The organism is Tenacibaculum sp. SZ-18, assembly GCF_002813915.1.
Taxonomy (GTDB): Bacteria; Bacteroidota; Bacteroidia; order Flavobacteriales; family Flavobacteriaceae; genus Polaribacter.
In genome coordinates this window covers 3,007,264-3,064,934 of record NZ_CP019335.1, presented here as the reverse complement: position 1 = coordinate 3,064,934, position 57,671 = coordinate 3,007,264, and the positions used below count along the sequence as shown (strand labels likewise).

60 protein-coding genes (2 of these 60 only partly in view) are annotated in these 57,671 nt (G+C 31.4%); 37 read left to right on the top strand and 23 right to left on the bottom strand.

Annotated features, from left to right (window positions below):
• Positions 1 to 282, top strand: partial view of an ion channel gene (locus BTO06_RS13800; RefSeq protein WP_100925870.1) — the 3' portion only. The gene continues 636 nt to the left of window position 1, outside the view; only the last 282 of its 918 coding nucleotides appear in the window; the start codon falls outside the window, past its left edge; its stop codon occupies positions 280 to 282.
• Here the strand turns inward: BTO06_RS13800 and BTO06_RS13795 are convergent, their stop codons facing one another.
• Positions 283 to 495, bottom strand: coding sequence for a hypothetical protein (locus BTO06_RS13795; protein WP_232731465.1), 213 nt, complete (start codon positions 493 to 495; stop codon positions 283 to 285).
• A gap of 64 nt (positions 496 to 559) precedes the next feature.
• Here BTO06_RS13795 and BTO06_RS13790 point away from each other — a divergent pair, with 64 nt between their 5' ends.
• Complete coding sequence (locus tag BTO06_RS13790; protein ID WP_100925868.1) at positions 560 to 1,282, top strand: SDR family NAD(P)-dependent oxidoreductase; 723 nt, start codon at positions 560 to 562, stop codon at positions 1,280 to 1,282.
• Positions 1,283 to 1,308: 26 nt separating this feature from the next.
• On the top strand, positions 1,309 to 1,698 hold the full coding sequence (locus BTO06_RS13785; RefSeq protein WP_100925867.1) for a nucleoside triphosphate pyrophosphohydrolase family protein: 390 nt from the start codon (positions 1,309 to 1,311) through the stop codon (positions 1,696 to 1,698).
• Positions 1,699 to 1,705: 7 nt separating this feature from the next.
• Here the strand turns inward: BTO06_RS13785 and BTO06_RS13780 are convergent, their stop codons facing one another.
• On the bottom strand, positions 1,706 to 2,680 hold the full coding sequence (locus tag BTO06_RS13780) for a TlpA family protein disulfide reductase (RefSeq protein WP_100925866.1): 975 nt from the start codon (positions 2,678 to 2,680) through the stop codon (positions 1,706 to 1,708).
• An 82-nt stretch (positions 2,681 to 2,762) separates the two neighbouring features.
• Entirely contained in the window at positions 2,763 to 3,821 is a 1,059-nt protein-coding gene (locus BTO06_RS13775) for a branched-chain amino acid aminotransferase (protein WP_100925865.1), read from the bottom strand.
• 123 nt (positions 3,822 to 3,944) lie between these two features.
• Between BTO06_RS13775 and BTO06_RS13770 the strand changes: the two genes are divergently transcribed.
• The 3 genes from BTO06_RS13770 to BTO06_RS13760 all read left to right on the top strand — a co-directional run bounded on the left by BTO06_RS13770 (position 3,945) and on the right by BTO06_RS13760 (position 5,969).
• The gene (locus BTO06_RS13770; RefSeq protein WP_100925864.1) at positions 3,945 to 4,451 is read left to right on the top strand and encodes a DUF4920 domain-containing protein; all 507 of its coding nucleotides are present in this window, start codon (positions 3,945 to 3,947) and stop codon (positions 4,449 to 4,451) included.
• A 1-nt stretch (position 4,452) separates the two neighbouring features.
• Positions 4,453 to 5,106 (top strand): tRNA (5-methylaminomethyl-2-thiouridine)(34)-methyltransferase MnmD, encoded by a 654-nt coding sequence (gene mnmD / locus BTO06_RS13765; RefSeq protein WP_100925863.1) that lies wholly within the window; start codon positions 4,453 to 4,455, stop codon positions 5,104 to 5,106.
• 143 nt (positions 5,107 to 5,249) lie between these two features.
• Positions 5,250 to 5,969 carry a tRNA1(Val) (adenine(37)-N6)-methyltransferase gene (locus BTO06_RS13760; protein WP_100925862.1) on the top strand — a complete coding sequence of 240 codons (720 nt, stop codon included), beginning with the start codon at positions 5,250 to 5,252 and terminating at the stop codon, positions 5,967 to 5,969.
• Between the two features lie 4 nt (positions 5,970 to 5,973).
• Here the strand turns inward: BTO06_RS13760 and BTO06_RS13755 are convergent, their stop codons facing one another.
• Positions 5,974 to 7,149, bottom strand: a complete 1,176-nt coding sequence (locus BTO06_RS13755) for an aspartyl protease family protein (RefSeq protein ID WP_100925861.1) — start codon at positions 7,147 to 7,149, stop codon at positions 5,974 to 5,976.
• A 534-nt stretch (positions 7,150 to 7,683) separates the two neighbouring features.
• Positions 7,684 to 9,054 (bottom strand): saccharopine dehydrogenase family protein, encoded by a 1,371-nt coding sequence (locus BTO06_RS13750; RefSeq protein WP_100925860.1) that lies wholly within the window; start codon positions 9,052 to 9,054, stop codon positions 7,684 to 7,686.
• Positions 9,055 to 9,134: 80 nt separating this feature from the next.
• Between BTO06_RS13750 and BTO06_RS13745 the strand changes: the two genes are divergently transcribed.
• The 3 genes from BTO06_RS13745 (at position 9,135) to ade (ending at position 12,911) form a co-directional block, all read left to right on the top strand.
• Positions 9,135 to 9,515 carry a DUF423 domain-containing protein gene (locus tag BTO06_RS13745; RefSeq protein WP_100925859.1) on the top strand — a complete coding sequence of 127 codons (381 nt, stop codon included), beginning with the start codon at positions 9,135 to 9,137 and terminating at the stop codon, positions 9,513 to 9,515.
• 88 nt (positions 9,516 to 9,603) lie between these two features.
• Positions 9,604 to 11,217: a phosphoenolpyruvate carboxykinase (ATP) gene (gene pckA, locus BTO06_RS13740; RefSeq protein ID WP_100925858.1), complete on the top strand. Its 1,614-nt coding sequence runs from the start codon at positions 9,604 to 9,606 to the stop codon at positions 11,215 to 11,217.
• Between the two features lie 71 nt (positions 11,218 to 11,288).
• A complete protein-coding gene (gene ade, locus BTO06_RS13735; protein WP_100925857.1) occupies positions 11,289 to 12,911 on the top strand; it encodes an adenine deaminase in 1,623 nt (540 codons plus the stop codon).
• A gap of 112 nt (positions 12,912 to 13,023) precedes the next feature.
• Here ade and BTO06_RS13730 read toward each other — a convergent pair whose 3' ends face one another.
• The 7 genes from BTO06_RS13730 to BTO06_RS18900 form a co-directional block, all read right to left on the bottom strand.
• Positions 13,024 to 13,893, bottom strand: a complete 870-nt coding sequence (locus BTO06_RS13730) for a DUF1842 domain-containing protein (RefSeq protein ID WP_100925856.1) — start codon at positions 13,891 to 13,893, stop codon at positions 13,024 to 13,026.
• 502 nt (positions 13,894 to 14,395) lie between these two features.
• Positions 14,396 to 15,142 (bottom strand): LytR/AlgR family response regulator transcription factor, encoded by a 747-nt coding sequence (locus BTO06_RS13725; protein WP_100925855.1) that lies wholly within the window; start codon positions 15,140 to 15,142, stop codon positions 14,396 to 14,398.
• 159 nt (positions 15,143 to 15,301) lie between these two features.
• Positions 15,302 to 17,095: an ATP-binding protein gene (locus BTO06_RS13720; protein WP_100925854.1), complete on the bottom strand. Its 1,794-nt coding sequence runs from the start codon at positions 17,093 to 17,095 to the stop codon at positions 15,302 to 15,304.
• A gap of 72 nt (positions 17,096 to 17,167) precedes the next feature.
• A complete protein-coding gene (locus tag BTO06_RS13715; RefSeq protein WP_100925853.1) occupies positions 17,168 to 17,608 on the bottom strand; it encodes a hypothetical protein in 441 nt (146 codons plus the stop codon).
• 843 nt (positions 17,609 to 18,451) lie between these two features.
• Positions 18,452 to 18,577, bottom strand: a complete 126-nt coding sequence (locus BTO06_RS18910) for a hypothetical protein (protein WP_257790640.1) — start codon at positions 18,575 to 18,577, stop codon at positions 18,452 to 18,454.
• Between the two features lie 276 nt (positions 18,578 to 18,853).
• A complete protein-coding gene (locus BTO06_RS18905; RefSeq protein WP_257790639.1) occupies positions 18,854 to 18,979 on the bottom strand; it encodes a hypothetical protein in 126 nt (41 codons plus the stop codon).
• A gap of 535 nt (positions 18,980 to 19,514) precedes the next feature.
• A complete protein-coding gene (locus BTO06_RS18900; RefSeq protein WP_257790638.1) occupies positions 19,515 to 19,640 on the bottom strand; it encodes a hypothetical protein in 126 nt (41 codons plus the stop codon).
• A 595-nt stretch (positions 19,641 to 20,235) separates the two neighbouring features.
• Here BTO06_RS18900 and ruvC point away from each other — a divergent pair.
• The 5 genes from ruvC (at position 20,236) to BTO06_RS13690 (ending at position 23,674) form a co-directional block, all read left to right on the top strand.
• Complete coding sequence (gene ruvC / locus BTO06_RS13710; RefSeq protein WP_100925852.1) at positions 20,236 to 20,787, top strand: crossover junction endodeoxyribonuclease RuvC; 552 nt, start codon at positions 20,236 to 20,238, stop codon at positions 20,785 to 20,787.
• A gap of 67 nt (positions 20,788 to 20,854) precedes the next feature.
• Positions 20,855 to 21,223 carry a four helix bundle protein gene (locus BTO06_RS13705; protein WP_100925851.1) on the top strand — a complete coding sequence of 123 codons (369 nt, stop codon included), beginning with the start codon at positions 20,855 to 20,857 and terminating at the stop codon, positions 21,221 to 21,223.
• Positions 21,224 to 21,324: 101 nt separating this feature from the next.
• Positions 21,325 to 22,476 carry a radical SAM family heme chaperone HemW gene (gene hemW, locus BTO06_RS13700; RefSeq protein WP_100925850.1) on the top strand — a complete coding sequence of 384 codons (1,152 nt, stop codon included), beginning with the start codon at positions 21,325 to 21,327 and terminating at the stop codon, positions 22,474 to 22,476.
• Positions 22,477 to 22,612: 136 nt separating this feature from the next.
• The gene (locus BTO06_RS13695) at positions 22,613 to 22,927 is read left to right on the top strand and encodes a GIY-YIG nuclease family protein (protein WP_100925849.1); all 315 of its coding nucleotides are present in this window, start codon (positions 22,613 to 22,615) and stop codon (positions 22,925 to 22,927) included.
• The gene (locus tag BTO06_RS13690) at positions 22,928 to 23,674 is read left to right on the top strand and encodes a cyclase family protein (protein ID WP_100925848.1); all 747 of its coding nucleotides are present in this window, start codon (positions 22,928 to 22,930) and stop codon (positions 23,672 to 23,674) included.
• Positions 23,675 to 23,681: 7 nt separating this feature from the next.
• Here BTO06_RS13690 and BTO06_RS13685 read toward each other — a convergent pair whose 3' ends face one another.
• On the bottom strand, positions 23,682 to 24,233 hold the full coding sequence (locus BTO06_RS13685) for a YbhB/YbcL family Raf kinase inhibitor-like protein (RefSeq protein WP_100926795.1): 552 nt from the start codon (positions 24,231 to 24,233) through the stop codon (positions 23,682 to 23,684).
• An 86-nt stretch (positions 24,234 to 24,319) separates the two neighbouring features.
• Positions 24,320 to 25,162 (bottom strand): helix-turn-helix domain-containing protein, encoded by an 843-nt coding sequence (locus tag BTO06_RS13680; RefSeq protein WP_100925847.1) that lies wholly within the window; start codon positions 25,160 to 25,162, stop codon positions 24,320 to 24,322.
• 160 nt (positions 25,163 to 25,322) lie between these two features.
• Between BTO06_RS13680 and BTO06_RS13675 the strand changes: the two genes are divergently transcribed.
• Positions 25,323 to 25,934, top strand: a complete 612-nt coding sequence (locus BTO06_RS13675; RefSeq protein ID WP_100925846.1) for a DUF4230 domain-containing protein — start codon at positions 25,323 to 25,325, stop codon at positions 25,932 to 25,934.
• A gap of 1 nt (position 25,935) precedes the next feature.
• Positions 25,936 to 26,301: an MmcQ/YjbR family DNA-binding protein gene (locus BTO06_RS13670; protein WP_100925845.1), complete on the top strand. Its 366-nt coding sequence runs from the start codon at positions 25,936 to 25,938 to the stop codon at positions 26,299 to 26,301.
• Here the strand turns inward: BTO06_RS13670 and BTO06_RS13665 are convergent.
• Complete coding sequence (locus BTO06_RS13665; protein WP_100925844.1) at positions 26,287 to 27,141, bottom strand: AraC family transcriptional regulator; 855 nt, start codon at positions 27,139 to 27,141, stop codon at positions 26,287 to 26,289. The two genes, BTO06_RS13670 and BTO06_RS13665, sit on opposite strands and share 15 nt — an antisense overlap.
• A gap of 176 nt (positions 27,142 to 27,317) precedes the next feature.
• On the opposite strand from BTO06_RS13665, the gene BTO06_RS13660 reads away from it, so the two are divergent.
• Genes BTO06_RS13660 through BTO06_RS13640 form a run of 5 tightly spaced genes read left to right on the top strand, consistent with a single transcriptional unit; the run spans position 27,318 to position 32,634 of the window.
• Positions 27,318 to 28,232: a dihydrodipicolinate synthase family protein gene (locus BTO06_RS13660; RefSeq protein ID WP_100925843.1), complete on the top strand. Its 915-nt coding sequence runs from the start codon at positions 27,318 to 27,320 to the stop codon at positions 28,230 to 28,232.
• Between the two features lie 3 nt (positions 28,233 to 28,235).
• On the top strand, positions 28,236 to 29,813 hold the full coding sequence (locus BTO06_RS13655) for an aldehyde dehydrogenase (NADP(+)) (protein ID WP_100925842.1): 1,578 nt from the start codon (positions 28,236 to 28,238) through the stop codon (positions 29,811 to 29,813).
• Between the two features lie 4 nt (positions 29,814 to 29,817).
• Positions 29,818 to 30,825: a 4-hydroxyproline epimerase gene (locus tag BTO06_RS13650; protein ID WP_100925841.1), complete on the top strand. Its 1,008-nt coding sequence runs from the start codon at positions 29,818 to 29,820 to the stop codon at positions 30,823 to 30,825.
• A gap of 1 nt (position 30,826) precedes the next feature.
• Positions 30,827 to 32,074: an NAD(P)/FAD-dependent oxidoreductase gene (locus BTO06_RS13645; protein WP_100925840.1), complete on the top strand. Its 1,248-nt coding sequence runs from the start codon at positions 30,827 to 30,829 to the stop codon at positions 32,072 to 32,074.
• A gap of 14 nt (positions 32,075 to 32,088) precedes the next feature.
• On the top strand, positions 32,089 to 32,634 hold the full coding sequence (locus BTO06_RS13640; protein ID WP_100925839.1) for a 5-formyltetrahydrofolate cyclo-ligase: 546 nt from the start codon (positions 32,089 to 32,091) through the stop codon (positions 32,632 to 32,634).
• Positions 32,635 to 32,695: 61 nt separating this feature from the next.
• Here the strand turns inward: BTO06_RS13640 and BTO06_RS13635 are convergent, their stop codons facing one another.
• A complete protein-coding gene (locus tag BTO06_RS13635; protein WP_100925838.1) occupies positions 32,696 to 33,166 on the bottom strand; it encodes a hypothetical protein in 471 nt (156 codons plus the stop codon).
• Positions 33,167 to 33,330: 164 nt separating this feature from the next.
• Entirely contained in the window at positions 33,331 to 35,037 is a 1,707-nt protein-coding gene (gene rho / locus BTO06_RS13630; RefSeq protein ID WP_100925837.1) for a transcription termination factor Rho, read from the bottom strand.
• Between the two features lie 203 nt (positions 35,038 to 35,240).
• Between rho and BTO06_RS13625 the strand changes: the two genes are divergently transcribed.
• The 4 genes from BTO06_RS13625 to BTO06_RS13610 all read left to right on the top strand — a co-directional run bounded on the left by BTO06_RS13625 (position 35,241) and on the right by BTO06_RS13610 (position 39,291).
• Positions 35,241 to 35,672, top strand: a complete 432-nt coding sequence (locus tag BTO06_RS13625; RefSeq protein WP_100925836.1) for a DUF4293 domain-containing protein — start codon at positions 35,241 to 35,243, stop codon at positions 35,670 to 35,672.
• Between the two features lie 228 nt (positions 35,673 to 35,900).
• Positions 35,901 to 36,560: a response regulator gene (locus BTO06_RS13620; protein ID WP_100925835.1), complete on the top strand. Its 660-nt coding sequence runs from the start codon at positions 35,901 to 35,903 to the stop codon at positions 36,558 to 36,560.
• A gap of 204 nt (positions 36,561 to 36,764) precedes the next feature.
• Complete coding sequence (locus BTO06_RS13615) at positions 36,765 to 37,457, top strand: hypothetical protein (RefSeq protein WP_100925834.1); 693 nt, start codon at positions 36,765 to 36,767, stop codon at positions 37,455 to 37,457.
• A gap of 13 nt (positions 37,458 to 37,470) precedes the next feature.
• On the top strand, positions 37,471 to 39,291 hold the full coding sequence (locus BTO06_RS13610; RefSeq protein WP_157811866.1) for a tetratricopeptide repeat-containing sensor histidine kinase: 1,821 nt from the start codon (positions 37,471 to 37,473) through the stop codon (positions 39,289 to 39,291).
• On the opposite strand, the gene BTO06_RS13605 is transcribed toward BTO06_RS13610, so the two are convergent.
• Positions 39,272 to 39,775 carry a metallophosphoesterase family protein gene (locus BTO06_RS13605; RefSeq protein ID WP_100925832.1) on the bottom strand — a complete coding sequence of 168 codons (504 nt, stop codon included), beginning with the start codon at positions 39,773 to 39,775 and terminating at the stop codon, positions 39,272 to 39,274. The genes BTO06_RS13610 and BTO06_RS13605 overlap by 20 nt on opposite strands.
• A gap of 118 nt (positions 39,776 to 39,893) precedes the next feature.
• Between BTO06_RS13605 and truA the strand changes: the two genes are divergently transcribed.
• The 3 genes from truA (at position 39,894) to BTO06_RS13590 (ending at position 42,927) form a co-directional block, all read left to right on the top strand.
• Complete coding sequence (gene truA / locus BTO06_RS13600) at positions 39,894 to 40,628, top strand: tRNA pseudouridine(38-40) synthase TruA (protein ID WP_100925831.1); 735 nt, start codon at positions 39,894 to 39,896, stop codon at positions 40,626 to 40,628.
• Between the two features lie 36 nt (positions 40,629 to 40,664).
• Entirely contained in the window at positions 40,665 to 42,395 is a 1,731-nt protein-coding gene (locus BTO06_RS13595; protein ID WP_443081494.1) for an ABC transporter ATP-binding protein, read from the top strand.
• A gap of 79 nt (positions 42,396 to 42,474) precedes the next feature.
• Positions 42,475 to 42,927, top strand: a complete 453-nt coding sequence (locus tag BTO06_RS13590; protein ID WP_100925830.1) for a hypothetical protein — start codon at positions 42,475 to 42,477, stop codon at positions 42,925 to 42,927.
• A gap of 377 nt (positions 42,928 to 43,304) precedes the next feature.
• On the opposite strand, the gene cdaA is transcribed toward BTO06_RS13590, so the two are convergent.
• The 3 genes from cdaA to folP form a co-directional block, all read right to left on the bottom strand.
• The gene (gene cdaA / locus BTO06_RS13585) at positions 43,305 to 44,084 is read right to left on the bottom strand and encodes a diadenylate cyclase CdaA (RefSeq protein WP_100925829.1); all 780 of its coding nucleotides are present in this window, start codon (positions 44,082 to 44,084) and stop codon (positions 43,305 to 43,307) included.
• 35 nt (positions 44,085 to 44,119) lie between these two features.
• Positions 44,120 to 44,728 (bottom strand): ExbD/TolR family protein, encoded by a 609-nt coding sequence (locus BTO06_RS13580; protein ID WP_100925828.1) that lies wholly within the window; start codon positions 44,726 to 44,728, stop codon positions 44,120 to 44,122.
• Positions 44,729 to 44,938: 210 nt separating this feature from the next.
• On the bottom strand, positions 44,939 to 45,760 hold the full coding sequence (folP, locus tag BTO06_RS13575; protein WP_100925827.1) for a dihydropteroate synthase: 822 nt from the start codon (positions 45,758 to 45,760) through the stop codon (positions 44,939 to 44,941).
• A 100-nt stretch (positions 45,761 to 45,860) separates the two neighbouring features.
• On the opposite strand from folP, the gene BTO06_RS13570 reads away from it, so the two are divergent.
• The 4 genes from BTO06_RS13570 to BTO06_RS13555 all read left to right on the top strand — a co-directional run bounded on the left by BTO06_RS13570 (position 45,861) and on the right by BTO06_RS13555 (position 49,278).
• A complete protein-coding gene (locus tag BTO06_RS13570) occupies positions 45,861 to 46,400 on the top strand; it encodes a DUF1599 domain-containing protein (RefSeq protein ID WP_100925826.1) in 540 nt (179 codons plus the stop codon).
• Between the two features lie 14 nt (positions 46,401 to 46,414).
• Positions 46,415 to 47,413 carry a DoxX family protein gene (locus tag BTO06_RS13565; RefSeq protein ID WP_100925825.1) on the top strand — a complete coding sequence of 333 codons (999 nt, stop codon included), beginning with the start codon at positions 46,415 to 46,417 and terminating at the stop codon, positions 47,411 to 47,413.
• A gap of 788 nt (positions 47,414 to 48,201) precedes the next feature.
• The gene (crcB, locus tag BTO06_RS13560; protein ID WP_100925824.1) at positions 48,202 to 48,567 is read left to right on the top strand and encodes a fluoride efflux transporter CrcB; all 366 of its coding nucleotides are present in this window, start codon (positions 48,202 to 48,204) and stop codon (positions 48,565 to 48,567) included.
• Between the two features lie 9 nt (positions 48,568 to 48,576).
• Positions 48,577 to 49,278 carry a crotonase/enoyl-CoA hydratase family protein gene (locus BTO06_RS13555; RefSeq protein ID WP_100925823.1) on the top strand — a complete coding sequence of 234 codons (702 nt, stop codon included), beginning with the start codon at positions 48,577 to 48,579 and terminating at the stop codon, positions 49,276 to 49,278.
• A 31-nt stretch (positions 49,279 to 49,309) separates the two neighbouring features.
• Here the strand turns inward: BTO06_RS13555 and BTO06_RS13550 are convergent, their stop codons facing one another.
• Positions 49,310 to 49,915 (bottom strand): DUF1684 domain-containing protein, encoded by a 606-nt coding sequence (locus tag BTO06_RS13550; RefSeq protein ID WP_100925822.1) that lies wholly within the window; start codon positions 49,913 to 49,915, stop codon positions 49,310 to 49,312.
• A gap of 329 nt (positions 49,916 to 50,244) precedes the next feature.
• Between BTO06_RS13550 and BTO06_RS13545 the strand changes: the two genes are divergently transcribed.
• The 3 genes from BTO06_RS13545 (at position 50,245) to BTO06_RS13535 (ending at position 52,171) form a co-directional block, all read left to right on the top strand.
• Positions 50,245 to 51,480: an MDR family MFS transporter gene (locus BTO06_RS13545; protein WP_100925821.1), complete on the top strand. Its 1,236-nt coding sequence runs from the start codon at positions 50,245 to 50,247 to the stop codon at positions 51,478 to 51,480.
• A 116-nt stretch (positions 51,481 to 51,596) separates the two neighbouring features.
• Positions 51,597 to 51,923, top strand: coding sequence for a nucleotide pyrophosphohydrolase (locus BTO06_RS13540; protein ID WP_100925820.1), 327 nt, complete (start codon positions 51,597 to 51,599; stop codon positions 51,921 to 51,923).
• Positions 51,923 to 52,171, top strand: a complete 249-nt coding sequence (locus BTO06_RS13535; protein ID WP_100925819.1) for a hypothetical protein — start codon at positions 51,923 to 51,925, stop codon at positions 52,169 to 52,171. Before BTO06_RS13540 ends, BTO06_RS13535 begins: the two co-directional genes overlap by 1 nt.
• 37 nt (positions 52,172 to 52,208) lie before the next feature.
• Here the strand turns inward: BTO06_RS13535 and BTO06_RS13530 are convergent, their stop codons facing one another.
• Complete coding sequence (locus tag BTO06_RS13530) at positions 52,209 to 55,316, bottom strand: VPS10 domain-containing protein (RefSeq protein WP_100925818.1); 3,108 nt, start codon at positions 55,314 to 55,316, stop codon at positions 52,209 to 52,211.
• A 41-nt stretch (positions 55,317 to 55,357) separates the two neighbouring features.
• On the opposite strand from BTO06_RS13530, the gene BTO06_RS13525 reads away from it, so the two are divergent.
• Positions 55,358 to 56,590: a 3-phosphoshikimate 1-carboxyvinyltransferase gene (locus BTO06_RS13525; RefSeq protein ID WP_100925817.1), complete on the top strand. Its 1,233-nt coding sequence runs from the start codon at positions 55,358 to 55,360 to the stop codon at positions 56,588 to 56,590.
• Positions 56,591 to 56,657: 67 nt separating this feature from the next.
• Positions 56,658 to 57,671 carry the 5' portion of a tRNA preQ1(34) S-adenosylmethionine ribosyltransferase-isomerase QueA gene (gene queA, locus BTO06_RS13520; RefSeq protein ID WP_100925816.1) on the top strand. It continues 36 nt past the right edge of the window, so only the first 1,014 of its 1,050 coding nucleotides appear in the window; it begins with the start codon at positions 56,658 to 56,660; its stop codon lies beyond the right edge, outside the window.

Genomic DNA, 57,671 nt, shown 5'->3' with positions numbered 1-57,671 from the left:
AAGATTACATATTTACCTACTATGTGGACAATAGTTCATCGAATTGATGAAAAAAGCCCTTTGTTTAAGCTTTCAAATGAAGAAATAAAAAAATTAAATGCTGGTTTGTATATTTTAGTTCAGTACCACGAGGAGTCATTTGGTCAAAAGGTATATCAAACTTCTTCGTATAAGTTTACTCAAGTGGTTACTGATGTAAAATATACACCGTCTTCAACAATCGATGAAGATGGCTACACTGTTTTAGATCACGAGAAATTAAGTGAGGTTGAACCTCTTTAATCACTTTACTAATAATTTCGATAAAAACAGTAGTGCTATGGTAACAGCAATTCCAATAGCAACATATAAAGCTGAGTTTTGATAATGCTTTTTATTGTTCTTTGCATCCTTCTTATAACTGATTACCATTAGAATAACAAAGGCAACAATAAAAAAACAGGCGAAGATAATTCTTCCAGTAGTAAACATTTTTAGGGCTATAAGTCCGAACATAAATAACATCGTTTTATATTATTGTTTTGATAAACTTCGTATTTTTAACAAAAGTACTAATTTAATGAAAAAAGCAATCGTTTTTGGAGCAACTTCTGGAATTGGAAAGCAACTTACAGAGGTTTTAGTTCAGAATAATTACAAAGTAGCTATAACAGGAAGACGAGCAGAGAAACTAGAAGATTTATCAGTAAAGTTTCCAGAACAAATTATCATAAAACAAAATGATATTCAACAAGTTGACGAAGTAGAAAGAGTTTTTAGGGAAATTGTAGATGAGTTTGAAGAAATAGATTTAGTAGTGCAATCTTCTGGTGTTGGTCATGTAAATTTAGAGTTAGATTGGGATAAAGAGAATGAAACTATTTTAACGAATGTGTTAGGTGTAACTAAGTTGTACGATTTAGCCTTTAGTGTATTCAGGAAACAAGGATTTGGACATTTAGTTGGTATTTCTTCTATTGCTTCCATCCGCGGTAATAGTGGGGCACCTGCATATTTCGCATCCAAAGCTTATCAAAAAGCCTATTTAGAAAGTCTTTATATAAAAACTAAAACTATTACAAATAATAGAGTTTTTATTACAGATATTCGTCCGGGTTTTGTTGATACGGCAATGGCTTTAGGAGATGGGATTTTCTGGATGGTTTCTCTTGAAAAAGCAACAAAGCAAATTTTTAAAGCAATTAAAAAAAAGAAAAGAGTAGCGTATATTTCAAAACGTTGGGCCATTATCGCTTTTATTCTAAAGATTGTTCCAGCTTGGTTGTTGAGAAAAGCAATTTAAATTAAAATAGAATTAAATATTTTTAAATGAAAGAAAAAATAAAAGCAGTTAGAGAGTTTCATGAAGCTTTCGGATTAGGATTAAATGAAAAACCAGTTGTGAATATTGGAGATGATAGAAAGTTACTTCGGTTTAATTTAATGAAAGAAGAGAATGAAGAATATTTTGAAGCTGTGAAGAATAATGATTTAATAGAAACTGCTGATGCTTTAGGAGATATGTTGTATATCTTATGCGGAACCATTATAGAGCATGGAATGCAATATAAAATCGATGAAGTTTTTAATGAAATTCAACGAAGTAATATGAGTAAACTTGGCGAAGATGGAAAGCCGATTTATAGAGAAGACGGTAAAGTGATGAAAGGACCAAGTTATTTCAAACCCAATATTGAAGAAATTTTAGACAGGGAATAGTAAGAGATTACATTCCCTCTTCTTCCTCTAAATCCGTTAAATCTGGTTCAGCAATTTTCTCTAAAGCTGCTTCTAGTTGACTTACACTACTAACCATTTTTTCAATATTACCGTCTTCATCAATGATTAAATGTGTAGGGTATTGACGAACTTCAATTTGGTCTTTCATGTAAGATTCCTGGTCGGCAACAACAGGATACCTAAACTCCTTTTTAGTCAAAAATTGAAGTAGTTTAGAAGATTTGTCTGAAGAAATGCTCAGGAAAATAACATCTTCGTAAGCTTCATATTTATCGTAGAGTTTGTTTAATCTTGAAAACTCACTGATACTTTTCTTAGAGTCAATTTTCCAGCAAGTTAGAATTATAATTTTTTCACTTGTGGAAGAGTTAGAAAAGTTGCTTCCATTGATGTCAGAAAAATTAAATTCAGGTAATTTTGTTCCTTCTTTTACAAAATAAGCATAAGCTAAATCAGCTGCTTCAATAACAGATGCGGAAATCTTTTGATTTTGAATATTTTCGATGTCATAAAGTTGGTACATTTCTGTTCCAGAAAGTAATTTAATCGGGGCAAAACTTCCAGAGGTTAAATCACTTAAAAAATCTCCTTTGTCTATTTCTTCTCCTTGATTATTTAGAGGAACAAAATTTGAAGAAAGATTGACGTTTCTGTTAAAGTATGTCTTCCACTGCGTTAGATCTGCAAAAATAGCCTCAGTATCAGGAAACATATCGGTGTTAACAGAATTTGTATCTGTGACCAAGTCGGACTCATTATAACTGGTTTCTGTATCATTATCTGTAAAGTCAGCATCGGTATCTAAAGTGGTATCGTCTGTAGAAGAATTAACATATAGATTCGAAGTTCCTTCAATTTCTAAATCTAATTCATTGTCATGTTTGTAAAAATTAGTCAATACATAGAAGGAGATGCCAAAGGCAACAGCCATAGTAACAATAGTAATTAGAATGTTTTTCATAATATTTTATCCCGAACCTTTCACAAATATATAAAAAAACATTACAGATGTTAATTTTTAGTTATCAATTACTTAACTGAAACTAAATTTTAACTCTCCATGCGTATGGGTCTTCCGAAACATTGTATTGGATATTCATTAGTTTTTCTTTGAAAAGCCTAGCATAGGTATTCTCCACTTTTGGTAGTTCAAAATCTTCTCCGCCATGACTAAAACCAATAATTGGGTTTACTACTGTTGCAGTACCTGAACCGAAAATTTCTTTTAATTCACCTGTTCTAGCAGCTTCTTTTATTTCTGATACCGAAATTCTTCTGATCTCAACCTCAATTCCATTATCTCTTGCGATTTGAATTAACGATTTTCTTGTAATACCGTCTAAGATTCTGTCGTTATTTGGAGCTGTAAGTAATTTATCACCAACACGGAAGAAAATGTTCATGGTTCCTGCTTCCTCCAAATATTCGTGCGTACTGGCGTCGGTCCAGATAATTTGTTGATATCCTTGTTCGTGTGCTAATTTTGTTGGGTAAAATTGTGCAGCATAATTTCCTGCAGCCTTCGCAAATCCAACTCCACCATCGGCAGCTCTACTGTATTTTTCTGCAAATAAAACTTTGACTTCTCCTGCGTAGTATGCTTGTGCTGGAGATAAAATTATCATGAATTTATATTCTTCGGCAGGTGAAGCGGAAATAGCTGGTTGAGTTGCTACTACAAATGGACGAATGTACATTGAATTTCCTACACCTTTTTTAATCCAATCTTTGTCAATAGTTAAAAGTTCCTTTAATCCAGCAAAAAAATAGTCTTCAGGAAATGCTGGAATGGCCAAACGTTCAGACGATTTGTTGATTCTTTTAAAGTTTTCATCAGGTCTAAATAAGAAAACATCATCATTTTCATCTTTGTACGCTTTCATTCCTTCAAAAACAGCTTGTCCATAATGAAAAACCCTCGCCGAAGGAGATACAGAAATATCACCATAAGGTTTTATGACTGGTGTTTGCCATTTTCCATCTTTATACTCGCATTCAAACATATGATCTGTAAAAACAGTTCCAAAGACTAAATTGTTAAAATCTACAGTATCGATTTTTGTTTGTTCAATTGGAATAATTTGAATGTTAGAAGTGCTCATAGATAAAGATTTGGTTATAATTGCAAAAGTACGAAATAGCAATGAGTTAAACCGTTAAAATTGAAGTTTCAAAGTAGCATAAAGTTGTATCTTTGCAGGGTAAAAATAATTAATCGTCTTAAAATGAAAAACTTAATAATCTTATTTTGTGGTTTGTTCCTAACGTTTTCTTGTAAAACTGAAAAAAAAGAGACTACTGAAACACCTGAAAAGGAAGAAGTTGTTAAACTAGCGTATGCTTCATTTGGAGATAAAATCTCTAAAGAAGGAGCATTAACTAAAGAGGAAGCTTTGGCAAAGTATTCTTCTATGAAACCTGGAGATACTATCGCAGTAAAGTTTGCTTCAGAAATTAATGAAGTATGTTCTAAAAAAGGATGTTGGATGAAAGTTCCTGTATCTGACTCAGAAGAGGTAATGGTTAGATTCAAAGATTACGGATTCTTTATGCCTTTAGATAGCAAAGGAAAAGAAGTAGTTATAGAAGGTAAAGCATTTATCAAAGAAACCTCAGTTGAAGAATTACAACACTACGCAGAGGATGCTGGAAAGTCTAAAGATGAAATCGCTAAAATTACTGAATCAAAGAAAGAATTAGCTTTTGTTGCAAACGGAGTTTTATTAAAGTAAATTGAAAAGAGAAATTATCATAACTTCGGATGGCTCAACAACCATTCATATCCCTGCTTGGAATGAACAATATCATTCCAAGCATGGTGCTATTCAGGAGGCATATCATGTGTTTATAAAACATGGATTAGAACATATAAAGCATGAGAAAATTTCAATTTTAGAAATCGGTTTTGGAACAGGTTTGAATTGTTTTATTACCTACTTAGAATCTAAGAAAGATATTGAATATGTTGGAGTAGAGGCTTATCCAGTTGCTGATGAAGAAATAGAAAAATTAAATTATGTCTCAGAACTAAAGGCAGAGGAGAACGCTGGCGTTTTTACAAAAATACATAACGTTTCTTGGGGAAACACCCATCAAATAGATGGTAAGTTTACTTTAGAAAAGAGAGAGCAGTTTTTCAAAGATATTACTGATTCTGATACTTTTAATCTTATTTATTTCGATGCTTTCGGAGCAAGAGTTCAACCTGAATTATGGACGGAAACTATCTTTAAGAAAATGTTTACCGCGTTAAAGAAAGATGGGGTTTTAGTGACTTATGCTGCAAAAGGAAGCGTGAGAAGAGCTATGGAATCGGTTGGTTTTACTGTTGAAAGATTACCAGGACCACCAGGAAAAAGAGAAATGCTTCGAGCAACCAAAAATTAATCAATAAATATTTTCGTTACATGAAACGATTTGGAAATAGGAAGAAATCAAACCCTAAAAAGGGTTTGTTTTTAGTGATACTTTTAGCAATAGTGCTGTTTCTATTTTTTAATGCAGAAAAACTTATTAGTCGTTTATTTTAAATGGAGCCTTTTAGATTTAAAGAGTTTACTGTTCATCAAGATAAAACAGCAATGAAAATTGGGACTGATGCCGTGTTGTTAGGAGCGTGGTGTTCCGTAGATGAGTATTTGGATAGTGTTTTGGATGTAGGAGCAGGAACAGGAGTCATTGCTTTAATGCTTGCTCAAAGATCGGATGCTATGACTATCGATGCTGTTGAAATTAATGGAGATGCTTACGAACAAACAGTTGAAAATTTTGAGAAGTCAGATTGGGGCGATCGTTTGTTTTGTTACAATGCAACGTTTCAGGAATTTGCTCTAGAATTGAGTGAGGAAGAAGAAACGTATGAGCTAATTATTTCGAACCCTCCTTTTTACACAGACGAATATGAAACAAAAGATACTGCTCGAAATGAAGCTCGATTTACATCTTCCCTAAGTTTTGAAGATTTATTGAAAGGTGTTTCAGCGTTACTTAATGAGAAAGGAACTTTTGCGACAATCATTCCTTATAAAGAAGAAGAAAAGTTTGTGGAATTAGCATTGTCATTAGACTTGTTTTTAAATAGAATTTGTAGGGTTCGTGGAAACGAGAATTCTGAATTAAAGAGAAGTTTATTGGAGTTTTCTTTTGAGAAGAAAGGGTTTATATCTGAAGAATTAATTATAGAAAAAGAAAGACACCAGTATACTGATGCCTATATTGAATTAACAAAAGATTTTTATTTGAAGATGTAATTTTTTAAAGCAACCTTTCAAGTTTAATGGTCGATGTTTTTGGTTGTCCTTTGATACTACTGTAAATTAAGTCTACGGTTCCATTTTTTTGTTTAAGGTAAGCTCTGTAATTTTGAATGTTTCCAGAGGAATCATTATTTACAGATAGCAATTCATCTCCTTTTCTGATCCCTTTTTTATAAGCGTCACTTGTTTTTTCTACTCGATCAATTATTGTTTTATCATCTTCAGTTTTGATTAAGCTAATTCCGCTCATTGGAAAGTCGAATGGTTTCGTGTAATTTTTGTTTGGTTTTAAATAAAGAGTAGAAGTATTATAATCTAGAATAACATTGAATTTGCTGATTACAGCTCCTCCTAAAATCCCCAAATAATTTTCATAACTACTTACTCCATTTTTATCGTGCGCAATATTAATTGGCATTTCAGATAATTGATATCCACCTATGTTCATACTTTTAATTGCAATTTTTTCTGAAGTAGATTCGCCGTGTAAATTTTCTGATTTTGAAATAAGTCTTTTTTTAACTTTATTACCAATTTCATTAGATGCAGCGAAAGGACTATTCATTAACATTGTTAAACCAGCTCCACTATCAAAGAATACTTTACCGGTAAAAGATTCTGAATTTCTTAAGGTAATGTCAATATCAAATTGAGGAATTGGAATACCATTTCCGAATTTAAAAGAAATTGGTTTATAACCATCAGTGCTTAAATCATCAATTTTATTGTAAACTAAAATTTCATGGTTATCATAGTCTATTTGAGTTACATGGTTTTTTAGTAAACTATAACCAATAATTCCATCAAAATTCTTACCTGATCTTCTGATAATTCTTGATAAATCGCTTAATACTAAATGGGTGTTATCTACAGTAATACTGTTGTTTAAACTAAGCTTTTGAGATAAAATAACGTCGTATGATTTGGTTCCACCTGCTCCAGTTGTTTTCTGTTTATAATTTGGTTTTAATCCAAGTTTTTTCGCAATCGAAGAATCAAGTAAATCGGCAGTTGCTCCAGTATCAAAAACAAACACATTTTCTTTAGAATTGTCATTGATTTTTACCTTAACATACATAAGATCATCAACTAATTCAAAAGGAATTTTCGCAATTTGTGCACTAAGATGATAAAATGAGATACATAAAATTAACACCTTTAAAATGTTTTTCATTTTTTGTTATTGTTTGAGTTAACATAAAACAAAACTGGGAAAACGATCAGTAATATTGTTATTTTTCGTTATTCAGTGTTAACGAACGTTAATCTTAATTGGTTGCTCTTGTGTTGAAGTTCAATAGAATCAGTTGTCAGCCACTAATTAAAGTTTGGTAATATGTGTTTAGATAATTCTGTTAATACTTTTTCAACAGGTCGAGTTCTGTATTTTGAATTGATCATACCATCATTTACATAATGATTTTTCATGTATATCTAGTTTTCCTTTTGTTTCAATATATTTTCATGTCTTTAATTTTGCTTAAAGACATGAAAACTTACAATTTGTTACTTTTTTTAAAAAAAAAGTAGGGTGTTTTACACTGTAGTTGTTTTATACCCGTGAAGCCAATCCTCAATACTGAGATTTCTATGGGTAAGGGCATAATAAATTAAAGTAAGATATGCTTCCAAAAAGTTTGATCGAATGGGTTGCCATAATGTTCTGAGGGAAACAACAGCAACCCATTTTTTTATTCAAATAAATAATCTATCCGATAACTCCTTCCGGATTATATCCTAAATAAGGAACATCTTTTTCAACAAAATTAATTCCGTAGTCTTCTAATTCCTTTAAAATAGGTTTATAAACTTCTTTGTTAATTGGAAGTTGAACACCTGGAGTTGTTATTTCTCCATTAAGTATTTTTAAAGTAGCCATTGCGACTGGTAATCCTACTGTTTTTGCCATTGCCGTAAAGGTCTGATCATCTCCTTTAATAATCATACTACTTTCAATTTGGTGTTTTCCCGTCTGGTCTTTATATCCAAATTTATGATGCATTACAATCATATCTTTATCATCCTCCTGTAAAGTCCAAGAATCCATCAAAATTTTCTGAAGAATTTGTGCAGGAGTCGCATTCTTTAATTCAACTCTTTTTTGTCCATTAAAAATATCTAATTCAAGAAACTTTGCCCACATAATATCATCTTGATCAATTTTTAAATAGGATCTAAATTTTAATTCTACTGAATCTGAAGGTGAATAAGCTAAGAAAGAATTTGTAAAATCACGATAACTCATATGTTCTGATCCTTCGATTGTGTAACTGTCATCAGTCATTCCTAATTGAACGAATACATTCCAAGCTCTTGAAAAACCTACTTTTCTCACGGTACCTCGATACATCGTTGGAATAGCTTCTAAACCATAAATACTTCTATACTTTATAGAATCTCTGTTAGCATAAGCTTCGAATTGTCCATTGCCGTTAATAGTTAAAAATTCGGTTCTTCTGAATAATTTGTGATACGGAATGTATTTATAAGATCCTTCTTGAATAAATTTAGAAGCACCACCTTGTCCGGCTAAAACTACATTTCTTGGATTCCAAGTGAACTTATAGTTCCATAAATTAGTGTCGCTTTCAGGAGCAACTAATCCACCACAGAACGATTCGAATAATAACATTTCTCCACCATTTTCACGAATTCTATCAATAATATCCATAGCACTCATGTGGTCGATTCCTGGATCAAGACCAATTTCGTTCATAAAAATCAATCCTTTTGATTTTGCTTCATCGTTAAGCGCTTGCATTTCTTTAGATATATACGAAGCGGTAACCATATGTTTTTCAAACTCTATACAATTCTTAGCGACTTCAATATGTAAATGAGCAGGTAACATTGAAATTACGATGTCCGATTGTTGAATTGCTTTTTTACGTTCTTGTTCATTAAAAACATCTAATTGAATTGCAGAAGCATTTGAATGATTGTTAATCTTTTGTTCTGCATTTTTTACAGAAAGATCACCAATAGTAATATGTAAATTCTCGTTTGAGGATTTGTCAAGTAAATATTTTATTAAGGAAGAGCTTGATCTTCCTGCTCCAATAATCAGTATATTTCTCATCTATTTATGTAGTAAATTTGTTTGTTTTGTAAAGCAAAAACAATTTGCTAAAAGTTTAATATTTAACAAATATAAAAATAATGTATAAAAATTTAACAATAACTACGTTTTTAGGAGTTGTAACAATTATTTTAGGAGCTTTCGGAGCTCATGCACTAAAAGAAAGCTTAACTCCGGAGGCATTAAAAAGTTTTGAAACTGCGGTGAGATATCAAATGTATCATGTAATTGTTCTCCTACTTGTTAATTTTACAGATCATATTTCCTTAAACTTAAAGAATAAATTGACCCTTATTTTCATTTCAGGGGTCGCTCTTTTTTCTGGATCTATTTATTTAATTTATTTGTTGGGAGTGCCAGTTAGCAGTATTTGGTTTGTAACTCCACTGGGAGGACTTATCTTAATAATAGGTTGGATTCTATTATTTTATGAATTCCTCAAAAAATCGATGAAAAAATAAATTCTTAATAAATCATTGGTAATAATAAGCAGTTTAAACAAAAAGATTTATTTTTGTCGAAAATAAAACACAACTAAAAAGATATTAGATGACAAATCTTGAAACGAAAACGATTTCGTTAGAATCATTAGGTATTAAGAGTTCTACGGTTCGTTATCAGTTAACTTCAGAGGAGTTACACGGTTTAACTATTGAAAAAGGACAAGGTAAAGAATCTGCGTTTGGTGCCATTGCAGTGAATACAGGTGAGTTTACAGGAAGGTCTCCTATGGATAGATTCATAGTTAAAGACGAAATCACTAAAGATGAGATTTGGTGGGGAGATATTAACATCCCATTCGATTCTGACAAGTTTGATAAATTATATGATAAAGTAACTGCATATCTTTCTGATAAAAAGGTTTTCGTTAGAGATAGTTATGCATGTGCTGATGAAGATTATAAGTTAAATATTCGAGTTGTAAACGAATATCCATGGAGTAACATGTTTGCATATAATATGTTTTTACGTCCAACAGCTGAAGAATTAAAAGATTTTTCTCCAGAATGGACTGTAATTAATGCACCTGGATTTATGGCAAATGCTGAGGTTGACGGAACTCGTCAACATAACTTTGCAATCTTAAACTTTTCAAGAAAAGTTGCCTTAATTGGTGGAACTGGATACACAGGAGAGATCAAAAAAGGAATTTTCTCAGCATTAAACTTTATCTTACCAGTATACAAGAACACTTTACCAATGCACTGTTCTGCAAATGTTGGTAAAGATGGAGATACAGCAATTTTCTTCGGATTATCAGGAACTGGAAAAACCACATTATCAACCGATCCAAACAGAAGTTTAATTGGAGATGATGAGCATGGATGGACTTCTGAGAACACAGTTTTCAACTTTGAGGGAGGATGTTACGCTAAGGTTATTGATCTATCTAAAGAGAAAGAACCTGAGATTTACGGAGCAATTAAAAAAGGAGCAATCCTAGAGAATGTTGTAATGGATGAGAAAGGAAATGTTGATTTCGCTGATACAACTATTACACAAAACACTCGTGTGAGTTATCCAATTCACCATATTGAAAATATTAGAGTTCCATCTATTGGAAAGAATCCAAAAAATATTTTCTTCTTAACTGCGGATGCATTCGGTGTGTTACCTCCGATTTCAAAATTAACTCCAGGTCAGGCCGCTTATCACTTTATATCTGGATATACAGCTAAGGTTGCAGGAACAGAAGCTGGAGTTACTGAGCCATTACCAAGTTTCTCTGCTTGTTTTGGAGCACCTTTTATGCCATTACACCCAACTCGTTATGCAGAAATGTTAAGCGAGAAAATGAAAGAAACAGGTGTTAATGTTTGGTTGGTTAATACAGGATGGTTCGCTGGTCCTTATGGAGTGGGAAACAGAATGAAATTAAAATATACTCGTGCAATGATTAATGCAGCTCTTACTGGAGGTTTACCAGAAGAGATTACGCACGAAAATTATCACATACACTCAGTATTTGGATTAGCACAACCAAGGAAATGTCCTGGAATTCCATCTGAATTGTTAAGTCAGCGTCAAGCTTGGAATAATGATGAAGGGTATTATGAAACAGCTCATAAATTAGCAGATTCTTTTAGAGCTAACTTTAAGAAGTTTGAAGAATATGCAAATGAAGAGATATTAGCAGGTGGTCCACCGATCATTAAAAAATAATAATTTGAAAGCATCCTTTTAGGATGCTTTTTTTTTGAAAACTGATTATTTTAGCATAAAAGAACTTATATATGACAATACAAGGGAAGATAGTTGATATTATAAATCGAAAGATTTTTAAAGGAGAAGTTGAAGTTGAAAACGGAAAGATAAAATCAATTAGAGAAAGTAATCATACTAATGAAACATATATTTTACCTGGCTTTGTAGATGCTCATATTCATATTGAAAGTTCGATGTTAGTTCCTTCGGAATTTGCTAAAATAGCCGTTACCCATGGAACAATAGCTACAGTTTCTGATCCGCATGAAATAGCAAATGTTTTAGGTGTAGAAGGAGTTAATTTTATGATTACTAATGGGAAGAAAGTTCCATTAAAATTTAATTTTGGAGCTCCTTCATGTGTGCCTGCTACTTATTTTGAAAGTGCTGGAGCAATCATAAATTCTGATGATATTAAAAAGTTGTTGGAGAATCCTGATATTAAGTATTTAGCTGAAATGATGAATTATCCTGGAGTTATTTATCAGGATGAAGAAGTGCTAAAGAAAATAGCTTGGGCGAAGCATTACAATAAACCAGTTGATGGACATGCACCGGGTTTGAGAGGAGAAGATTTAGATAAATACATTTCTGCTGGAATTTACACGGATCATGAATGTTTTACTTACGAAGAAGCTCTAGAGAAACTTCAGAAAGGAATGAAAGTAATTATTCGTGAAGGCAGTGCTGCTAAAAATTTCGATTCGTTAATTGATCTACTTCCTGAATATTTTGATAATATAATGTTTTGTTCTGATGACAAACATCCGGATGATCTATTGGAAGGGCATTTAAATCAACTTTGCGAAAGAGCAGTAGCTAAAGGAATCGATACATTTAAAGTTTTAAAAGCAGCTTGTATAAACCCAGTAAGACATTACAATTTAGATGTTGGATTATTAAATGAAGGTAGTGATGCTGATTTTATTGTTGTAGAAGATTTGAAAAAATTCAAAGTTTTACAAACATACATTAATGGAGAGTTAGTTGCAGATAATGGTGAAACATTCGTGAAATCTGTTGAATTTGAAGTAGTAAATAATTTCAATACGGATGTAAAGAAAAATGCTGATTTTGAATTTCATTCTGCATCAGAAAAGATTCGAGTTATTGAAGCATTAGATGGCGAATTGGTTACTAATGAAGTAGAAACTAATTCATTAATTAAAGATGGAAATTTAGTTTCAGATGTTGATAATGATGTTTTAAAAATGACGGTTGTAAATCGTTATAAAAATGCCGAACCTGCAATCGCATTTATCAAAAATTTTGGCTTGAAGGAAGGAGCAATTGCTAGTTCTGTAGGTCATGATTCACATAATATTATTGCTGTTGGAGTTTCTGATGAAGCAATTTGTAAGGCTGTTAATTTATTAATTGAGAATAAGGGTGGTATTTGTGCCGTAAATGATTTAGAAGAAAAGGTGGTTGCATTACCAGTGGCGGGAATTATGAGTGATCAACCGGCAGAAATTATTGGAAAAGCTTATGCCGAACTGGATGAAATGGCAAAAGGAATGGGAAGTAAATTAAGAGCTCCTTACATGACTTTATCTTTTATGGCATTATTGGTTATTCCAGCATTGAAGTTATCGGATAAAGGACTATTTGATGGAAATTCATTTAAATTTACTTCTGTAGAGGTCAAATAAACAAGAAGTATTTATAAATAAAAAACAGCACATTATATTTATTCAAAGTACAATGTGCTGTTTTGAATAGATTCAAATTACAGTTAGATTATCCGAAGTTCATTTCAATCTATTAAATAGTAGCTAAGTTACCGTGTAATCTTGGATTTAAAATTCCTGCTGTTATTGTATAAATATAACCTTCAGGACCTTTTTGAGCAAAACCAATGATTCCATTGTCACCTTTTTGATAAATTTGATTAACTCTTTTCTCGAAATGTTCAGCAGCCCATCCAATGACATCAGATTCTTTGATAGTGATTGATTTTACTGGATATTCTGGGTTATCTGGACAAGAAATGGTAATTTCAAAACTTGCATCTTTACCTTTTTCAGTTTCTAAGAACCAAGTTGGTGTTTTTGGAGCTTTTGTAGAAGCTCCAGGAGGAATAGGTAAGTGCACATATTCATTTACAGGAGAGGATCCTGCACGTAAAAAACCATTATTTATTTTAGTAATTTTACAATATAAATTTGATCCATCTGTAGCTCCTGAGTCGTTTTGACTTAAAGCTGACAATTGAAAAATATTATTTTTCACAATTGTTGCTTTTTCGTTAAAAATTGATCCTTTTACAGGAACGTTCTCTTCATGTTGTCCTTGGAAAGAAAAACCACCTTCACCACTCCAATCAGCTTTTAAGGCCATATTCGCTTCAAAGGGAAACTCTAATGGAGTTAACTTATCGTCTGAAGGAATATTTCCTTGTAAACTAAGTACTCTTAAAAAACCATTTAAACCAGTTGAGTATACTTTTCCGCTCACCTTACCAGTATATGATTTTTTGTCTGTTCCTACGTTAATTTTTACTGTTCCACTAACGCTATTATCTTCATAGTTAAGTAATAATGAAAAATTAACAACTGTTGCTAAAGGGTTAGGAGCAAACCCCATTGTTCCTTTGTAATATATTGTTTCTAACGCTGTATCTTCTGCGACCATAATTTTATAGTTTAGTTAATTTTCTCCTACTCGTAAGGCTTTTCGGAATCCGCCTCGTTTTTTTACAGTGAGTTCTGCTTCACTATGGTTAGATTAATTTTGATTAGTCTTTATTGATTAGAAGTAACTTTATTTATATACCGAAACACGGCTGGGTTTTTACTTCGTAAATTCAATTTTTACATTATTGAAATAAATGACTAGCTTTTATTTATATCTTAAAGTTATTGTTAATAAGTGTGTTAAGTGTTGAAAATGGAATAAGAATGGATTTCTTTTCCATGAAAAAAGGAAAAAGAAGAATGAAAACTTCACTAGTCATTGCGAGATGCAAAGTGATCTTTGTATTTTAAGTTAAATGTAGATTCTTACTTGAGATTACTTCATTTCACGTTATTTTATTCGTAATGAGGTTTTGTGTTTTCATTACGAGGAAGTATAACGAAGTAATCTATTTTGTAAAATTGGAAATTACGTCATTTATACAAATTACATTTAGATTTTACTTAAGTGTACGGACTTTTTTAATTAAATCTTTATAACGTTCGCTTAATGTAATATGATGATTACCTTGTAAAAGTATGAGGTTATCTGTAGGTACTATTTCAGTAATCTTATCAATATTGGCAATATAGTTTCTATGTGTTCTACAGAAAGAGTTTTCGTCTAATAGTTTTAAAATCTTAGTAAGCGATATTAAAATCACAAACTTTTCATTGGCAGTAATTATATTACAGTATTTCTCTTCAACTTCTATATAAATAATATCCGTCAATAATACTTTTTTCAGTGATTTTCCTTTCTTGATGAACAAGTAATCACTACTAATAACAGTATCTTCTTCATCTGTGATAAACACATCATTTTGATCGTAGAACTTTTCAACAGCCATTTCAATAGCGTATAAAACTTCCAACTCATTAAAAGGTTTCATTAAAAAGCTAAAAGGTTGCGTAAGTTTAGCGCGTTCAAATATTTTACGGTCAGTAGAACTTGTTAAAAACACAAAAGGTTTAGAAGCATCAGGAACAGTATTAATAGTTTCTGCGAATGTAATTCCATCAGGAACGCTATTTAGAAAAATATCAATAATTACAATATCTACTTTCACTTTGTAGTATAAATCGAGAGCCTCTTTAAAAGTTCTGGCAACTCCAGAAATGGTATAATTGTTTTCTTTTAATACCTCAATTAGCTTGTCACTTTCTTGAGGTGTATCTTCAATAATCAAAATATTAACATTATCCATATAAGAATGTTTTTGCTCATTAAAAAACTATCAAATAGCCATTTATCACTGCGGAAAAACGAAATTACATGTAGTTTTTTTGTAGTCTATAATTTTAATAAGACTGCTTCTCCCTTATCCAATACGTTGGGACGGAGTCGCAATGACTATTTATTGCAGTTAACTAATATTGGCTTTAGGTAAAGATACAATCATTTTTGTTCCTTTTCCTACTTCGCTTTCAATATCGAATTTTCCGTTGTTCTTTTTAATCATTGATTTTACTAATTGAATCCCTAAACCAGTTCCAATAATGTCTTCGTGTTCTTTTTTATTCAGTAAAACAGAATCATCTAACAATTTTAATCGAGTAGCATCGCTCATTCCTAATCCTGAATCTTCTACAATTAAATTAGTAAAACCTTCAATAGTATTTGAACTATAAATTTTGATGAATCCGTTGGGTTGAGAAAACTTAATCGCATTATCAATAAGGTTTCTAAGTACAATTTTTAAAGATTCTTGATCAGCCTGAACAAACTCTTTTTTAGAAACTGTATTTTCAAAGTTTAGCTCTTTCTCTAATAATAGAGGTTTATAATTATAAGCAACGTGTTCTGTGATAATAAATAAACGTTGTTTTTCAATACTAAAATATTGTTGTTCGGTTTGCATCAAAGCCCAGTTCAGAAGGTTGTCTAGTAAACCGTAGGCTCCGTTTACAATGGTACTATTTTTATGAAGTAAATTTTCTAATGCTTCTAGGTTTTTGGAAGCCAAATTATCAAGTAAAACTTTGTTACTCGATTTTAAGGCGTTTACAGAAGAACGTAAATCATGACTTACAATGGAGAATAACTTGTCTTTAGTCGTGTTTAATTCATCTAAAGTTTCTTTTTGAGCAGCAATAATTTTATTGGTTTTTACTTTTTCTCTGAAGAAATATGCACCAACTCCTAAAAAGAGCAGTAAACCAATCGCTGAGAATAAAAAGATTCTGCGTTGTGTTTCTTTTAATTTATTTTGAACCTGTAAAAAATCGACTTCTTTTTGTTTCGCTGCAACCGCGAATTCTTTTTCTTTTTGAGCAACTTCATAAATCCTATTTTGATTGTTTAAAGAGTCGATCCAAATTTCCATTTCTTTTCTATATAATAGAGCGTTTTTAAAATCTTTTCTGTTTTCTTCTACTACGGCCATATTTTTCGCAGCAAAATATTTTTTATCAAACACTAAACGTTTCATTTCGTTAGAAATATCTTTTGTGTTTAGGTTCAGTTTTTGTGCAAGTGAATAGGCTCTTTTGAAATATTTAATTGCAGTACTATCTATATATTGTTCGTAATACAAAGAAGCAATATTTCCGTAATATGTAACAAGTTCTAATGTGTCTCTTTCATGAATTTTTTCCTCTAATCCTTTTTTTAAAAATGGTTCAGCTAAGTTAAATTTCTTTAAAAGCACATGACATAGACCTATTATATATGAAGGGGAGCTGCTGGAAATATTTAGGTTTTTATTTAGCTTTGTATTAGTACTTAAACCACTTAAATATTGAATAGTTTGATTGTATTCTTTTTGGTTAAATAAAATTATAGCTAAGTTAAACTTAACATTTTCAGAATATTCAAATTGAGGGGAAATTAATTCAAATTCTTTTTTTCCTTCGGAAGGTAAATTTTTCTTAAAAAAAGAAAAACCTCGGAAGAAGTGGCAATAATCATTAGTGTTTTTATCGTTGTGTTTAGTATTCAGTTGTTTAGATGTGTAAACGAGAGTGGAGTCCCAATTTTTTTTAAAAAAATAATGTGTAGATTTTTCAATAAAACTACCACTAGGTGTTTTTGGTAGCTCTTTTATGATTATTGTATCTGAGAGAAAGCGAGACAGGATTTTGTCGTTATTCACTTGTGTGAATAAAGTAATAGAGCTAAATAAAAAGATGAAAATTAAAAATGGTTTTAGATGAAGCATAAATTGATATATCTAAAACCAAATTTAAAAAAATGTTTTTTACTTAAAAGTTAAGTTGTAAATGGAGGAAAGTTACCCTCCGACTCTGATTTCTGTTCCTCTAGAACCTTCAGGATCTGCGTCCCAATTGATAACTTTTATAGAACTTAGGTTATTTGATAAATTAGGTACTTGAGAAGGAGAAAATTCAATCTCAACAACAAAAGGATAAAAAACATTAGAAGGTGTAAAAGAATCTTGTGATGCAATATAAATTGAAACTTTATCCAAATCCGTTACCAAATAGTTAATATCAAAAGTCATTTGATTGTTAGCTGGAAGATTAGCTTCTGAAACAAAAACCACAGCAGAAAGAACAACCTTTTCACCTGAGCCTGAACCAGTCATTTGAGCAGTTATTGAAGGTGATAAAGGTCTGATAGAGGGTGCCATCAGTTTAATTTTTTGAGAAGGAATAGTACTACTTGTTACGGTTCCGAACTTAGTTCCTGGAGTAAAAAGAATAGTTGCCATAATAATTTAGTTTTAGGTTTAACATTTTAGATTATATATCAAAACAACAAAATAAAAACTATTTTTAAAAGCTTAAGTGTATAAGTGTTGCTTTTTTTGGAATGAGTTTAGAAAAAGCAGTAATAAAAAAGATAGAACTTTTTAAATTCTATCTTTTTATCTCACTTTTTTTCATTTGCAAAGTCGAGTTTCGAAAAAAGTTTATTTCTATAATAATTCATTCAATGTCATTACGAATGCAGTTTACGGAGTGAAGTAATCTGTTTTATCTCGATGTAAGTATTGCTTCAAATCACTTTTTTTCATTCGCAAAGACGAGTTTCGAAAAAAGTTTATTTTACTAATAGTTCCTTCAACGTCATTACGAACGGAGTTTACGGAGTGAAGTAATCTGTTTTATCTCGATATAAGGATTGCTTCTTACGTTTTCACTTCATCGCAATGACAAGTTAGGAAAGAGTTTATTTCTCTAATATTACGTTCAACGTCATTACGAACGCAGTTTACGGAGTGAAGTAATCTGTTTTTTTTTACGATATAAGGATTACTTCAGATCACTTTGTTTCATTCGCAAAGACGAGTTTCGAAAAAAGTTTATTTTACTAATAGTTCGTTCAACGTCATTACGAACGCAGTTTACGGAGTGAAGTAATCTGTTTTATCTCGATGTAAGTATTGCTTCATATCACTTTTTTTCATTCGCAAAGACGAGTTAGGGCAAAGTTTATTTTGCTAATAGTTCGTTCAACGTCATTACGAATGAAGTTTACGGAGTGAAGTAATCTGTTTTATCTAGATATAAGGATTGCTTCTTACGTTTTCACTTCATCGCAATGACAAGTTTTAAAATAATTTTCCTATTAATAATTCTCCCAAAGTCATTACGAGAAGCGAATAGCGACGAAGTAATCTATTTGGTTTTAATTTGTAGATTACTTCTTTCGAAGCTTCGGAATCTCTTTGTTTCATTCGCAAAGACGAGTTTCGAAAAAAGTTTATTTTACTAATAGTTCCTTCAACGTCATTACGAACGCAGTTTACGAGGTGAAGTAATCTGTTTTATCTCGACATAAGGATTGCTTCTTACGTTTTCACTTCATCGCAAAGACGAGTTAGGAAAAAGTTTATTTTGCTAATAGTTCGTTCAACGTCATTACGAACGCAGTTTACGGAGTGAAGTAATCTGTTTTTTTTTACGATATAAGGATTGCTTCTTAAGTTTTCACTTCATCGCAATGACAAGTTTTAAAATAATTTTCTTATTAATAATTCTTTCAAAGTCATTACGAGAAGCGAATAGCGACGAAGTAATCTATTTGGTTTTAATTTGTAGATTGCTTCTTCCGAAGCTTCGGAATCACTTTTTTTCATTCGCAAAGACGAGTTAGTAAAAAGTTTATTTTACTAATAGTTCGTTCAACCTCGTTACGAACGGAGTTTACGAAGTGAAGTAATCTGTTTTTTTTACGATATAAGGATTGCTTCTTACGTTTTCACTTCATCGCAATGACGAGTTAGGAAAAAGTTTATTTTACTAATAGTTCGTTCAACGTCGTTACGAACGGAGTTTACGAAGTGAAGTAATCTGTTTTATCTCGATGTAAGTATTGCTTCATATCACTTTGTTTCGTTCGCAAAGACGAGTTAGGAAAGAGTTTATTTCTCTAATATTCCGCTCAACGTCATTACGAATGCAGTTTACGGAGTGAAGTAATCTGTTTTATCTCGACATAAGTATTACTTCATATCACTTTTTTTCATTCGCAAAGACGAGTTTCGAAAAAAGTTTATTTCTCTAATAGTTCGTTCAACGTCATTACGAACGCAGTTTACGGAGTGAAGTAATCTGTTTTATCTAGATATAAGGATTGCTTCTTACGTTTTCACTTCATCGCAATGACAAGTTTTAAAATAATTTTCCTATTAATAATTCTTTCAAAGTCATTACGAGAAGCGAATAGCGACGAAGTAATCTATTTGGTTTTAATTTGTAGATTGCTTCTTCCGAAGCTTCGGAATCACTTTTTTTCATTCGCAAAGACGAGTTAGGAAAGAGTTTATTTTACTAATAGTTCGTTCAACGTCGTTACGAACGGAGTTTACGAAGTGAAGTAATCTGTTTTATCTCTCGATATAAGGATTGCTTCTTACGTTTTCACTTCATCGCAAAGACGAGTTAGGAAAAAGTTTATTTTGTTAATAGTTCGGTCAACGTCATTACGAACGCAGTTTACGGAGTGAAGTAATCTGCTTTATCTCGACATAAGTATTACTTCATATCACTTTTTTTCATTCGTAAAGACGAGTTTCGAAAAAAGTTTATTTCTCTAATAGTTCGTTCAACGTCATTACGAACGCAGTTTACGGAGTGAAGTAATCTGTTTTATCTCGATATAAGGATTGCTTCTTGCGTTTTCACTTCATCGCAATGACAAGTTTTAAAATAATTTTCCTATTAATAATTCTCTCAAAGTCATTACGAGAAGCGAATAGCGACGAAGTAATCTATTTGGTTTTAATTTGTAGATTACTTCTTCCGAAGCTTCGGAATCACTTTGTTTCATTCGCAATGACAAAACTAACTTAAAATTGTAGTAGTTTTGTGTCAGTACTAAGTACAATAAAATTTGAAGACAGAAAAAATCATATTAGGTATTGATCCCGGAACAACTATCATGGGATTTGGAATTATAAAAGTCATTGGTAAAAAGATGGAATTTGTTCAAATGAATGAATTGATTTTAAAAAAATATGATGATCATTACTTAAAGTTAAAACTCATTTTTGATCGTACTATTGAGTTGATAGATACTTATAAACCTGATGAAATCGCCTTAGAAGCTCCCTTTTTTGGTAAAAACGTACAGTCAATGCTAAAGTTAGGTCGTGCACAAGGAGTGGCTATGGCAGCAGGATTATCAAGGGAAATTCCAGTTACAGAATATGCACCGTTAAAAATTAAAATGGCAATTACAGGAAATGGGAAAGCAAGTAAAGAGCAAGTTGCTATGATGCTCAAATCGTTGTTAAATTTAAAAGAATTACCTAAGAATTTAGATTCCACAGATGGTTTGGCTGCTGCGGTTTGTCATTTTTATAATTCGGGTGCTAAAGTTGGTGGTAAAAATTATACAGGTTGGGCAGCTTTTGTAAAGCAAAATCCTAAAAAAATTAACTAGGTTAATTTTTCAATGATCAATGAAATAATAAACAGTGATCATTTTATAATTATTAAAATTAAAAGCCATGAAACTAAAAAATAACCCACTACAGAATAAGTCTTATGATTTTGCTCTGTCAATTGTGAGGTTGAGTAAAAATTTAATGAAAGTAAATAAGGAGTTTATCCTTTCTAAACAATTATTAAGAAGTGGTACCTCAATTGGAGCTAATGTTGTTGAGGCTAATGGAGCTATTTCAAAAGCTGACTTTTTTTCGAAAATTTCAATTGCTTATAAAGAGTGTTTAGAAACAAAGTATTGGTTGTCTTTATTAAAAGTTAGTGAAGATTTAGAATTAAAAGAGTTTACGAATTTATTTAAGAAAGCTGATGAACTTGATAAAATTTTATTTTCAATTTTAAAAACTACAAGAATTAATAAATTTGATAACTGATAACTGATAACTGATAACTGATAACTGATAACTGATAACTGATAACTGATAACTTATAACTGATAACTGATAACTGATAACTGATAACTGATAACTGCGAATTGTCCGGAATTTATATACACATACCGTTTTGTAAGCAAGCCTGTTATTATTGCGATTTTCATTTTTCTACTTCTTTGAAGAGAAAAGATGATATGATGGAAGCGTTGATTTTAGAACTTGAATTAAGAAAAGATGAATTCAGTAATGAAGAAGTAGCTACAATTTATTTTGGAGGAGGAACACCAAGTGTTTTGTCTTCAGAGGAAATTAAATTGTTGATTGATACTGTGCATCAAAATTATAAAGTAATTCAAGATCCTGAGATTACTCTAGAGGCAAATCCAGACGATTTATCTGAAGAGAACATTATTGAGTTATCAAATTCTCCAGTAAATCGATTAAGTATCGGAATTCAATCGTTTTTTGAAAAAGATTTGAAACTGATGAATCGAGCTCATAATGCAGAAGAAGCAAAAAAATGTTTGTCTGTAGCGACTCGCTACTTTGATAATATTTCTGTCGATTTAATTTACGGTATACCGAATACAACAAATGATGAATGGAGAGAAAATATTGAAACGGCTTTGTCTTTTGGAGTTCCGCATATTTCAAGTTATGCGTTAACTGTAGAACCAAAAACTGCGCTTCAAAGTTTTATTGAAAAAGGAATTATTGATGATGTAAACGATGAGTTAGCACAAGAACAGTTTTTGATTTTAGTTGATGAGCTAGATAAAGCAGGATTTGTCCACTATGAACTTTCTAACTTTGGAAAAGAACATTTCTTTAGTAAAAATAATTCGGCATATTGGCAAGGAAAAAAATACTTAGGTATTGGTCCATCCGCACATTCTTTCAACGGAAAAGAACGCAGTTGGAATATTGCTAATAATGCCATTTATAGTAAGAAAATAAAGGAGAAAGAGTTGCCTTGTGAAATTGAAGAACTATCTGTTACAGATCGTTATAATGAATATGTGATGACGGGTTTACGAACCGTTTGGGGAGTTGATTTTAAAAGGATAGTACAAGAATTCGGAAATCAATATTTGCAGTATTTGATGATGCAGGCAGAGAAATTTATTCTTCAAGATTTATTGTATATTGAAAACGATACGTTGAAAACCACTAGAAAAGGAAAGTTTTTGACTGACGGAATTGCGTCTGATCTATTCATCCTGAACTTGATTCAGGATCCCAAAAAAACATGATTTACCCTGAACTAGATTCAGAATCGTGAGAAAACTAGTCTATAACTTTTCTTCACAAAAGTATTTTTTCAAATTTTAATTTTTAGATTAAGAATTGTAGAATTCAGTTTAAATCACGATTTTGCTAAAAAAAGCTATGAAAAAAGGATACGTTTATATTCTTTCAAATAAGAGAAGAACACTTTTGTATATTGGAGCCACGAAAGATTTAAAAACTAGAATATCATTGCACAGAAAAGGTAAAGGAGCTCATTTTACTAAGAAATATAAAGTACATGATTTATTGTATTTTGAGGAATTTAGAGAATATCAAAAAGCATTTGTTAGAGAGAAACAGCTCAAAAATTGGAGAAAAGAATGGAAATGGAACTTAATAGAAACTAAAAATCCTGAATTAAGCTCATTAAATTTAGATGAGATTTATAAGGATACTGAAACAAGTTCAGTATAAATGATCGCAGAAATAAAACACAACTCAAAAAAATATAAAATTGATTTAAGTAAACCAATTGATATTTCGATTCCGATTGATATTCAAACACAAAATGTAAATGCATGGTATTTAGATGATCCTAAAATATTCCCAGAGCAATTTGATGAGCAAATCATTAGTGTTTCTGAAGGTGCTGCAGTCAATTTTAATAGTATTCAGTTCAATCCACATTCTCATATTACACATACAGAATGTGTTGGCCATATCACCAAAGAAGTACATTCTATAAATAAAAATTTATCCCAGTTTTTCTTTTTTACAGAAGTAATTACAGTTGCTCCAGAATCGAAAGATGGAGATGAGGTGATATCAAAAAAGCAATTGCAACTTGCATTAGGAAATAAAAAAAGAGATGCTATCGTAATTAGAACACTTCCTAATGGAGAAAATAAAAAAGGAAGAAGGTATTCAAATACCAATCCACCATATGTATCGGAAGAAGCTGCAATTTATTTGCGAGAAAAAGGAATAAAACATTTACTTATCGATTTGCCTTCTTTAGATAAAGAAAAAGATAATGGGTTATTATTATCGCATAATGCGTTTTGGAATACGAAAGGTGAAATAAGATTAGATGCTACTATTACTGAATTTATTTATGTTCCAAATACAGTAAAAGATGGAACTTACTTCTTAAACTTGATGATAGCACCATTTGAAAATGATGCTACACCAAGTAAGCCTATATTATATGTATTAGAATAATGTTATTCTATTTTCTTTGATAGTAAGCTACAATACTAGCTTTTGCAATAGTGTTGTTCCCTAAATAATAACCTACAACGGCTGGATTTGTTTCTGCTGTTAATCCTAATTTTTCGGTTTTCAATGCGTAAACTGTAATTATATATTGATGTAATCCATGACCTTTTGGAGGACATGGTCCACCAAAACCTTTTAAGCCATAATCAGTAATACTTTGAATTACTCCTTTAGGAAGTAAATTCAGATTTATGTTTCCTGTATTTTCTTTAAGTTGATTCATGTTAGAAGGAATGTCAAACACTAACCAATGCCACCATCCACTTCCAGTTGGAGCATCAGGATCATACATGGTAATGGCAAAACTTTTTGTTTCTTCAGGAGCATTTTTCCAGGAAAGTTCTGGTGATGTATTTTCTCCGACACAACCAAATCCATTAAATTCTTCTTTTAATGTAGCTTGACCGGATAAGGTTTTGCTTGATAACGTGAATGTCTTTTGACCAAATGAGTTAAGTGACGTTAAAATTAAGAAGCTTGATAGAATGAATAATTTTTTCATGATATTAATATTAGTTACCATGCAAAATTAGAGGCAAACTCCTAAAAAGTTGTGTGTAAAACAGGTCAAAAAGTATTGCTAAAAGCTCAACTTGATTGATACTGTTTTGGTGTCATTCCAAACTTCAGTTTAAATGCTTGAATAAAGTTTGAAAGATTTTCATATCCAATTTCCTCAAAAATATCTGTTGGTCGCACTGATTTGTCTTGCAGAAGAATAGCTGAATGTTCTAATCTTTGTTCTAAAAACCATTTACTAGGCGAAGTCTGAAAGTGTTTTTGAAATTCTCTTTTGAAACTCGATAAACTCATGTTTGACAAAAAAGAGAGTTCTTTCAACGTTAATTTGTTCAGTTTGTTAGTTTCAATTACTTCAATAAAATGATGATTTTCATTATGAAGTTCGTACAGAAGAGAATCAATAAAATCTGAACCATTTACTGTAATGAGGTAGGTGAGTAATTCGTCAAATTTTGATGCCAGTAGAGAGAATTGAAGATCAGAACTTAACTTTGAAATTTCAATTAAACTACTTACAAATGATTTGATAAAAGCGTCATAACTAAATGAAAAGACGGAAGATTTAAGTTCAGGGTTTTTATTAAAAGAGATCTTTTTGTTTTTAATAAAATTTAAAATAGTTTCATTACTAAAAAAGAAAAGAATACTTCTGTAAGTATCACTATCGGAACTTATTATTTTTTCCGTCATCAAGCAACGTCCTTTTTTCATTAAAAGAAAATAATCATTTTGAATCGAGACGTTTTTTTTATTCGAAAACACTTCCTTAGAACCGTTTATCAAAAAACTAAAAGTGTTCTTTTGAAGCGTAACCATCTGCTTCAAACTTTCTTTTGAAGTAGTATAGTCGTAAACCGCGAACAAATCATTTTCTAGCGATAAATCTTCAGGTAAGTTTATTATTTCCATAATTGAAATAGATGACAATGTGAAAGTAATAAAAGAAAATTACTTTAGTCGACTAATTATTTAGTCTAGGATTATCGAAGTATTGTTTAGTTTATAAGAACTTGTGACTTATATTTAAAAGAAGCATCTTAGTTTACATAAGAAGAACTATATTTAACCTATGGAATTATTATTTTTAGGATTGGCATTCGGAGCGGTAGCATCGTATGTTATTTTTTCGAAATTTAATACAGTTCGAACGAGAGGTTTAGCTCAAAGTCAGTCCGTTATTCTTTTAGATAAAATAAAAAAAGTAACAAAGTTAATTACTGTAGAAGGAGAGTTTGCTGAAATATATCATCATGAAGATAAGCAAAATAAGCTCTTAGGATTGGTATCGAGTAAAAAGAAAGCTATCATTTTAATAAATGCGAAAACTCATATTGGTTTTGATTTTAGAAAAATTAAAATGGAAGCTGATACGAAGAATAAAATAATTAAATTATTCAATTTTCCAGAACCAGAAGTGCTTTCTATTGAACCAAATATTCGATTTTATGACATTCAAGATGGTTTTTTAAATAAGTTTTCGTCGGAAGATTTAACGCAGGTAAACCAGGCAGCAAAAGAACATGTATTGCAAAAAATTCCTGAAAGTAACTTAATGCAAGCGGCAAACCATGAAGCATTAGAAGCTATTGCTTTAATGAAAAACTTAATTGAAACTATTGGTTGGGAATTAGACTATTCTTCTTTAGAATTACCCAACGGAAATATTAAGTTACTCGAATAAAATGCACGTAGAACAGTTAAGAGATTATTGTATCGTAAAGAAAGGAGTTACAGAACACTTTCCTTTTGATGAAGTGACTTTAGTGTTTAAAGTGATGGGAAAAATGTTTGCTCTAACTGGTTTAGATAGATGGGAAAAAGGAGAGGAAAAAATCAATTTAAAATGTGATCCTGAGAAGTCAGAGGGGCTAAGAGCTGAATATGATAGTATAAATCCAGGTTTCCATATGAATAAAAAACACTGGAATACAATTACTTTAAATCTAGATGTTCCAGACAGTCTTGTTAAAGAATTAATAGATCATTCTTATGATTTAGTCGTAAAAGGATTGACCAAAAAATTGAAGGAAGAATTAAAGACTCTGTAAAACTGAATTTCTGTATTTCAAAGGTGTGGTTTCTTTTATCGCTAAAAACTTTCTATTAAAATTAGATAAACTATTATACCCGCATTTATAAGCAACTTCCTTAACAGAGATGTCTTTGTTTGAAACCAATAATTTACAAGCATTTTCCACTCGAAGTTCATTCAAAAAAGTAAAATAAGTTTTATTCGTTCGTTTTTTGAAGTATCGACAGAACGCATTTTTGGTCATGTTGGCTTTTTCAGCAATAGCATCTAAACTTATTTCAGATTCAAAGTTATTCATAGTATAACTCATTATCGTTTGCATTCGTTTTCCACTATCATCATTATGCTTTTTCTTCGCAATAAACTTCGCAAGTGGCAGTGTTTCAATTGAGTTTAATTCTCTAATAATCTCAAAAAAACTAATAAAGCGTTCAAGGTTAGAGGCCTTTTGTAATTGTAAAAAAGTCGGAACCAAACTGTCGGAGTTTAGGACTTTAAAACCATTGGAGGCATCTTCAAAGAAATGATTCAATTCTTTAAAATCATCCAACTCGAAAAAATCAGATCCGAATGAATGCTCAGTAAAAAATAACGAGATCATAAACGAATCAGACTTTTCTTCATTTCCATCGCTTTTAAACACATGCGGTAGGTTGCTCCCGATAACAAATACATCATTTTCAGAATATCTATGAATAGTATCACCTACAACTAAAGTACCTTTACCATGTACAATACATGAAATCTGAATTTCTTCATGTTCATGAAAATTACCGTAGAAAGTGGGTGTTTTATCTTCTTGATAAATTAGTCCTAAATTTTTTGGTTTTGGTATTTTAAATGGCAATGCTTTCATGTATTCTTTCAGGTAATTTGAGGATAAATTTAGCTTATATTATTCATTTAATTAATAGTTACATAAAATTTAGATAATTTAGTGTTATTTTGGGATAATAATTACAATTCAATTCTACTGCATTGAGGATACATTTGCTAAAAAAATCTAAGTAATCATCATTAAATAAAGTAATAATGGCAATAGAATGGAAAGGAGTTATGCCAGCCGTAACTACCAAATTTACATCAGAGGATAAACTTGATTTATCAACTTTTGAATTAAATATAAACGCACAGTTAGATGCTGGTGTTCATGGAATTGTACTTGGCGGAACTTTAGGAGAAGCAAGTACATTATCAGATAATGAGAAAAGAGAGTTAACAAGATCGACTGTTCAAATAGTAGATAATAAGATTCCTGTACTGATTAATATTGCTGAGCAAACTACTAAAAATGCGGTTTTAGCTGCTCAAAAGGCAGAAGAAGATGGAGCTAAAGGGTTAATGATGCTTCCACCAATGCGATATAAAGCGGATGGCAGAGAAACTGTTGAATATTTTAAGACTGTAGCCAATAATACTTCTTTACCTATTATGGTATATAATAATCCTGTAGATTATGGAATAGAAGTAACTTTAGATATGTTTGATGAGTTATTGAAGTGTCAAAATATTGAAGCTGTTAAAGAATCAACAAGAGATATTTCAAATATAACTCGTATTAAAAATAAATTTGGAGATCGTTTAAAGATCATGACGGGTGTTGATACTTTAGCTTTAGAGAGCTTATTAATGGGAGCTGATGGTTGGATTGCTGGATTAGTATGTGCATTTCCTAGAGAAACAGTAGCAATCTATGAGTTACAGAAAGCAGGAAGAATTCAAGAAGCACTTGAGATTTATAGATGGTTTTTACCATTGTTAGAGTTAGATATTAATTCTAAATTAGTTCAGAATATAAAACTAGCTGAAGTGGCTACAGAAATCGGAACCGAAAATGTTAGAGCTCCAAGATTACCATTAGTAGGAGAAGAACGAAAGCGTGTTTTATCAATTATTGAAAAAGGTTTGCAAAATAGACCAACACTACCAAATTATAAAAGCTTGTAAAAAATGATTACTGGAAAAAATTATATAGGAAATCAATTATCATCTGAAGGAGATATTACATTTAAAACATTTAATCCAGAATTGAATGTTTCTATAGAAAATAATTTCTCGCAAGCCACTGCAGAAGAAATTGAAAATGCTGTAGCTAAAGCAACTGAAGCATTTGATGTGTATAAACATTTTTCTGGAGCGAAAAAGGCTATTTTTTTAAGAGCTATTGCAGATGAAATTGAGGCTTTGGATGAGAAGTTGATAAATGTGTATTGTTCAGAAACAGGTTTGCCTGCTGGAAGAGCTGCTGGAGAGCGTGGAAGAACTATTTTTCAATTACGTTCTTTTGCCGATTTAGTAGAAGAAGGATCTTGGGTAGAAGCTTCTATAGATACTGGAATTCCTGATAGAACTCCGGCTCCAAAACCAGATTTACGAAAAATGAATATTCCTTTAGGCCCTGTAGTTGTATTTGGAGCAAGTAATTTTCCATTGGCGTATTCAACAGCAGGTGGAGATACAGCCGCAGCTTTAGCAGCAGGTTGTCCAGTAATTGTAAAATCACATCCGATGCATGCAGGAACAGGCGAGCTAATTGCTTCTGCAATTATTAAAGCAGCGGAAAAAACAGGTATGCCTAATGGAGTTTTCTCGAATATCAATGCTAAAGATTATGACTCAGGGCAACAATTAGTGAGTCATCCAAAAGTAAAAGCTGTTGGATTTACAGGAAGTATTAAAGGAGGAAGAGCTTTATTAGATATTGCTGCTAAAAGAGAAGAACCAATTCCAGTTTTTGCTGAAATGGGAAGTGTAAATCCGGTTGTTGTTTTACCAAAAGCATTACAAAATAGAGGACACGAGATAGCAAAAACATATGCTGGATCAATAACGTTAGGAACAGGACAATTTTGTACGAATCCTGGTTTAATTTTAGGAATCGCAGGAGAAGAATTGTCTAGTTTTATTGATGAATTAGGATCAAAAACCAAAGAAATAAATCCTTCTTGTATGTTACATCCCAACATTCATGAAGCTTACGAGAAAGGAAAGCAACAAGTAGTTAATCAAAATGATGTAACTATAGTAGCTAACTTAGACGGAGAGGTTCAAACAAATTATGCTTCACACGGAGTAGCAATGGTTTCAGGAAAAACATTTTTAGAAAATTCAAACTTACATCATGAAGTGTTTGGTCCTTTTTCAATTGTGGTTGCTTGCGAGAACTTGAAAGAACTAGAAGAAATCGTCGCTGGTTTGGAAGGCCAATTAACGGGAACTATCATTTCAGATGATGACGAAATTTCGAATTATTCTGAGTTAGTTGCGAAAATGCAAAACAGAGTAGGACGATTGATTTTTAATGGAGTTCCAACAGGAGTTGAGGTTTGTCCTTCAATGGTTCATGGTGGCCCATACCCAGCTTCAACGGATAGTCGTTTTACCGCAGTTGGAATCAATTCTATCAAACGTTGGGTACGTCCATTTAGCTTTCAAAATTGGCCAAATTCTTTATTACCAGATGAGCTGAAAGATGAAAATCCATTACAGATTACAAGAGTAGTAAACGGAGAAGTCAATAAATCGTAGCAATATGAGATCAGTTTTTACTTGTATTGATGGGCATACGTGTGGAAATCCTGTTCGAGTAGTAAAACATGGCGGTCCAAAATTGGTTGGAAATTCCATGAGTGAAAAACGTCAACACTTTTTAAAAGAATTTGATTGGATTCGTAAAGGTTTAATGTTTGAACCTCGTGGACATGATATGATGAGTGGTTCGATTTTATATCCACCGCAAAATCCTGAAAACGATTTTGGTATTTTATTTATTGAAACTTCGGGCTGTTTACCAATGTGTGGACATGGAACTATAGGAACCATAACAATTGGTATTGAAGAAGGATTAATTCAACCTAAAACACCTGGAATTATTAAAATGGAAGCTCCAGCAGGATTGGTAGAAATAGAGTATCAGCAAACTGGAGAAAAAGTAGATTGGGTTCGCTTAACCAATGTGAAAAGTTATTTAGCTACTGAGAATTTAACGATTGATTGTCCAGAATTAGGAGAGATCAGTTTTGATGTGGCTTACGGTGGAAATTTTTACGCGATTGTAGATCCGCAGAAAAACTTTGCAGGAATCCAAGAATTTACAGCTTCTAAAATAATTCAGTATTCTCAAGAAGTACGAGCTAGAATTAATGAAAAATATCCCAATCAATTTATTCATCCAGAAAATGATACCATTAGAGATGTTTCTCATATGTTATGGACAGGAACACCAATTGATGAAAATTCATCTGGAAGAAATGCGGTGTTTTATGGAGATAAAGCAATAGATAGAAGCCCATGTGGAACAGGAACTTCAGCTAGAATTGCTCAGTTACATGCTAAAGGAAAATTAGCCGTAGGAGAGGAGTTTATTCATGAAAGTTTTATTGGAAGTAAGTTCATAGGAAGAGTCAAAGAAGAAACAACTTTAGCAGGGAAAAAAGCAATTATTCCAAGCATTCAAGGTTGGGCAAAAGTATATGGATACAATACGATAATCATAGACGATGAAGATGACCCATATGCACATGGATTTCAAGTGATATAATATGAGTAAGAAAATAGTAATAATTGGAGGAGGAATAATAGGCTTATGTTCGGCTTATTATTTACAAAAAGAGGCGCACGAAGTCATTATAGTAGATAAATCAGATTTTAGTTCTGGTGCTTCCTATGTAAATGCAGGCTTAATTACACCAAGCCATATTATTTCATTGGCTGCTCCTGGAATCATTACCAAAGGAATCAAATGGATGTTTAATTCTTCTAGTCCGTTTTATGTAAAACCTAGGTTGAACTATGATTTTTTAGAATGGTCTTGGTTGTTTAAAAAATCAGCAACTCATCATAAAGTAACCGATTCCATTCCTGTAATCAGAGATATTAATGTGTTGAGTAGATCTTTATATGAAGAAATAAAAGCTGGGAAAGAGTTTGATTTCTTTCATGAACACAAAGGTTTATTAATGTTGTATAAAACTGATAAAGCTGGAGAAGAAGAATGGAGTGTTGGACAAAAGGCTGTAGAATGTGGTTTAAAAGTAGCTAATTTGTCACAAGAAGAACTGCGGAAATTAGAGCCTTCTGTAGCTTCAGATATTAAAGGAGCAGTTCATTATTTATCTGATGCACATATGACTCCAAACGATTTTATGCAACAAATGAAAACTTATTTGTTGAGTAAAGGAGTTGTTTTTAAATCGGAAACAGAAGTTGTAGGATTCAATGTGAAATCAAATACTATTCAATCGATAACAACTAAAGATGAAGATATTCATTTTGATGAATTGGTAGTTGCTTCAGGTTCTTGGACTCAAAACTTAATGAAAAAATTGAAGATTAATGTTCCAGTTCAAGCAGGAAAAGGATACCGAATAGATGTTCAAAATGAAACTCAAATCACAATACCTTCTATTTTATTAGAAGCGAAAGTAGCAGTAACTCCAATGGATGGGTTTACTCGATTTGCAGGAACCATGGAAATAGGAGGAATCAATCATCAAATTAATTCGAAAAGAGTAGACGCTATTGCCAATGCCGCTTCTGATTATTATTCAAGTCTAAATATTTCCAACAAGGCAAAGCAAAATGCAGCATGTGGATTACGACCTTGTTCGCCAGATGGTTTGCCTTATATTGGACGAGTTTCAGGATATAAAAATCTCATTGTGGCTGCTGGACATGCAATGATGGGATGGAGTTTAGGACCAGCAACAGGAAAACTCATATCAGAAGTAATTTCCAATCAAAAAATAAGTATGAACTTAACTCCTTTTGCCGTAGATAGATTTTCTTAGTTATATTTGTTTAAATGGACAAGAGGGAACTAAGGTCATTATATAAGCAAAAACGTAAGGAATTATCCAACGATGAAGTGATGAAGCTTCAAGAGAAAATCTATGAGAAAATTTTTAAGCATGATTTTTCAGAAGTACAAAATATCCATATTTTTCTTACCATTGAAAAGCAGAAAGAGATTAATACCTATCCAATTATTGCTTTTTTAAGATCAAGAAATAAAAACTTGATAATTAGTAAAAGTGATTTTACTACTTCAACGCTTACTCACTTTTTATTTGAACCAGATACTAAATTGAATGTAAGTAAATATGGAATTCCAGAGCCAGAAAACGCCAAAGAATTCAGTGTAAAAGATATTGATTTGGTGTTTGTTCCGTTGTTAATTTCCGATAAAAGGAATTATAGAGTTGGATATGGAAAAGGTTTTTATGACCGATTTTTAAGTTCTTGCAGGCCTAATGTAAAAACGATAGGTTTAAATTTCTTTGATCCAATTGAAGAAATTTCAGACATAAATGAATTCGATGTTCCACTGGACTTTGTAATTACACCATAAAAAGAAAGAAGCTATGAAAATCTCATAGCTTCTTTCTTTTAGAGTGAAAAAAATAATTCACTTATTCGTTAACTTCTGCTGTTTTCTTTTCAGTTACTTTTTCTTGTTCTTCTTCATCTTTATCTGGAGAAATTTTTCCCCAAACAATAAGTCCAATTACTATAAGGAGAACAAGTTTTCCTCCAATTTTACTCCAAAAAGATAATGGATGCGTCGCTAGTTCTAAATTATAAGTAGATTTTAGTTCAGCAAGTTGTACATCTGTAATCTCATAATAAACTGTTTTGTCTTCGTTAATTAAAACGTACTTTCCTTGGGTATTCCAAGCAGGAACCCAAACAGCGCCATATTCCTCATACAAATATCCTAAGTTCAAATAATCGGAACCTTCTTTTAGGTTTTCATCATTTGGTAAATCTTTTACCAATTCTAACTTTTCGCAAGGAATACAAACTGGAATTCTACCTCTTTTAGCAAAGGTTTCGTTAGTAAATAAAACAGTAAACGTAATAAGTAATACAATTTTTTTCATAGTTATAATTTTTAATAGTTGATTGCAAATAAAATAAATAAAATCAAAACTCACCTAAAATCATTATAAATAATTTACTGAATATGAAAATGATACTAATTAATTAAAGACAAAAAGCGCCTTGACATGTCAAGGCGCTTTTGTTTTTATTGTGTTTAAATAACTTATCCGTTCATAGAAATTAAGAACTCTTCATTATTTATAGAAGTTTTAATTCGCTGTTGGATGAATTCCATTGCTTCAATTGGATTCATATCTGCTAAGTATTTACGTAATACCCACATTCTTTGAACTGTTTTCGGATCTAATAATAAATCATCTCTACGAGTACTAGATTTAATTAAATCAATAGCTGGGTAAATTCTACGGTTTGCAATATTACGCTCTAATTGAAGTTCCATGTTACCAGTTCCTTTGAATTCCTCAAAGATTACTTCGTCCATTTTAGAGCCAGTTTCTGTTAAAGCGGTTGCAATAATGGTTAAAGAACCACCATTTTCAATATTACGAGCTGCACCAAAGAAACGTTTTGGTTTGTGTAATGCATTGGCATCAATACCTCCCGATAATATTTTTCCAGAAGCAGGAGCAACTGTGTTATATGCACGTGCTAAACGAGTAATAGAATCTAAAAGAATTACCACATCGTGTCCACATTCAACTAATCGTTTTGCCTTCTCTAATACAATATTAGCAACACGAACGTGTTTGTCTGCTGGTTCATCAAAAGTAGAAGCAACAACTTCACCACGAACACTGCGTTTCATATCGGTAACTTCTTCAGGACGCTCATCAATTAATAAAACAATTTGATAAACCTCTGGATGATTGGCAGCAATGGCATTGGCAACGTCTTTTAATAACATTGTTTTACCAGTTTTAGGTTGTGCTACTAACATTCCACGTTGTCCCTTACCAATAGGAGAGAATAAATCCATTATTCTTGTAGAAAGAGAACTTCCTTTTTCTGCTAAATTGAATTTTTCATTTGCAAATAATGGAGTTAAGTGTTCAAAAGAAACTCGGTCTCTTACAATATTTGGACTTAATCCATTGATTTTTGATACACGAATTAAAGGGAAATACTTTTCACCTTCTTTTGGAGGACGAACATTTCCTTTTACTGTATCACCAGTTTTTAATCCGAAAAGCTTTATCTGAGATTGAGAGACATAAATATCATCAGGTGATGATAAATAGTTGTAATCAGAAGAACGTAAGAAACCATAACCATCTGGCATCATTTCTAATACACCTTCACTTTCAATAATTCCATCAAACTCATAGTCTGGATCACGGTACTTATTCCCGCTCTTATGTTTTGATCCTTGGTTTTTATTTTGGTGCTTATTGTTGTTATTTCTGTTCTGATTGTTATTTCTATTCTGATTATTGTTTCTGTTAGAATTCTGTTGATTATTATTCTGAGAATTCTTGTGAGATTTATTATCAGATGAGTTATTTTTTGGATTGTTACTTCTATGATTTGAATTGCTGTTTGTATTACTTTCGTTAGAAGTATTCTGAGTTTTTTGCTCAGGTTTAGTTATACTCGCTGTTTTAACTGTATTAGCAGCCTGTTCAACAGATTTAGAAATACGTTTTCTTTTTGGTTTTTCCTTTTTTTGATCAGTGCCATTTGTAGCCTTCGGGGTAGCTGACTTAGTAGCTTGCTTTATAGCAGGCTTTTCTTCAGTTTTACTAGGAGCTTTTTCTTTTGTTATATCCTTATTAGCTTCTGCTTGAGCATCTAATATTTTGTATATAAGGTCTAATTTTTTTAATTGACTGGTTTTCTTTAAACCAATAGTCTTAGCTATTTCCTGTAATTCAACTAATTTTTTTGCTTTTAAATCCGAGATTTCGAACATTAGTGTAATTTTAAATTATAAAGTAAATAAGAAAAAGGGATTGTGTCTAGATCTTTCTTTTAGTAAGACGCTTACTAACATTAAGTAATATTTAATAAACTTTTGTGAGGTCTCCGTCGCAACAAATATAGCCAAATATTTTAATATGCAAAGTTTCTTATTATAAAAAGAAAATGTACATTTGTTTCCCTAATTATTAAACTATGATTCAAAGAATACAATCCTTATATTTATTACTGGCTGGAATTATTTCAGGAGGATTGACTTTTGTGTTTAATATATGGAGTACTGCGAATAGCAAATTATTTATTACGGATTTGTTTAGTGGTAGTTCAATAGGTGAAAAAATAGTTCCAGTGCTATTTTTTGTATCAGCTCTTTTATCAATAATAGCCATATTTTTATTTACGAATAGAAAGTTGCAATTTGTATTAGGGCGTTTAAATATTTTGACAAATCTTTTTTTATTAGGAGTGTTGGTATATTTATCTCTAACATTATCTGGAGAAGCTGCGGTTTCTGAGAAAGGTATTGGGATGTTCTTACCTATTATTATCATCGTGTTGCTAGTTATAGCAAACAAAGCCATTAAAAGGGACGAAGATCTCGTAAAATCAGTAGATAGATTACGATAAACCTAACATCTTAGTATATTTAGTGCGATAAAAACCGAGAATTTTTCTCGGTTTTTTTTATACTATAATTACTTATTTTTGAGTTGTTTAATTTCATGAACCAATACGACCTAATAAATATCTTCTAAGGGTTTTCCCTTAGAGTCTCAAGGTAAACCCTGAGCGCATTTTCAGGGTGTTTGTAATTTGGTAGGAATGTATTAACGTTATAAATTTGTAAGTGTAACAATGAGAGATAAAATCAGAGTTCATATAGCCGATGATCATCAAGTTGTAATTGAAGGAGTTTCGGCGCTAATAAATACTGATGACAGTATAGAAGTTGAAGGTTATTCGTTAACAGGGAAAGATGTTGTAGAATGGTTTAAAAATAACGAGGCCGATGTTTTAATTCTCGATATTAATATGCCAAAGTTAGATGGTATTGGAGTTTTAAAAACATTTAGAAATAGAAGCTTTCAACAAAAAACTATTATACTCTCAGGGTTGAGCGATCCGAAAATAGTTCAAGAAATGATTGCACTAGGTGCAAATGGTTTTATAGAAAAAGGGTCAGCAAGCGAACATATAATACAAGCGATCAAGACGGTACATAGGGGAGAGCAGTATTATAGTGATGAGATAAAAGACAGTTTGTTTGATTTATACATTAATGAAGCAAAAACAGACGAAGCAATTAAGAATAGTGTCTCAGATGAGCCACTAACAGAAAGAGAAGTTGAAGTACTAAAACTAATTACACAAGAATTAAGTACTGCTGAAATAGCAAATAAATTAAATATAACTGTTAAAACAATAGAAACACACAGAAGAAATTTATACAAAAAATTAAAAGTAAAAAATGTAGTAGGTTTGGCAATATACGCTGTAAAAAATAATATAGTTTAATTAACCTCCCTTCAATTTTATATAGAGGTTCCCCGTCCTTATATATGTTCCCCCCCCCCGAACTATATTATAGCAATTGTCAAGCCTTCTTCATTTCAAATTAAAAATTAATCAATCAAACCCTAATCTACCAGTCTCCCGTTAATCTACCCTTTAAATTTATAATTGTAAGAGTTTATTAATCCATTTAAAGTTTTAGTTACCATGAAGAAAAGTTACTTACCTTTTTTAATGATCCTGTCTATCCTAATTTCAGCATGTTCAACAGAAGATAATATGCCAGAAAATAACGACCAATCATTATTAAAATCGTACAAATTAAGCAAAGACGCGAACGGTAGATATTCTATTGATGTTGATTTAGTTGAAGGAGCTTATTCTGAAACATACAAAGACGAGACAACAAATACAAACAATATTTACGCTTACCAAGGCCATGATAATAACAACAGAAAATCTGTTAGTACAAAAGAATTAGCTTTAGACAATAACAGAATTGAAGTAGATGTTTTTGAAAATGACATCCAGAAGAATTCTATCTGGGTTGAGGACGAAAATATTAAAATGGGTAAAGGTCAAATAAGCCCAAACTTTTTACAGTCTTACAGTTTAGAGTATCTTGGAGAAGGTGAATATGTGTTAGATTTTGAAGTTAGAGATGGTATTTCAGTAGCATTTGAGTATAATGTTGAAGAGAATATTTACGAGGTTCATTTAAAAGAGGGATCTTCAAATGGAAAACAGTTTACAAAACTGTATAGTAAATCACCAAGTTTGCCTTTAAGAATAGATTTCGTAAATTACATATTGATTAATTCAGAAGCCAGAAGCGCGAAAGTGGTCGAGCAATACCTTTTAACTAAAAATCCAAGAGTAGGGCAAGAAGGTGGTTTTTAATAAAAGTTAATTCGTGTTGAATAACAAAATTTTAATATTATTCATATTACTAATACGTTTTAAAGCTGAGTGTTTCAACTCGGCTTTTCGTGTTTATAAAAGTGATATTTATCAATCACAAGAAATAAGTGTTAATCAAAGGGATTATGAACTGGCTAAAATTTATTTTGAAGAAGGGAAATATTCTAACGCTTTAAAGAAAGTTCTCCCGTTAGCGGAAAGAGAGTTCATGGATAAAGTATTGGAGTTAAAAGTTAATATTCTTGCAGGTAGAGTTTTGGAAAGACTCGGGGATGCGAGGGAAATTTATGAGCTTGATATTTCAAAAAAATTTAATGAGAACACTTTAAGAGGTTTGTCTTATCTCAAGAAAGCGTTAAAAATTATAAGCGAATTAAAGACACAATTTCAAGATTCCAAGTTTGAATATATAGATTATAACGACTACAAATCTGAAGCTTACCTCGCTTTATCTTCGATTTATCTTTATAAGAAGGACAATGATAGCTCAAGAATTTACTTAGAAAAGTTAATTCAAATTGAAAGTTTTAATAGAAATGTTGATTTAAGAAAAGGAAAGGCATATACCAATTTGGGAAAGGTATTTTATGTACAAAAGAATTTTTCTGAAGCAGAGAAAATGTTTCTAAAATCAGTTGAGTTAAATAAACTATTTAAGAATGATATTTCAACCGCTCTTGCTTTGAATAATTTAGCTTCCATATATATAATAAGAGAAGATTTTGTAAAAGCCAAGAAGTATTATCAAGAAGCTCTTTCTTATATAGAAGATAAAGAGACTAGTAGTGCTAATGAAAGGAAAGAATTGATATTTGATAATTTAGCATGGGCACTATATAATTTAAAAGATTACAAGGCATATGAATACGTAACCAGGTCTTACGATATTCGAGACAGTTTGAAAGAGTTGGCTCAACAAAATAGATATGCAGAAATTCAAGCCATTCATAATGTAGAAATGGCAAGACAGGAAGAACAAATTAAAACTGAAAAGCAAGAACGTAAAACTTGGATAATAGGTGTTACTGGAATCGTAGTCTCGTTATTACTTCTCTACCTTGCAAATCTATATAAATTAAGACAACAAAGTCTAAGTTTAAAACTTTCCAAAAGTCAGTTGCAGCAACAACGTAATTTGGAGCGTTTAAAATCACAAAGTCAGGTTAAAATATTAAATGCAACAATTGATGGTAAAGAAACCGAACGTAAACAAATTGCTGAAATTTTACACGACAATGTAAGTGCTTTATTGTCATCTGCAAATATGCATTTACAAGCAAGTCAAAAACAGTTTAAAGACACTGCAGTACCAATTGAGTTAGCTAAAACTCAAGAGATTATTTTGGAGGCTTCTCAAAAAATTAGAGAGTTGTCCCATAATTTAATGTCGTCGGTATTATTAAAATTTGGTTTAGAATATGCAGTGAAAGATGCCGCAAAAAAGTTTTCTAATTCTAGCATTCGAATTAACACAGCCATTCATAACGTATATCGTTATTCACAAGAATATGAAATCAAAATTTTCAATATCATTCAAGAGTTAATCAATAATATATTAAAGCATAGTGAAGCTAATAATGCATACATTATTATGGAGGAAGAAGATGATGCTTTAAATATTATAGTGAAAGATGATGGGAAAGGGTTCAAAAATAAGTCTGAAGAAGAAAAAGGTGTCGGAATCAATCAGATTAAAGCTAGAATTCACATGATGAATGGAACTTTTTTAATTGAATCTTCAAAAGGACAAGGAACAAAAACAACGATGAATATTCCAGTAATTCGTTCAAAAACTAAAGTGTACTCCGCTTAGCCAACTCAATAATTTCCATATTTTTTATTTCACCAGTATCAAGTTCGAATCTAATCATGGTTCTAATTTTGTGAAATCCGTGTTTTCCAGCCGCACCCGGGTTAATATGAAGCAAATTTAAACTTTTATCAAACTGTATTTTTAAAATATGAGAATGTCCACAAATAAATAGTTGTGGAGGATTAGTTTTAATCATTTCGCGAACTCGCTGATTGTATTTTCCAGGATAACCTCCAATATGTGTAATCCAAACAGGAACGTTTTCAACTACAAAACGATTGTCTAACGGAAATTCCGATCGAGCTTCAGCATCGTCAATATTTCCATAAACACCACGCAAAGGTTTTAAAGCTTTTATAGTGTCAGTCACTTTTAAATCGCCAATATCACCAGCATGCCAAACTTCATCAGCTTGTTTTACAAACTTTAAAATTTGATCATCAATATAACTATGGGTATCCGATAAGAGTAAGATTTTTTTCACATAACGAAAGTACGCAGAATCTTCTTCTTACGATGAACTATTAAACATTTTTTAAGAAATCTTCAAAAGCGATAACCAAATAAAATCCGTAGTTTAGCCTTTTAAATAAAGTCACTTCTTGAGGTATTTTTTAGAACTTTCGTATCACGGTAAAAACTACTATGGTTGGCAAATTCAGCCAGATGTAATTTCGGTACAAGAAAAAATTACAACAGCGCTAAGTACAATTTTAAGAGAAGAAATTACCATTGTAGGTGCAGGAAGAACAGATTCTGGAGTCCATGCCTCACAAATGTATGCTCATTTTGATGTTGATAAAGATTTAGATAACAATTTCACCTATAAATTAAATGCTATTTTACCTGATGATATTGTAATCTACAGAACGATAAAAGTTGCTGATGAAGCACATGCAAGATTTGATGCTATAAGTAGAAGTTATGAATATAAAATATGGATGGGGAGAAATCCATTTTTATTAAATACTACCTGGCAATTAAACTATAAGAGTCTTAACATCGAAGCAATGAATACAGCAGCAAAATTATTGTATGAATACGAAGACTTTGAATGTTTTTCAAAAGTTAAAACAGATGTCCATACATTTAACTGTGAAGTAACTAATGCTGTTTGGAAATTAGAAGGAGAAGAACTTACTTTTTATATATCTGCAAATCGATTTTTACGAAATATGGTAAGAGCCATTGTAGGAACATTATTAGATATTGGATTAGGAAAAAAATCCGTTGAGGATTTTAGAATGATTATAGAAAGTAAGAAACGAAGTAAAGCAGGTGTTTCAGTTCCTGCTAAAGGTTTATTTTTGACTAAAGTTGAATACGATTACATTTAAAACGTGAGTAAAACAAAAAAAGGAAATGCATTTGATATGGAAATTTTTGTGAGACTAATGAGTTTCGCAAAAAAATACCGCACTCAATTCTGGATTGCAGCGTTATCTACTATTTTATTAGCAGGTTTTTCTATCGCAAGTCCAGTTATCCTATACAGAGCAATTGATGATTTTACTGTAACAAAAGACGCAACAAGATTATTGTATTTTACAATTGCTATGTTATCTGTGTTATTGATACAAGTTATATTGCAATTCTCTTTTATTTACTATGCAAACTGGGTGGGGCAACATATTATTAAGGATATTAGAGCTAAAATATTTAGTAATATTCTGCAGTTTAAAATGACATATTTTGATAATAATTCTGTGGGTAAACTTGTTACTAGAGTTGTTTCAGATATCGAAACCATAGCAAACTTCTTTTCACAAGGAGTTTTTATGATTGTAAGTGATATTCTTAAAATGTTAGCCGCGGTTGTGGTAATGTTTGTAATCAATTGGAAATTAGCCATCATTGCTTTAGCAGTTTTACCGATACTTATTTATGCGACCAAACTTTTTCAAATTGCAATTAAAAAGACATTTCAAGATGTGAGAAATCAAGTAGCAAATTTAAACGGTTTTGTTCAAGAGCGCGTTACGGGAATGAAAATTGTTCAATTGTTTAATAGAGAAAAAATAGAGTACAATAACTTTAAGGAAATCAATAATAAACACAAAGAAGCACATGTAAAAACTGTTTGGTATTATTCCATTTTCTTTCCTATTGCAGAAATCATGTCGTCAATTGCTATTGGGTTAATTGTTTGGTATGGAGGTTTACAAGTTTTGGGAAATAAAATGATAACAGTAGGAGCAATTATCAGTTTTATTCAGATGGCTCAAATGTTATTCAGACCGTTACGTCAAATTGCAGATAAGTTTAATCAATTGCAAATGGGAATTGTTTCAGGAGAACGTGTTTTTAAAGTAATTGATACAGAAAGCTCAATTGATAAAAGAGGAACAAAAGATGCAAGAGACCTTAAAGGTGATATTTCATTTAATAATGTTAGGTTTAGTTACGTAAAAGGAGAAGAAATCCTTAAAGGAATAAACTTTGAAGTTAAAAAAGGGGAAACAATAGCTATTGTCGGTTCAACAGGCGCTGGTAAATCAACCATTATTAATTTAATTAGTCGTTTTTATGAAATTGATAGCGGAGTAATTGCTGTTGATGGAATTCCAGTGCAAGAATATGAATTAGCGTCATTAAGAAATCAGGTAGCAGTAGTTTTACAAGATGTATTCTTATTTTCTGATACCATTTTAAATAATATTACTCTTAAAAACGAAAATATAAGTATAGAGCAAGTTCAAGAAGCAGCGAAGCAAATTGGCATTCATGATTTTATTGAGAGTTTACCAAACGGATACAATTATAATGTAAAAGAACGTGGAGCAATGCTTTCTTCAGGACAAAGACAATTAATTGCATTTTTAAGAGCCTATGTAAGTACGCCAAGTATATTAATATTAGATGAGGCTACATCATCTGTAGATACAGAATCTGAACAAATGATTCAATATGCTACTGATAAAATCACAAAAAATAGAACTTCAATTGTTATCGCACATCGATTGGCTACTATTAAACAAGCAGATAAAATTCTGGTAATGGATAAAGGTCATGTTGTGGAGCAAGGTAGTCATAAAGAGTTACTTAAGAAAGAAGGATATTACCGAAATTTATATGAAAAACAATTCAGTACAGAATTAGTATAATTAGCTCTGTTTTATTTGTTTAGTGTATTCAAAATGTTAATTTTGTTACTCAATCACAAAAACTTAAAATACATAAACAATGAAAAAAGTAATTTTATCTGTCTTTGTAGCTGGTTCGTTATTGGCTACTTCTTGTAAGAATGCAAAAGAAACAGAAGAAAAGGTTAATGAAACTACAGAAGCTGTAGTTGAAAAAACTGAGGAGGTAGTAGAGAAGGTAGAGAAAGCTGTTGAAAAAACAGAAGAAGTTGTAAGTGAAGCAGCTAAAAAAACCGAATCCGCTATTGAAGGAATTACAATCCCAGAATTTAAAGATCCTAAGGCTGGAGAATATTTGGCTTCATATGCAGAGTACGCAAAAAAGAAAAAAGAAGCTGGTACAGATGCATTAAAAACTGCTGAATTAGCTAAAACAGGTGCTGATTTAGCGGCAAAAGCTAAAGAGGTAGTTGCTGGTTTAGATGAAGAATCTACTAAAAAGTTTAACTCTGTTTTAGCTGAGATTAAAGCTAAATTGAATACTGAAAAATAATTTTAAGTAATAGATCCTTAAATGATAAGTCCGCTTTTCGGCGGGCTTTTTGCATTTTTAAAACGATGTATGTTAAAAATAAAAAATTTAACGTAACTATTTTATTATTAGGTTTTTATTTGTTATTTTAGTAATGAGAAAAAGATCCATACAAATCAAACAGTATATATGGTTTGATTCTGATAGAAACTGTATTATAAAGTCCCCAAGCTTCATTGAAAATACGGTATAGCATTTAAACTAATTACATTAATAAATCATACAAATAAAAATTTTTGTAGAGTGGTATATTGTGAGCTACCTACTATTAATAATCCCCCAGATGAAACCTAGATTTTATTTATTACGATCTAGGTTTTTTTTAGTGACAAAAAAAATTAGTTTGAAACGTCTTTTTTGATTTTTTCGGAAAGATCTTCGTAATCTTGATACAAGACAAATTCTCCGTCTTTAACATAAGAAATTTCTCCTGTTTCTTCTGAAACAAGTACGCAAACCGCATCTGTTTTTTCTGAAATACCAAATGCCGCTCTGTGGCGAAGTCCAAACCTCGCCGGAATCCTAGGATTATCCGAAACTGGTAAAATCACTCGTGTAGCCACAATAAAATTATCTCTTATAATAGTTGCGCCATCATGCAACGGACTATTCTTGTAAAAAATACTTTGAATAATGGCTTCGTTAACTAAAGCATTCATTGGATCCCCAGTGTTAACTAAGAAATCTAACTTATTGGTTCTTTCAATAACAATTAATGCTCCTGTTTTTGTTGTAGATAGATTTATACAAGATTTTACAATGGTATCAGTATCGGTTTCGGAATTAATTTCTGATTGTAAAAACTTCAATTGATTCAAAAAACCATGTTTTGTAGAGAAATTAGTAGTTCCAATCATTAAAAGAAATTTTCTAATTTCCTGCTGAAACACAATCATAATCGCAATAACTCCACCTGAAATTAGTTTCCCTAAAATACCACTTAACATTTCCATGTTTAAAGCCTCGGTAATTTTCCACATTAAGAAAATTAAAGCAATCCCAATAACAATATTAATGGCTACAGTTCCTTTTACTAGTTTGTAGATGTAATATAATAATAAAGCTACAAGAATAATATCGAGGATATCTAGAAATGAAAAGTCTATAAAATCTAACATGTATTTATAGCGGTTTGCGTAAATGTACTAATAATTTACTTTTTCGCCATAGTACTTTCGATCTCTATGTTTCCAACTAACATTGGATATTTACTTTTAATTACTTCTAGTTTATCAAATGTTTCTTGCTTTCGGTTTTTTTTGTAAGCTGTTTCAAGTTGAGTGAAATTGTAGCCATACATTTTTACTGATAATTGATTGCGTAAATTGTTGTAAGCCAAATGTACTTTATCTAATGCTTTAACATAAGTTTCATAGCTAGCTTCTCTATTAGCTTCAATGGTAATAATAGCTTTTGCTGGATGATCTGATGAGATAATTGATTTTTTTCCGTTACACCAATCACAAGGATTTCCTTTAGAATCTTTTCCAGCTCCATTATCAATAAAATCTTGAGCTAATTGCGATATTTCAGCAATTGTAACTTCATCACCTCCAATTAAAATTTCATTGTTCCGATTAATAGAAATGTCAAATACGTTTCTTTTGTGAGTATCCAGAGCATCTGGATTGTCTTGAGTAATTTTAGTAAAAATACCTTGATCAACATTTAATGTAGTAGTAACAAGGAAAAAAATTAATAATAAAAATGCAATGTCTGCCATAGATCCGGCATTAATTTCTGAAATAGGTTTTCTTTTCATAATACGAAATGTTTAAGTGAATAATTAGTTTACTCCTCTGAATATATTTCAAAGATTTTCCTGATGTTGATTTCAGGAGTAAAGTTTGATTTGCAATTTTGGGTAGTAAAAAATAAATATCAAAAACAATACCGTAATTGAGTTTCTGTATATGTTTGATTTAGAAATTCCGTATAAGATAATACAGTTAAGTACTTTAAAGTTATGCTATTATCGAACCATTTCCGAAATTCTAACTGCTTCTACAGCTTCTTTCACATCATGAACTCTTAAAATTTGAGTCCCATTTTGCAGCGCAATTGTATTTGCTACCGTAGTTGCGTTTAAAGCTTCTTGCGGTGTAATATCTAGAAGCTTATACAGCATAGATTTTCTTGAAACACCAGTTAAAATAGGAACCTCCAAATTCTTAAATAATTTAAGTTGCCCCAGGAGTTCGTAGTTATGTTCGATTGTTTTTCCGAATCCAAATCCTACATCTACAATCACATCGTTAACATGAAGTTTTCGTAATTCAAATAATTGCTTTGCAAAAAAAGAAATTACCTCCGTCACTACATTTTTATAACTTGGATTTTTTTGCATGTTTTGAGGCGTTCCTTGCATATGCATTAAAATATAAGGAACTTGAAGTTTGGCAACAGTTTCAAACATATTATTGTCCATATTTCCTCCAGAAATATCATTAATTAAAGCGGCTCCAGACTCGATAGTTTTTTCAGCAACTTTGCTTCTAAAGGTATCAATTGAGATGATTATTTCAGGAAACTCTTCTATTAATAATGTTACAATAGGTACAATTCTTTTTAATTCTTCATCCTCTGAAATATGTGCTGCTCCTGGTCGCGAAGAATAAGCTCCAATATCGATAAAAGTTGCGCCTTCCAACAACATTTTTTCAACTTGTTGTAAGATGTCGTTTTCATTTTTGTATTTTCCTCCATCATAAAATGAATCTGGAGTGATATTTAAAACTCCCATTACTTTGGGAGTTGATAAATCAATTAAAGTCCCTTTGCAATTAATTGTCATTAATACCTTTTTGTAGGTTATACATATAAATTTCTCTGTAAAAATAATTGAAAAGCTATTTGATTTGCTATTTTTACATAGTTTTTTCTGAATATATATAATGCAAAATACCTCAGAACAGTATGATGCGGTTGTAAATGAATGCCGCAGTTTATTTATTAAAAAAATGTCTGACTATGGAAGTGCTTGGAGAATTTTACGATTACCATCACTTACTGATCAAATTTTTATAAAGGCACAAAGAATTCGTCAATTACAAGAGAATGATATAAGAAAAGTAGACGAAGGAGAGAAATCAGAATTTATTGGTATTATTAACTATTCTATAATGGCGTTAATTCAGTTAGATTTAGGCATAGTGGACCAACCTGATTTGGATACTGAAAAAGCTACAAAATTATATGATAAATACGTGAGTATTACGAAAAAATTAATGGAGAATAAAAACCATGATTATGGTGAGGCTTGGCGAGATATGAGAGTTTCTTCATTAACTGATTTAATCCTACAGAAGTTACTACGAGTAAAACAAATAGAAAATAATAAAGGTAAAACAATTGTTTCTGAAGGAATCGATGCAAACTATCAAGATATGATTAATTATTCTGTATTTGCAATGATTCACTTGAACGACACTTAAAAATCCCTATAATTATGTTATTAAAAGTACTTACACACATTTCAAGAGTTCTTGTTGGATTATTATTCATTTATTCTGGCTTTGTAAAATTGGTTGATCCAATAGGCTCTCAATATAAATTTGAAGAATATTTCAGTGAAGATGTACTCAACCTTGAGTTTTTAATTCCTGTTGCGTTAGGGTTTTCAATTCTTTTAATCGTTACAGAATTGGTTTTAGGGGTAATGCTTTTAGTTGGATTTAAGGCAAAAATTACAGTTTGGAGTCTCTTTGGCTTGAATCTAGTATTCTTATTTTTAACTTGGTATTCATACGCTTATAATAAAGTAACAGATTGTGGTTGTTTTGGAGATGCGATCAAGTTAACACCAAAAGAAACATTCTATAAAAATATTGTTTTTATGGTATTCATAGTTATTTTAATTATTGGCATTCGTTATATCAAACCATTAATTTCTGATAAAATAGCATCTTACAGTACTATAGGATCAGTAGTAGTTTCTTTATTTATAGTTTATCATGTTTTAAATCATTTGCCAATTATTGATTTTAGAGCGTATTCAGTAGGAACAAATATCGCCGAGGGAATGAAATTTCCTGAAAATGGAGATGTTCCACCTATTCACGATTTTGAAATAGGAACGGAAGAAGACGATAAATTAGAAGAGATGTTAGCACAAGATAAAGCAATGCTTATCATGATGACAACGATGAGTAAAGTGAATAAAAAAGGATTAAAGGATATTTCAGAAGTAGCAGCTAAAGCAAATAATAAAGGATATAAAGTTTATGTTTTAACTTCAGATATTATGATGGCCGATGTTATTTATGAGGGTAATACGGAAAAGCTTGATGCATTTAAAAAAGAATATAATTTACCATATGTCTTTGGTAGTTGTGATGAAAAAGCTATAAAGACTGCTATAAGAGCAAACCCAGGAGTCATCACCGTTAATAAAGGATCTATAGTTGGAAAATGGAACTGGACAGATGCTGAAGATGTAGAACTTTAAAATATTGAAATTATACTTTTAAAAAAAGCGAAAAACAGAATATGTTTTTCGCTTTTTTTATGAGCACATTTAAAATGCTAATCCTCTAGGTTTTCTCTTTTAGTTTCAATATTCAGTATGTTTTAAGTACTTTAAAGTACTAGTAGTTAGTATAATTTAAACATTGAAAATCTAAAAATATGATCAGCTACATTTGGTAGTGGTTATACTTTAACTAATTTAGATAGTGTGTTAATCATAATATCAAACAAATATAACTTGGATAAAGCAACAACAGTTGCTCCTTAAGTCAAGAATTTTAAAGGTTTTTCCGATATAATCAAAATTGATAAATAAGAAATGAAATTGATCTTTACAGAATCATTAATAAAAGCTGGAATCCGTTCTGAAAGATCTAGTTCAGAATATGGTAATTCTATTATTACTGAGTTGTATCATAAGTAAGATGAGGAAACAGGTGTTCCAGAGTTTTATTTGGCTTATTTTTAGATGAAAATATTGTCCTTTCCGAAGAAATTTAAAAGGTTTTAATTGCAGCTAATATTTATGTAAAAGTATGATAGTTTGGAAATTTTGGTGATAATATTACGAAGTACATAAGGCAATTAGAAAGTTTTTAGAAGATACGTTTGAAGAGTAACCTTCTCTTTATGAGGTTTATGTGAATGATTTTACAGGGTTAAAATGGTAAGAAATTCAAACAAATATTCATTACTCAATTGAATAATTTTTAAATAGTACAGTAAAACCTTATCAAGAAAGTGAGGTTTTGTTATTTTAGTGGCAAGATGAAGCAATTATTACTTGTATTTATTGGTGGTGGTTTAGGAAGTGTTCTTAGATTCTTACTTGGAAAAATGTTAAACAATGGAGATACAGGTATTCCAATTGGTACTTTTGTCGCCAATATTTTAGGAAGTTTATTGATTGGGTGTATTTTAGGATTCGCAGCCAAAAATGACACTTTAACCCAAAATCAAATGTTATTGCTTGCAACAGGTTTTTGTGGTGGTTTTACTACATTTTCAACTTTTGCTTATGAAAATCATGTGTTTTTAAAGTCGGGTGATTTTCTAATTTTTGCAACATATGCAATTGCTAGTTTCGGTTTAGGTATTCTAGCAGTTTTTTTAGGAATTTTTTTAGTGAAATAAAATAATAATATGGACAAATTAGTACATTTAACTACTGATGAAAATTATGCAATTATTAAAATTGCCAACGGGAAAGTAAATGCAATTTCTCATGAAGTTATTGATGAATTGAATGAATGTTTAGATACTGCGGAGAAAGAGGAACGAGTTGTTATTATTACAGGGCAATCTGGCATATTTTCAGGAGGTTTTGATTTAAAAGTAATGACTAAGTCGCAAGATGCAGCGAAAGAATTGGTAATTAAAGGATCAAAATTATCGTATAGATTATTATCCTTTCCAACACCAGTGATATTAGCCTGTAATGGTCATGCTGTAGCAAAAGGTGCGTTTTTATTGTTATCCGCTGATTATAGAATTGGTACAGCTGGTGAATTTAAAATTGGATTAAATGAAGTTATGATTGGAATGACAATGCATAATGCAGGTGTAGAGATTGCAAGAGGGAAATTAACACCAGTTTATTTTCAAAGAAGTGTGAGTAATGCGGAAATGTATAATCCAGAGGAAGCTGTTACAGCTGGGTTTTTAGATATCGTAGTTCCAGAGGGAAGTTTAATCGGAACAGCAATTAAGGTAGCAGGACTTTTTGGAAAACTTAATAAGAATGCTCATAAAAATACCAAACTAAAGGTTCGTAAGATTTTATTAGAGCGTTTAGCCGAAGCAATTAAAGAAGATAGTGAACAGGAATTATCCTTTAATTCTTAAATAAATACAACCCGCTTTTTGACGGCGGGTTTTATTTATAATTCATCATCCCAGCTTCAATAGGAATATTTAAAAAATTTTCCCTTGGTGTAATTGGACAAGAAAATTTGTCATTATAAACACAGTAAGGATTATAAGCTTTATTAAAATCGATTAATATAGTTCCATCTTTTGTTTCGTCATTCGTAGTAATGTCTACAAACCTACCTCCTTTGTAAGTTGTTTTTCCGTTTGTTTTATCAAAAAAAGGTAAAAAAAGATAGTCTTTAAATCCAGGTAAAGGATTAGGATCTTTATAAATATCTAAACTGAAGTTTTTTTCATCAATTGAAAAATTAACAACTCCATATTTTTTATACTTAGCAATTCTTTCAGTAGTAGTGGGAAAACTAAATATTTTTGAGTCTTTTGTTTTATTCAATTTTGCAACGACTTTGAACTTATTCTTGATAGGAAAGAATGGCAAACCTTTAAAAGTTTTTAAATCTTTTTTAGTTAATGGTGAAGTAGATGCGTCTTTAAATTTAGCATTCATCTCTTTTTGATAATCAGAATTTCCTTGATGTTTTCTCTTGGCTTTAGAAGAACAAGAAAAACAAAATATAATTACTATTAGTGTTATAAAAAACCTTTTCATAGATGTTACATTTATACAATTCATTTCAATTACAAAATTACTATGATTTAAAAAATCATCATAATTTTCATTGCTGATTTTATCAAATCATAATAAACAACCTTAAATTAATATACAACCTATAGAATTTTTCTCTATGTTTGTGTCATAATTAAAAGAAAACATGAAAAACATTTGTACATATAAACAATGGACGTCGGTGGTAAGACCACCTTCTGCTCGGGCTATTTATGTGTAAATGTTATATTGATATAAAAATATACAATTGCTAAGTCCGACTATATAGTCGGACTTTTTTATTTTCTATAAACAACTAAAACCAAACAATTATGAAAAAGTTTTTTAAAAATTATGCAGCGACCTTTGGCGGCCTCTCTAGGGAGGTTTGGTGGTTATCGTTAATTACGTTAATTAACAGAGCAGGAACAATGGTAATTCCATTTTTGTCACTTTATTTAAAAGAAGGATTAGGATATTCTTATTCAGATGTGGGATTAATTATGGTATTTTTCGGATTAGGTTCTGTTGTTGGTTCAAAATTGGGAGGATATTTAACGGATAGAATCGGGTATTTCAAAGTAATGCAATGGAGCTTGTTTTTAACAGGGATTTTATTTGTATTACTTCAATTTGTGAAAACTCTTAATGGTTTTTGTGCTTCTATTTTTGTTTTAATGCTAATAGCAGATACATTTCGACCAGCGATGTTTGTAGCATTGAGCTCATACAGTAAACCTGAAAATAAAACAAGGTCAGTTACATTAATTCGTTTAGCAATCAATTTAGGTTTTTCTGCAGGTCCCGCCGTTGGAGGATTAATCATCACAACATTGGGATATCAAGGATTATTTTGGGTCGATGGAATTACGTGTGTTTTGGCAACTCTATTGCTGATTAATGTCTTAAACCCTACAAAAGCAAGAATTTTGGATGAGATTAAAGTTGAACAACCTGTTTCAGTTTACCAAGATAAACCTTACTGGATATTTCTAGTAGCAATGGCTTTATTTGGAATAGTATTTCTGCAGTATTTTTCAACAATTCCTTTGTATTATAAAGAAGTTCATTATTTAACAGAATTTGAAATCGGATTACTCTTAGGAGCGAATGGATTTATTATATTTTTATTGGAGATGCCTTTGGTAAAATGGTTGGAAGATTCAAAACAAACAAAAATATCTTTAATGCTAATTGGAGGTATTCTCGTAACAATGAGTTTTATTGTTTTGAATATGACCGGCTGGGTTGGGATTTTATTAGTAGGAATGTTTTTTATGACAATTGGGGAAATGATTATGTTCCCTTTCTCGAATGCTTATGCCATGGAAAGTGCAAAAAAAGGAAATCAAGGCCAATATATGTCTTGGTATAGTGTAGCATTTTCTGTAGCACATGTTTTTGGTCATTACTCAGGGATGCATTTAATAGAGGAAGTTGGATTTGATAATACTTGGTATATCATTTTTGGGTTATCACTTTTGAGTGGAGTATTTCTTTGCATTTTAAGAAGTAAAACCACAAATTCACAGGTTTTTATATCTCAAAAAATTGATAATTTTAATTAAATGGTATTGTTATTAACAAGATTATTATTCATCTTTGGAATAGACATAATACAATAAAAAAGAAGTAACATCTTAATAAGAATAGTATTTTTGAATTCGAAATTTATAGGAACGATATGAACATACAAGACGCTCAAAAACAAGTAGACTATTGGATTAAAAATCATGGAGTTCGTTATTTTAACGAATTAACGAACATGGCTCAACTAACAGAAGAAGTAGGAGAAGTAGCAAGAATTATTGCTCGAAGATATGGTGAGCAAAGTGAAAAGGAAAGTGATAAGCAAAAAGACTTAGGTGAAGAATTAGCTGATGTTGTTTTTGTGGTTTTATGTTTGGCAAATCAAACAGGAGTTAACTTGCAAGAGGCTTTTGATAAAAAGTTAGACTTGAAAACTAAAAGAGATCACGATCGTCATCATAACAACGAAAAGTTAAAATAATGGCATTACATCAAAATATAGGAAGGAAATTATTTTGGATAAATACTTTTAAAGTAGGAATTCCATTTTTTATAGTGGTTGTAATTTTCTCACTATTATTTAATAGTGCAAGTGATATTTTCTCAGGAAACTTTGACGTAGTGGCAGAAACACATTTTACAAACAAGAAATGGGTTCGATTTTTTTTAGGGAAAATTGTAATAAGTATTATGTACGGAATGTATACTTCGAATAAAAAAATGAAATAAAAAAAGCGAGTTTTTAAACTCGCTTTTTTTATGATTGTTAGTCCAATTGAATAAAGTTAATTTGACTTTCTTTTACTTTTTGGTTTAATTGTTTTACTTCTGAATTAAAGAGTTGGTATAACTTATTCAATTCAATGTCAATATCTTTTGTGATTTCATTTTTAAATGCAATTGCTTGATCTGTTGGTTTGAAATCACCAATTCGAGTCAATGAATTCAAGTGTCCTAACTTGTTGTTTAGTTTGATAGGGAAATTTAACGGATCCTGATTACTCTTACTTTTTGTTTGGTATAAGTTGTTTTCAACCACAGTCATATCTTTAAGTAGTTTATCCGCAAAGTCAATTAACTCCTCATGCTTCTTTTTATCTTGAATAGACTTCTTTAAGGTTTTAATCTGACCTTTAACTTTCTTCACATTTTTCAATGCTTTATGAATTTCCGTCATTTTTGCATTGATACTATTTATAAAATCAAACTGAGCCTTTAAATCTGCTTCTGAAGATTCTGAATTCGGTTTGTTTTTAATACTGAAATTTTGTGATGTAGATTTTCCATTTACTTCAAGTGCAACACTATAATTACCAGGTAAAGCCATTGGTCCGTTTAATGAAGCCCACCATAAAATCATTCCTTTTACGCGTTCAGCTCCAGAGTACATCATGTCCCAGTAGAATACATTATTTCCTTGTTTTACTTTAAGTTTTTTCTCTTTATCCTTTTTGTTTGGATGTGTACTGAAAACTTGAATTTTATTTTTAGCACTGTCAAAGAAGGAAAGTGAAATAGTGTCTTTTTCTGAATAATTTTTTATAAAGTAATTAATTGGAACTCCACCATAATAATTAGTACCGTTTCTCTTTGATGTTGCTCCATTACCACCACTCATTCTATAACTTTCTTTTGGTTTGTACATAAAAAAGTCTTTATTACTAATAGATGTGTTTAATTGATGAAGCGGTGTTAAATCATCAATAATCCATAATGATCTACCTTGAGTAGCAGCAATTAAGTTGTCTTCTTTTACCGCTAAATCAGTAATAGGAACAATAGGTAAATTCAATTGGAATTTCTGCCAATCTTTTCCATCATTAAAAGAAACATACATTCCTCTTTCTGTACCAGCATATAACAATCCTTTTCTTTTCGGGTCTGCTCTTAAGGCTCTGGTAAAGTCTTCATTTCCGATACCATTTGTAATTTTTTTCCAAGAAGCACCGTAATCTTCGGTTTTATATATGTAAGGTTGATAATCTCCAGTTTTATATTTCGTTCCAACAATGTAAGCTCCTCCTTTTGTAAATGGATCAATTTCAATGCAATTAATCATCATCCATTCAGGCATTTTTTTAGGTGTAATGTTTATCCAGTTTTTACCGCCATCTCTCGTTATATGTACCAAACCATCATCAGATCCTGTATAAATTACACCATCTTCATTAGGGACTTCTGCTATTGCGAAGATTGTCCCATAGTATTCAACTCCTGTATTATCTTTTGTAATTGGTCCTCCTGAAGGACCTAATGTTTTAGGATCATTTCTGGTTAAGTCTGGACTAATAATTTTCCAAGATTGACCTTCGTTAGTAGTGGTATGAACATGATTAGAAGTTGCATATAATTTTTTAGGGTTATTCGGTGAAAATAACACAGGAAAATTCCATTGGAAACGATATTTAAAATCTTCAGCTCCATGTCCCATTGGATCATCTGGCCAAACATTAATGGCTCTTACTGATCCTGTTTTATGATTAACACGAGTTAACAAACCTCCATAACTTCCTCCGTAGGCAATGTCATTATTTAAAGGATCTACTGCGATATGTGCACTTTCTCCTCCTGCCGTACTTTCCCAATCTTGATTTGTAATAAATCTTCCATCGGTTCTATGTGAAATTCTAATCGTCGAATTATCTTGTTGTGCTACGTAAATTCTATATGGGAAATGATTGTCTGTGGTTACACGATAGAATTGAGAAGTTGGTTGATTTAAATAGGTAGACCAATTTTCTCCAGCATCAAAAGAAATTTGTCCTCCACCATCGTCAGCAATTATCATTCTTTGATTGTCTTCAGGAGCAATCCATAAATCATGATGATCTCCATGAGGAGCGTTATAAGTTTTGTAGGTTTTACCTCCATCTGTAGATTTGTGGTAGCGTACATTCATTACATATACAATATTTTCATCTTGAGTATCTGCATAAATACGAGTATAGTACCAAGCTCTTTGACGTAATTTACGTTCACTATTAATGAGTTTCCATGTTTTGCCTGCATCTGTAGATTTATAAACCCCACCTTTTTCATTTTCTATTAAAGCATAGACTATTTCTGAATTTACTGGAGAAACAGCTAAACCTGAAATCCCCCAAGTTCCTTTCGGTAAACCGTCATTTTCAGAAATATTCGTCCAAGTTTCACCTTCATCTGTACTTTTCCAAATTGCAGAACCTTCGCCACCACTAGACAAACTATATGGAGTTCTTCTCACATTCCAAGTTGAAGCATATAAAACTCTTGGATTATTTGGATCGATAATTAAATCGATTGCACCAGCATCTGAATTACTGAATAAAACTCTCTTCCAAGTCTTACCACCATCAATCGTCTTGTAAACACCTCTTTCTTCGGTAGACTTATATAAATCTCCAAGAACAGCAGCAAATGCAACATCTGGATTTTTAGGATGAATTCTTACTCTTGGAATATGTCTAGAATTTGGTAATCCCATATGTTTCCATGTTTTACCAGCATTTTCAGATTTCCAAACACCATCTCCAGAAGAAACATTTCCACGAACTGTTTTTTCTCCCATTCCAACATAAATAATGTTGTTATCCCATTCGCTAACAGCTATCGATCCTACAGATCCACCAAAAAACCCATCAGAAATATTTTGCCAAGTATTACCAGCATCAATTGTTTTCCAAATTCCACCTCCGGTTGTACCCATGTAGAATAAATTTGGCTTTTTAGAAACTCCTGTTACTGCACAACTTCTTCCGCCACGAAATGGACCAATATTTCTCCATTCGATTGCATTAAAATATTCTTCAGAAAATTGGCTATTGTTTTTTTGAGCGTTAACTTTGACATTTACGGCTAGGAGTAAGCATACTCCCCAAAAAAGTAGTTTTTTCATTTAATTTAGTTGATTAAGAAGCTAAAGATAAAATTTTGTTAATGGACTTATTGTTAAAGATTCCTAAAAATCAATTATTTAAAAAAAGTATTGTTGTTTCAGGTTCAAAAAGTGAATCAAATCGATTATTGATTTTGCAGCAATTGTATCCAGAATTAGTCATTGAAAATCTCTCTAATTCTGATGATTCTGTACATATGCAGCATGCCTTAACAGGAGAAGGAGAGGTTGCTGATATCGGTCATGCTGGTACTGCCATGCGATTTTTAACTGCTTTTTTCGCTAGTCAGGAAGGAAAAACTAAAATTTTACAAGGATCGGAAAGAATGCATAATCGTCCTATTAAGATTTTAGTAGATGCGTTAAGAGATTTAGGAGCAGAGATTTCTTACATAGAAAAAGAAGGATATCCACCATTAAAGATTACGGGTAAAAACCTTGAAAAAAATAAAGTTGCTATTCAAGGAAATGTGAGTAGTCAATACATTTCTGCCTTATTATTAATAGCTTCAAGTTTGCCTAATGGTTTAGAGATTGAATTGTTAGGAGAAATCACTTCGATTCCATATATAAAAATGACCTTGAGTTTATTAAGTCAATTGGAAATTGAAAGTAAATTTGAAGGAAATTTGATTAAGGTGAATCCATTAGCAAATATTGAAGGAAAAAAAGTTATTGTTGAAGCTGATTGGAGTTCTGCATCTTACTTTTATTCTTTAGTGGCACTAAGTGAAATTGGTACAGAAATAGAGTTATCATCTTATAAAAAAGAAAGTTTACAAGGAGATAGTTGCTTGGCTGATATTTATAAACATTTTGGTGTTACAACTACTTTTGAAGAGTATGCGATTTTACTGAAAAAAGAGAAGCAAACAAGTACTTCTTTCTTAGAGTTAGATTTAGTGAAGGCACCAGATATTGCACAAACTATTGCAGTTACATGTTTTGCGTTAGGTGTTCCTTGTAAGTTAGTAGGTTTACATACGCTAAAAATCAAAGAAACGGATAGACTAGAAGCATTGAGAGATGAAATAACTAAACTTGGAGGAAATATTACAGTTACTAATGAAGAGTTACACTTAGAGTCTTCATTAGAAATAAATGAAAACATAGCTATAGAGACATACAATGATCATCGAATGGCGATGGCATTTACGCCTTTGGCTTTAAAGGTACCAATTCAAATAAACGATGCTAAGGTAGTTACGAAGTCATATAGAAACTTTTGGGAAGACTTTGAGAATATTGGAATTCCTCAAGAAGTTCTAAAATAAAACATCAAACGCTTGACAAGGCCTATCTTCAAATCGTATATTTGCCGCCACAATAAATATTCAATTAATGAAATTATCTCAATTTAACTTCGAATTACCTAAAGAGTTATTAGCAGAATATCCATCAGAGCATAGAGACGAAGCTCGTTTAATGGTGTTAAATCGTAAAGAACAAACTATTGAACATAAATTGTTCAAAGATTTAATTAACTATTTTGATGAAGGAGACGTAATGATGTTGAATAACACAAAGGTTTTCCCTGCAAGAATGTTTGGTAATAAGGAGAAAACTGGAGCAAGAATTGAAGTTTTTTTATTGAGAGAATTAAATGCAGAACACAGATTATGGGATGTATTAGTTGATCCAGCGCGTAAAATTCGTATCGGAAACAAATTATTTTTTGGAGAAGATGAGAGCTTAGTTGCTGAAGTTATTGATAATACAACTTCAAGAGGAAGAACATTACGTTTTTTATTTGATGGTTCTTATGAAGAGTTCCGTAAAAAGTTAATTGAATTAGGTGAAACTCCTTTACCAAAATACATTAAAAGAGAAGTTGAACCAGAAGACGAAGAGCGTTACCAAACGATTTACGCAAAGCATGAAGGTGCAGTAGCTGCTCCCACAGCTGGATTACACTTTTCGAAACACCTAATGAAGCGTTTAGAAATAAAAGGTGTTGATTTCGCAGAAATGACTTTACACGTTGGTTTAGGTACATTTAATCCAGTTGAGGTAGAAGATTTATCTAAACACAAGATGGATTCGGAGCAAATTATTATTCCTGAAGAAGCTTGTAATATTGTAAACAATGCAATTGAAAAGAAAAGAAGAGTTTGTGCTGTTGGTACAACAGTAATGAGAACTGTAGAATCTTCTGTGTCTGCTAGTCATAGATTAAATGCTTACAATGGTTGGACGAACAAATTTATCTTTCCTCCATACGATTTTAGTATTGCTAATTGTATGGTAACTAACTTTCATACACCGAAATCGACTTTATTAATGATGATTGCTGCATTTGCGGGTTACGATTTTGTAATGGAAGCATACGAAGAAGCTGTAAAAGAGAAGTACAAA

Bases quoted from the DNA above. Each gene is read 5' to 3' on its own strand.
- BTO06_RS13795 (WP_232731465.1), bottom strand. From the start codon at position 495: ATGTTCGGACTTATAGCCCTAAAAATGTTTACTACTGGAAGAATTATC.
- BTO06_RS13790 (WP_100925868.1), top strand. From the start codon at position 560: ATGAAAAAAGCAATCGTTTTTGGAGCAACTTCTGGAATTGGAAAGCAA.
- BTO06_RS13785 (WP_100925867.1), top strand. From the start codon at position 1,309: ATGAAAGAAAAAATAAAAGCAGTTAGAGAGTTTCATGAAGCTTTCGGA.
- BTO06_RS13780 (WP_100925866.1), bottom strand. From the start codon at position 2,680: ATGAAAAACATTCTAATTACTATTGTTACTATGGCTGTTGCCTTTGGC.
- BTO06_RS13775 (WP_100925865.1), bottom strand. From the start codon at position 3,821: ATGAGCACTTCTAACATTCAAATTATTCCAATTGAACAAACAAAAATC.
- BTO06_RS13770 (WP_100925864.1), top strand. From the start codon at position 3,945: ATGAAAAACTTAATAATCTTATTTTGTGGTTTGTTCCTAACGTTTTCT.
- BTO06_RS13760 (WP_100925862.1), top strand. From the start codon at position 5,250: ATGGAGCCTTTTAGATTTAAAGAGTTTACTGTTCATCAAGATAAAACA.
- BTO06_RS13755 (WP_100925861.1), bottom strand. From the start codon at position 7,149: ATGAAAAACATTTTAAAGGTGTTAATTTTATGTATCTCATTTTATCAT.
- BTO06_RS13750 (WP_100925860.1), bottom strand. From the start codon at position 9,054: ATGAGAAATATACTGATTATTGGAGCAGGAAGATCAAGCTCTTCCTTA.
- BTO06_RS13745 (WP_100925859.1), top strand. From the start codon at position 9,135: ATGTATAAAAATTTAACAATAACTACGTTTTTAGGAGTTGTAACAATT.
- pckA (WP_100925858.1), top strand. From the start codon at position 9,604: ATGACAAATCTTGAAACGAAAACGATTTCGTTAGAATCATTAGGTATT.
- ade (WP_100925857.1), top strand. From the start codon at position 11,289: ATGACAATACAAGGGAAGATAGTTGATATTATAAATCGAAAGATTTTT.
- BTO06_RS13730 (WP_100925856.1), bottom strand. From the start codon at position 13,893: ATGGTCGCAGAAGATACAGCGTTAGAAACAATATATTACAAAGGAACA.
- BTO06_RS13725 (WP_100925855.1), bottom strand. From the start codon at position 15,142: ATGGATAATGTTAATATTTTGATTATTGAAGATACACCTCAAGAAAGT.
- BTO06_RS13720 (WP_100925854.1), bottom strand. From the start codon at position 17,095: ATGCTTCATCTAAAACCATTTTTAATTTTCATCTTTTTATTTAGCTCT.
- BTO06_RS13715 (WP_100925853.1), bottom strand. From the start codon at position 17,608: ATGGCAACTATTCTTTTTACTCCAGGAACTAAGTTCGGAACCGTAACA.
- BTO06_RS18910 (WP_257790640.1), bottom strand. From the start codon at position 18,577: ATGAAACAAAGAGATTCCGAAGCTTCGAAAGAAGTAATCTACAAATTA.
- BTO06_RS18905 (WP_257790639.1), bottom strand. From the start codon at position 18,979: ATGAAAAAAAGTGATTCCGAAGCTTCGGAAGAAGCAATCTACAAATTA.
- BTO06_RS18900 (WP_257790638.1), bottom strand. From the start codon at position 19,640: ATGAAAAAAAGTGATTCCGAAGCTTCGGAAGAAGCAATCTACAAATTA.
- BTO06_RS13705 (WP_100925851.1), top strand. From the start codon at position 20,855: ATGAAACTAAAAAATAACCCACTACAGAATAAGTCTTATGATTTTGCT.
- BTO06_RS13695 (WP_100925849.1), top strand. From the start codon at position 22,613: ATGAAAAAAGGATACGTTTATATTCTTTCAAATAAGAGAAGAACACTT.
- BTO06_RS13690 (WP_100925848.1), top strand. From the start codon at position 22,928: ATGATCGCAGAAATAAAACACAACTCAAAAAAATATAAAATTGATTTA.
- BTO06_RS13685 (WP_100926795.1), bottom strand. From the start codon at position 24,233: ATGAAAAAATTATTCATTCTATCAAGCTTCTTAATTTTAACGTCACTT.
- BTO06_RS13680 (WP_100925847.1), bottom strand. From the start codon at position 25,162: ATGGAAATAATAAACTTACCTGAAGATTTATCGCTAGAAAATGATTTG.
- BTO06_RS13675 (WP_100925846.1), top strand. From the start codon at position 25,323: ATGGAATTATTATTTTTAGGATTGGCATTCGGAGCGGTAGCATCGTAT.
- BTO06_RS13670 (WP_100925845.1), top strand. From the start codon at position 25,936: ATGCACGTAGAACAGTTAAGAGATTATTGTATCGTAAAGAAAGGAGTT.
- BTO06_RS13665 (WP_100925844.1), bottom strand. From the start codon at position 27,141: ATGAAAGCATTGCCATTTAAAATACCAAAACCAAAAAATTTAGGACTA.
- BTO06_RS13660 (WP_100925843.1), top strand. From the start codon at position 27,318: ATGGCAATAGAATGGAAAGGAGTTATGCCAGCCGTAACTACCAAATTT.
- BTO06_RS13655 (WP_100925842.1), top strand. From the start codon at position 28,236: ATGATTACTGGAAAAAATTATATAGGAAATCAATTATCATCTGAAGGA.
- BTO06_RS13650 (WP_100925841.1), top strand. From the start codon at position 29,818: ATGAGATCAGTTTTTACTTGTATTGATGGGCATACGTGTGGAAATCCT.
- BTO06_RS13645 (WP_100925840.1), top strand. From the start codon at position 30,827: ATGAGTAAGAAAATAGTAATAATTGGAGGAGGAATAATAGGCTTATGT.
- BTO06_RS13640 (WP_100925839.1), top strand. From the start codon at position 32,089: ATGGACAAGAGGGAACTAAGGTCATTATATAAGCAAAAACGTAAGGAA.
- BTO06_RS13635 (WP_100925838.1), bottom strand. From the start codon at position 33,166: ATGAAAAAAATTGTATTACTTATTACGTTTACTGTTTTATTTACTAAC.
- rho (WP_100925837.1), bottom strand. From the start codon at position 35,037: ATGTTCGAAATCTCGGATTTAAAAGCAAAAAAATTAGTTGAATTACAG.
- BTO06_RS13625 (WP_100925836.1), top strand. From the start codon at position 35,241: ATGATTCAAAGAATACAATCCTTATATTTATTACTGGCTGGAATTATT.
- BTO06_RS13620 (WP_100925835.1), top strand. From the start codon at position 35,901: ATGAGAGATAAAATCAGAGTTCATATAGCCGATGATCATCAAGTTGTA.
- BTO06_RS13615 (WP_100925834.1), top strand. From the start codon at position 36,765: ATGAAGAAAAGTTACTTACCTTTTTTAATGATCCTGTCTATCCTAATT.
- BTO06_RS13595 (WP_443081494.1), top strand. From the start codon at position 40,665: ATGGAAATTTTTGTGAGACTAATGAGTTTCGCAAAAAAATACCGCACT.
- BTO06_RS13590 (WP_100925830.1), top strand. From the start codon at position 42,475: ATGAAAAAAGTAATTTTATCTGTCTTTGTAGCTGGTTCGTTATTGGCT.
- cdaA (WP_100925829.1), bottom strand. From the start codon at position 44,084: ATGTTAGATTTTATAGACTTTTCATTTCTAGATATCCTCGATATTATT.
- BTO06_RS13580 (WP_100925828.1), bottom strand. From the start codon at position 44,728: ATGAAAAGAAAACCTATTTCAGAAATTAATGCCGGATCTATGGCAGAC.
- folP (WP_100925827.1), bottom strand. From the start codon at position 45,760: ATGACAATTAATTGCAAAGGGACTTTAATTGATTTATCAACTCCCAAA.
- BTO06_RS13570 (WP_100925826.1), top strand. From the start codon at position 45,861: ATGCAAAATACCTCAGAACAGTATGATGCGGTTGTAAATGAATGCCGC.
- BTO06_RS13565 (WP_100925825.1), top strand. From the start codon at position 46,415: ATGTTATTAAAAGTACTTACACACATTTCAAGAGTTCTTGTTGGATTA.
- crcB (WP_100925824.1), top strand. From the start codon at position 48,202: ATGAAGCAATTATTACTTGTATTTATTGGTGGTGGTTTAGGAAGTGTT.
- BTO06_RS13555 (WP_100925823.1), top strand. From the start codon at position 48,577: ATGGACAAATTAGTACATTTAACTACTGATGAAAATTATGCAATTATT.
- BTO06_RS13550 (WP_100925822.1), bottom strand. From the start codon at position 49,915: ATGAAAAGGTTTTTTATAACACTAATAGTAATTATATTTTGTTTTTCT.
- BTO06_RS13545 (WP_100925821.1), top strand. From the start codon at position 50,245: ATGAAAAAGTTTTTTAAAAATTATGCAGCGACCTTTGGCGGCCTCTCT.
- BTO06_RS13540 (WP_100925820.1), top strand. From the start codon at position 51,597: ATGAACATACAAGACGCTCAAAAACAAGTAGACTATTGGATTAAAAAT.
- BTO06_RS13535 (WP_100925819.1), top strand. From the start codon at position 51,923: ATGGCATTACATCAAAATATAGGAAGGAAATTATTTTGGATAAATACT.
- BTO06_RS13530 (WP_100925818.1), bottom strand. From the start codon at position 55,316: ATGAAAAAACTACTTTTTTGGGGAGTATGCTTACTCCTAGCCGTAAAT.
- BTO06_RS13525 (WP_100925817.1), top strand. From the start codon at position 55,358: ATGGACTTATTGTTAAAGATTCCTAAAAATCAATTATTTAAAAAAAGT.